This is a genomic window from Lysinibacillus sp. RS11, assembly GCF_042019215.1.
In the GTDB taxonomy this organism is placed as follows: Bacteria; Bacillota; Bacilli; order Bacillales_A; family Planococcaceae; genus Lysinibacillus; species Lysinibacillus xylanilyticus_A.
Genome location: NZ_CP168124.1, coordinates 3,632,641 through 3,690,311 on the forward strand (window position 1 = coordinate 3,632,641; position 57,671 = coordinate 3,690,311).

The 57,671-nt window shown below is 36.2% G+C and carries 62 protein-coding genes and 1 riboswitch (1 of these 63 running past the window's edge); of the genes, 15 read left to right on the forward strand and 47 right to left on the reverse strand.

From position 1 onward, the window contains the following. The 12 genes from hflK to citZ all read right to left on the reverse strand — a co-directional run. Window positions 1-85, reverse strand: the 5' portion of a protein-coding gene (gene hflK / locus AB9L17_RS18675) for an FtsH protease activity modulator HflK (RefSeq protein ID WP_223555428.1). 884 nt of this gene lie to the left of the window's left edge; 85 of the gene's 969 nt are visible here — the first part of the coding sequence; the start codon lies at window positions 83-85; its stop codon lies beyond the left edge, outside the window. A gap of 289 nt (window positions 86-374) precedes the next feature. Continuing rightward, window positions 375-1,088, reverse strand: coding sequence for an LrgB family protein (locus tag AB9L17_RS18680; RefSeq protein WP_068983959.1), 714 nt, complete (start codon window positions 1,086-1,088; stop codon window positions 375-377). Continuing rightward, on the reverse strand, window positions 1,085-1,453 hold the full coding sequence (locus AB9L17_RS18685; RefSeq protein ID WP_068983960.1) for a CidA/LrgA family holin-like protein: 369 nt from the start codon (window positions 1,451-1,453) through the stop codon (window positions 1,085-1,087). The genes AB9L17_RS18680 and AB9L17_RS18685 overlap by 4 nt, the downstream gene beginning before the upstream one ends. A 353-nt stretch (window positions 1,454-1,806) precedes the next feature. Next, window positions 1,807-3,342, reverse strand: a complete 1,536-nt coding sequence (gene pnpS, locus AB9L17_RS18690) for a two-component system histidine kinase PnpS (protein ID WP_068983961.1) — start codon at window positions 3,340-3,342, stop codon at window positions 1,807-1,809. After that, on the reverse strand, window positions 3,339-4,055 hold the full coding sequence (locus tag AB9L17_RS18695) for a response regulator transcription factor (protein ID WP_068983962.1): 717 nt from the start codon (window positions 4,053-4,055) through the stop codon (window positions 3,339-3,341). Before AB9L17_RS18695 ends, pnpS begins: the two co-directional genes overlap by 4 nt. A gap of 52 nt (window positions 4,056-4,107) precedes the next feature. Then, window positions 4,108-4,548 (reverse strand): MaoC/PaaZ C-terminal domain-containing protein, encoded by a 441-nt coding sequence (locus AB9L17_RS18700; protein WP_068983963.1) that lies wholly within the window; start codon window positions 4,546-4,548, stop codon window positions 4,108-4,110. A 404-nt stretch (window positions 4,549-4,952) separates the two neighbouring features. Next, the gene (locus AB9L17_RS18705) at window positions 4,953-5,237 is read right to left on the reverse strand and encodes a hypothetical protein (RefSeq protein WP_049665915.1); all 285 of its coding nucleotides are present in this window, start codon (window positions 5,235-5,237) and stop codon (window positions 4,953-4,955) included. A gap of 37 nt (window positions 5,238-5,274) precedes the next feature. After that, window positions 5,275-5,580, reverse strand: a complete 306-nt coding sequence (locus AB9L17_RS18710; RefSeq protein WP_375199620.1) for an inner-membrane translocator — start codon at window positions 5,578-5,580, stop codon at window positions 5,275-5,277. 217 nt (window positions 5,581-5,797) lie between these two features. Next, the gene (locus AB9L17_RS18715; protein ID WP_223555433.1) at window positions 5,798-6,124 is read right to left on the reverse strand and encodes a hypothetical protein; all 327 of its coding nucleotides are present in this window, start codon (window positions 6,122-6,124) and stop codon (window positions 5,798-5,800) included. Between the two features lie 326 nt (window positions 6,125-6,450). Continuing rightward, window positions 6,451-7,389, reverse strand: a complete 939-nt coding sequence (mdh, locus tag AB9L17_RS18720) for a malate dehydrogenase (protein WP_068983966.1) — start codon at window positions 7,387-7,389, stop codon at window positions 6,451-6,453. Window positions 7,390-7,697: 308 nt separating this feature from the next. Next, window positions 7,698-8,960: an NADP-dependent isocitrate dehydrogenase gene (gene icd, locus AB9L17_RS18725; protein WP_223555435.1), complete on the reverse strand. Its 1,263-nt coding sequence runs from the start codon at window positions 8,958-8,960 to the stop codon at window positions 7,698-7,700. A gap of 80 nt (window positions 8,961-9,040) precedes the next feature. Then, window positions 9,041-10,156, reverse strand: coding sequence for a citrate synthase (citZ, locus tag AB9L17_RS18730; protein ID WP_068983968.1), 1,116 nt, complete (start codon window positions 10,154-10,156; stop codon window positions 9,041-9,043). A 253-nt stretch (window positions 10,157-10,409) separates the two neighbouring features. On the opposite strand from citZ, the gene AB9L17_RS18735 reads away from it, so the two are divergent. Further along, complete coding sequence (locus AB9L17_RS18735; RefSeq protein ID WP_068984090.1) at window positions 10,410-11,375, forward strand: AI-2E family transporter; 966 nt, start codon at window positions 10,410-10,412, stop codon at window positions 11,373-11,375. Here AB9L17_RS18735 and AB9L17_RS18740 read toward each other — a convergent pair. The 3 genes from AB9L17_RS18740 to pfkA all read right to left on the reverse strand — a co-directional run bounded on the left by AB9L17_RS18740 (window position 11,359) and on the right by pfkA (window position 14,840). Beyond that, window positions 11,359-11,748 (reverse strand): FxsA family protein, encoded by a 390-nt coding sequence (locus AB9L17_RS18740; protein ID WP_068983969.1) that lies wholly within the window; start codon window positions 11,746-11,748, stop codon window positions 11,359-11,361. The two genes, AB9L17_RS18735 and AB9L17_RS18740, sit on opposite strands and share 17 nt — an antisense overlap. A gap of 344 nt (window positions 11,749-12,092) precedes the next feature. After that, window positions 12,093-13,853 carry a pyruvate kinase gene (gene pyk, locus AB9L17_RS18745; protein WP_068983970.1) on the reverse strand — a complete coding sequence of 587 codons (1,761 nt, stop codon included), beginning with the start codon at window positions 13,851-13,853 and terminating at the stop codon, window positions 12,093-12,095. A gap of 27 nt (window positions 13,854-13,880) precedes the next feature. Next, window positions 13,881-14,840 (reverse strand): 6-phosphofructokinase, encoded by a 960-nt coding sequence (pfkA, locus tag AB9L17_RS18750; protein ID WP_068983971.1) that lies wholly within the window; start codon window positions 14,838-14,840, stop codon window positions 13,881-13,883. A gap of 308 nt (window positions 14,841-15,148) precedes the next feature. On the opposite strand from pfkA, the gene AB9L17_RS18755 reads away from it, so the two are divergent. After that, window positions 15,149-15,760 carry a hypothetical protein gene (locus tag AB9L17_RS18755; protein ID WP_375199621.1) on the forward strand — a complete coding sequence of 204 codons (612 nt, stop codon included), beginning with the start codon at window positions 15,149-15,151 and terminating at the stop codon, window positions 15,758-15,760. Window positions 15,761-15,915: 155 nt separating this feature from the next. Here AB9L17_RS18755 and AB9L17_RS18760 read toward each other — a convergent pair whose 3' ends face one another. The 5 genes from AB9L17_RS18760 to AB9L17_RS18780 form a co-directional block, all read right to left on the reverse strand. Further along, window positions 15,916-16,872 (reverse strand): acetyl-CoA carboxylase carboxyltransferase subunit alpha, encoded by a 957-nt coding sequence (locus tag AB9L17_RS18760; protein ID WP_375199622.1) that lies wholly within the window; start codon window positions 16,870-16,872, stop codon window positions 15,916-15,918. Next, window positions 16,865-17,713, reverse strand: coding sequence for an acetyl-CoA carboxylase, carboxyltransferase subunit beta (gene accD / locus AB9L17_RS18765; RefSeq protein ID WP_068983974.1), 849 nt, complete (start codon window positions 17,711-17,713; stop codon window positions 16,865-16,867). Before accD ends, AB9L17_RS18760 begins: the two co-directional genes overlap by 8 nt. Before the next feature lie 21 nt (window positions 17,714-17,734). Next, a complete protein-coding gene (locus AB9L17_RS18770; protein WP_375199623.1) occupies window positions 17,735-18,376 on the reverse strand; it encodes a FadR/GntR family transcriptional regulator in 642 nt (213 codons plus the stop codon). Window positions 18,377-18,501: 125 nt separating this feature from the next. Beyond that, window positions 18,502-21,591, reverse strand: coding sequence for a DNA polymerase III subunit alpha (gene dnaE, locus AB9L17_RS18775; RefSeq protein WP_068983976.1), 3,090 nt, complete (start codon window positions 21,589-21,591; stop codon window positions 18,502-18,504). 55 nt (window positions 21,592-21,646) lie between these two features. Beyond that, on the reverse strand, window positions 21,647-22,591 hold the full coding sequence (locus AB9L17_RS18780) for a DHH family phosphoesterase (protein ID WP_068983977.1): 945 nt from the start codon (window positions 22,589-22,591) through the stop codon (window positions 21,647-21,649). Window positions 22,592-22,681: 90 nt separating this feature from the next. On the opposite strand from AB9L17_RS18780, the gene AB9L17_RS18785 reads away from it, so the two are divergent. Further along, complete coding sequence (locus tag AB9L17_RS18785) at window positions 22,682-22,987, forward strand: YtpI family protein (RefSeq protein WP_068983978.1); 306 nt, start codon at window positions 22,682-22,684, stop codon at window positions 22,985-22,987. A gap of 324 nt (window positions 22,988-23,311) precedes the next feature. On the opposite strand, the gene AB9L17_RS18790 is transcribed toward AB9L17_RS18785, so the two are convergent. Together AB9L17_RS18790 and AB9L17_RS18795 are read right to left on the reverse strand one after the other, a co-directional pair. Beyond that, the gene (locus tag AB9L17_RS18790; protein ID WP_068983979.1) at window positions 23,312-24,619 is read right to left on the reverse strand and encodes a DRTGG domain-containing protein; all 1,308 of its coding nucleotides are present in this window, start codon (window positions 24,617-24,619) and stop codon (window positions 23,312-23,314) included. Window positions 24,620-24,770: 151 nt separating this feature from the next. After that, the gene (locus AB9L17_RS18795) at window positions 24,771-25,454 is read right to left on the reverse strand and encodes a metal-dependent hydrolase (RefSeq protein ID WP_375199624.1); all 684 of its coding nucleotides are present in this window, start codon (window positions 25,452-25,454) and stop codon (window positions 24,771-24,773) included. Between the two features lie 265 nt (window positions 25,455-25,719). Between AB9L17_RS18795 and AB9L17_RS18800 the strand changes: the two genes are divergently transcribed. Continuing rightward, window positions 25,720-26,808, forward strand: a complete 1,089-nt coding sequence (locus AB9L17_RS18800) for a M24 family metallopeptidase (protein ID WP_068983981.1) — start codon at window positions 25,720-25,722, stop codon at window positions 26,806-26,808. Between the two features lie 275 nt (window positions 26,809-27,083). Here AB9L17_RS18800 and ald read toward each other — a convergent pair whose 3' ends face one another. Further along, the gene (gene ald, locus AB9L17_RS18805) at window positions 27,084-28,199 is read right to left on the reverse strand and encodes an alanine dehydrogenase (protein ID WP_068983982.1); all 1,116 of its coding nucleotides are present in this window, start codon (window positions 28,197-28,199) and stop codon (window positions 27,084-27,086) included. Between the two features lie 225 nt (window positions 28,200-28,424). On the opposite strand from ald, the gene AB9L17_RS18810 reads away from it, so the two are divergent. Both AB9L17_RS18810 and AB9L17_RS18815 read left to right on the forward strand, forming a co-directional pair. Further along, entirely contained in the window at window positions 28,425-28,562 is a 138-nt protein-coding gene (locus tag AB9L17_RS18810) for a hypothetical protein (RefSeq protein WP_175401699.1), read from the forward strand. 111 nt (window positions 28,563-28,673) lie between these two features. Next, the gene (locus AB9L17_RS18815) at window positions 28,674-29,123 is read left to right on the forward strand and encodes a universal stress protein (RefSeq protein WP_068983983.1); all 450 of its coding nucleotides are present in this window, start codon (window positions 28,674-28,676) and stop codon (window positions 29,121-29,123) included. A gap of 45 nt (window positions 29,124-29,168) precedes the next feature. Here AB9L17_RS18815 and AB9L17_RS18820 read toward each other — a convergent pair whose 3' ends face one another. The 5 genes from AB9L17_RS18820 to mbcS form a co-directional block, all read right to left on the reverse strand. Further along, a complete protein-coding gene (locus AB9L17_RS18820) occupies window positions 29,169-30,098 on the reverse strand; it encodes a class I SAM-dependent methyltransferase (RefSeq protein ID WP_068983984.1) in 930 nt (309 codons plus the stop codon). An 89-nt stretch (window positions 30,099-30,187) separates the two neighbouring features. Then, entirely contained in the window at window positions 30,188-30,691 is a 504-nt protein-coding gene (tpx, locus tag AB9L17_RS18825; protein WP_223555441.1) for a thiol peroxidase, read from the reverse strand. A gap of 243 nt (window positions 30,692-30,934) precedes the next feature. Then, window positions 30,935-31,552, reverse strand: coding sequence for an RDD family protein (locus tag AB9L17_RS18830; protein WP_068983986.1), 618 nt, complete (start codon window positions 31,550-31,552; stop codon window positions 30,935-30,937). A gap of 12 nt (window positions 31,553-31,564) precedes the next feature. Beyond that, complete coding sequence (sppA, locus tag AB9L17_RS18835; RefSeq protein ID WP_223555443.1) at window positions 31,565-32,578, reverse strand: signal peptide peptidase SppA; 1,014 nt, start codon at window positions 32,576-32,578, stop codon at window positions 31,565-31,567. Between the two features lie 197 nt (window positions 32,579-32,775). Further along, the gene (mbcS, locus tag AB9L17_RS18840; protein ID WP_223555445.1) at window positions 32,776-34,350 is read right to left on the reverse strand and encodes an acyl-CoA synthetase MbcS; all 1,575 of its coding nucleotides are present in this window, start codon (window positions 34,348-34,350) and stop codon (window positions 32,776-32,778) included. A gap of 188 nt (window positions 34,351-34,538) precedes the next feature. After that, window positions 34,539-34,637, forward strand: a riboswitch (TPP riboswitch). 88 nt (window positions 34,638-34,725) lie between these two features. Between mbcS and thiM the strand changes: the two genes are divergently transcribed. Genes thiM through thiE form a run of 3 tightly spaced genes read left to right on the forward strand, consistent with a single transcriptional unit; the run spans window position 34,726 to window position 36,948 of the window. Then, complete coding sequence (gene thiM / locus AB9L17_RS18845; RefSeq protein ID WP_223555447.1) at window positions 34,726-35,481, forward strand: hydroxyethylthiazole kinase; 756 nt, start codon at window positions 34,726-34,728, stop codon at window positions 35,479-35,481. Further along, a complete protein-coding gene (gene thiD / locus AB9L17_RS18850; RefSeq protein WP_223555448.1) occupies window positions 35,481-36,305 on the forward strand; it encodes a bifunctional hydroxymethylpyrimidine kinase/phosphomethylpyrimidine kinase in 825 nt (274 codons plus the stop codon). Before thiM ends, thiD begins: the two co-directional genes overlap by 1 nt. After that, a complete protein-coding gene (thiE, locus tag AB9L17_RS18855; RefSeq protein WP_068983991.1) occupies window positions 36,295-36,948 on the forward strand; it encodes a thiamine phosphate synthase in 654 nt (217 codons plus the stop codon). Before thiD ends, thiE begins: the two co-directional genes overlap by 11 nt. Window positions 36,949-37,012: 64 nt before the next feature. On the opposite strand, the gene AB9L17_RS18860 is transcribed toward thiE, so the two are convergent. The 5 genes from AB9L17_RS18860 to ezrA all read right to left on the reverse strand — a co-directional run bounded on the left by AB9L17_RS18860 (window position 37,013) and on the right by ezrA (window position 42,417). Further along, window positions 37,013-37,231 carry an alpha/beta-type small acid-soluble spore protein gene (locus tag AB9L17_RS18860; protein ID WP_068983992.1) on the reverse strand — a complete coding sequence of 73 codons (219 nt, stop codon included), beginning with the start codon at window positions 37,229-37,231 and terminating at the stop codon, window positions 37,013-37,015. Window positions 37,232-37,372: 141 nt separating this feature from the next. Continuing rightward, window positions 37,373-38,581, reverse strand: coding sequence for a tRNA uracil 4-sulfurtransferase ThiI (gene thiI / locus AB9L17_RS18865; RefSeq protein ID WP_375199625.1), 1,209 nt, complete (start codon window positions 38,579-38,581; stop codon window positions 37,373-37,375). Further along, complete coding sequence (locus AB9L17_RS18870; RefSeq protein ID WP_223555452.1) at window positions 38,581-39,738, reverse strand: cysteine desulfurase family protein; 1,158 nt, start codon at window positions 39,736-39,738, stop codon at window positions 38,581-38,583. Before AB9L17_RS18870 ends, thiI begins: the two co-directional genes overlap by 1 nt. Window positions 39,739-40,057: 319 nt before the next feature. Next, window positions 40,058-40,522: a GNAT family N-acetyltransferase gene (locus tag AB9L17_RS18875; protein WP_375199626.1), complete on the reverse strand. Its 465-nt coding sequence runs from the start codon at window positions 40,520-40,522 to the stop codon at window positions 40,058-40,060. A gap of 191 nt (window positions 40,523-40,713) precedes the next feature. Further along, window positions 40,714-42,417, reverse strand: coding sequence for a septation ring formation regulator EzrA (gene ezrA, locus AB9L17_RS18880; protein ID WP_223555456.1), 1,704 nt, complete (start codon window positions 42,415-42,417; stop codon window positions 40,714-40,716). 378 nt (window positions 42,418-42,795) lie between these two features. On the opposite strand from ezrA, the gene hisJ reads away from it, so the two are divergent. Together hisJ and AB9L17_RS18890 are read left to right on the forward strand one after the other, a co-directional pair. Then, window positions 42,796-43,590 (forward strand): histidinol-phosphatase HisJ, encoded by a 795-nt coding sequence (hisJ, locus tag AB9L17_RS18885; RefSeq protein ID WP_223555458.1) that lies wholly within the window; start codon window positions 42,796-42,798, stop codon window positions 43,588-43,590. Between the two features lie 23 nt (window positions 43,591-43,613). Then, the gene (locus AB9L17_RS18890; protein ID WP_068983998.1) at window positions 43,614-44,093 is read left to right on the forward strand and encodes a GAF domain-containing protein; all 480 of its coding nucleotides are present in this window, start codon (window positions 43,614-43,616) and stop codon (window positions 44,091-44,093) included. Between the two features lie 96 nt (window positions 44,094-44,189). On the opposite strand, the gene AB9L17_RS18895 is transcribed toward AB9L17_RS18890, so the two are convergent. Continuing rightward, on the reverse strand, window positions 44,190-46,067 hold the full coding sequence (locus tag AB9L17_RS18895) for a sensor domain-containing diguanylate cyclase (protein ID WP_068983999.1): 1,878 nt from the start codon (window positions 46,065-46,067) through the stop codon (window positions 44,190-44,192). A 452-nt stretch (window positions 46,068-46,519) separates the two neighbouring features. Here AB9L17_RS18895 and rpsD point away from each other — a divergent pair, with 452 nt between their 5' ends. After that, a complete protein-coding gene (rpsD, locus tag AB9L17_RS18900) occupies window positions 46,520-47,122 on the forward strand; it encodes a 30S ribosomal protein S4 (RefSeq protein ID WP_068984000.1) in 603 nt (200 codons plus the stop codon). A 346-nt stretch (window positions 47,123-47,468) separates the two neighbouring features. Here the strand turns inward: rpsD and AB9L17_RS18905 are convergent, their stop codons facing one another. The 5 genes from AB9L17_RS18905 to AB9L17_RS18925 all read right to left on the reverse strand — a co-directional run bounded on the left by AB9L17_RS18905 (window position 47,469) and on the right by AB9L17_RS18925 (window position 50,001). Beyond that, a complete protein-coding gene (locus tag AB9L17_RS18905; RefSeq protein WP_375199627.1) occupies window positions 47,469-47,702 on the reverse strand; it encodes a hypothetical protein in 234 nt (77 codons plus the stop codon). Between the two features lie 215 nt (window positions 47,703-47,917). Beyond that, window positions 47,918-48,220: a hypothetical protein gene (locus tag AB9L17_RS18910; protein ID WP_375199628.1), complete on the reverse strand. Its 303-nt coding sequence runs from the start codon at window positions 48,218-48,220 to the stop codon at window positions 47,918-47,920. 272 nt (window positions 48,221-48,492) lie between these two features. Beyond that, the gene (locus tag AB9L17_RS18915; RefSeq protein WP_375199629.1) at window positions 48,493-48,828 is read right to left on the reverse strand and encodes a hypothetical protein; all 336 of its coding nucleotides are present in this window, start codon (window positions 48,826-48,828) and stop codon (window positions 48,493-48,495) included. A 130-nt stretch (window positions 48,829-48,958) separates the two neighbouring features. Beyond that, complete coding sequence (locus AB9L17_RS18920; RefSeq protein WP_375199630.1) at window positions 48,959-49,747, reverse strand: helix-turn-helix domain-containing protein; 789 nt, start codon at window positions 49,745-49,747, stop codon at window positions 48,959-48,961. A 32-nt stretch (window positions 49,748-49,779) separates the two neighbouring features. Further along, on the reverse strand, window positions 49,780-50,001 hold the full coding sequence (locus tag AB9L17_RS18925; protein WP_141903875.1) for a hypothetical protein: 222 nt from the start codon (window positions 49,999-50,001) through the stop codon (window positions 49,780-49,782). A 204-nt stretch (window positions 50,002-50,205) separates the two neighbouring features. On the opposite strand from AB9L17_RS18925, the gene AB9L17_RS18930 reads away from it, so the two are divergent. After that, window positions 50,206-50,433, forward strand: a complete 228-nt coding sequence (locus AB9L17_RS18930; RefSeq protein ID WP_274772799.1) for a helix-turn-helix domain-containing protein — start codon at window positions 50,206-50,208, stop codon at window positions 50,431-50,433. Window positions 50,434-50,495: 62 nt separating this feature from the next. On the opposite strand, the gene AB9L17_RS18935 is transcribed toward AB9L17_RS18930, so the two are convergent. Continuing rightward, a complete protein-coding gene (locus AB9L17_RS18935; protein ID WP_375199631.1) occupies window positions 50,496-50,819 on the reverse strand; it encodes a helix-turn-helix domain-containing protein in 324 nt (107 codons plus the stop codon). 371 nt (window positions 50,820-51,190) lie between these two features. On the opposite strand from AB9L17_RS18935, the gene AB9L17_RS18940 reads away from it, so the two are divergent. Together AB9L17_RS18940 and AB9L17_RS18945 are read left to right on the forward strand one after the other, a co-directional pair. Next, the gene (locus AB9L17_RS18940) at window positions 51,191-52,006 is read left to right on the forward strand and encodes a hypothetical protein (protein ID WP_375199632.1); all 816 of its coding nucleotides are present in this window, start codon (window positions 51,191-51,193) and stop codon (window positions 52,004-52,006) included. Window positions 52,007-52,083: 77 nt separating this feature from the next. Further along, entirely contained in the window at window positions 52,084-52,404 is a 321-nt protein-coding gene (locus AB9L17_RS18945; protein WP_347722775.1) for a hypothetical protein, read from the forward strand. Between the two features lie 154 nt (window positions 52,405-52,558). On the opposite strand, the gene AB9L17_RS18950 is transcribed toward AB9L17_RS18945, so the two are convergent. The 7 genes from AB9L17_RS18950 to AB9L17_RS18980 form a co-directional block, all read right to left on the reverse strand. Beyond that, a complete protein-coding gene (locus tag AB9L17_RS18950) occupies window positions 52,559-53,623 on the reverse strand; it encodes an SEC-C domain-containing protein (protein WP_375199633.1) in 1,065 nt (354 codons plus the stop codon). 232 nt (window positions 53,624-53,855) lie between these two features. Then, window positions 53,856-54,725 (reverse strand): hypothetical protein, encoded by an 870-nt coding sequence (locus AB9L17_RS18955; protein WP_375199634.1) that lies wholly within the window; start codon window positions 54,723-54,725, stop codon window positions 53,856-53,858. 165 nt (window positions 54,726-54,890) lie between these two features. Beyond that, window positions 54,891-55,703 carry a DUF6414 family protein gene (locus tag AB9L17_RS18960; protein ID WP_375199635.1) on the reverse strand — a complete coding sequence of 271 codons (813 nt, stop codon included), beginning with the start codon at window positions 55,701-55,703 and terminating at the stop codon, window positions 54,891-54,893. A 188-nt stretch (window positions 55,704-55,891) separates the two neighbouring features. Next, complete coding sequence (locus AB9L17_RS18965; RefSeq protein ID WP_375199636.1) at window positions 55,892-56,056, reverse strand: hypothetical protein; 165 nt, start codon at window positions 56,054-56,056, stop codon at window positions 55,892-55,894. A 35-nt stretch (window positions 56,057-56,091) separates the two neighbouring features. Continuing rightward, window positions 56,092-56,682, reverse strand: a complete 591-nt coding sequence (locus AB9L17_RS18970) for a hypothetical protein (protein WP_375199637.1) — start codon at window positions 56,680-56,682, stop codon at window positions 56,092-56,094. Window positions 56,683-56,713: 31 nt separating this feature from the next. Continuing rightward, window positions 56,714-57,220, reverse strand: coding sequence for an HK97 family phage prohead protease (locus AB9L17_RS18975; RefSeq protein WP_375199638.1), 507 nt, complete (start codon window positions 57,218-57,220; stop codon window positions 56,714-56,716). Window positions 57,221-57,416: 196 nt separating this feature from the next. Further along, the gene (locus AB9L17_RS18980) at window positions 57,417-57,554 is read right to left on the reverse strand and encodes a Com family DNA-binding transcriptional regulator (RefSeq protein ID WP_140423013.1); all 138 of its coding nucleotides are present in this window, start codon (window positions 57,552-57,554) and stop codon (window positions 57,417-57,419) included. Window positions 57,555-57,671 lie beyond the last annotated feature (117 nt).

Genomic DNA, 57,671 nt, shown 5'->3' on the forward strand with positions numbered 1-57,671 from the left:
TGTACCACGATGTAAATACAGCAATAAGTGCAATAATACCGAAAATACCAAGTCCAACCATCATTAGTGACCTTTTCACACTCATGTCTAATCCTCCCTTAAGCTTAATACTATTGTTTACGGGATACTTTATAAAAAGTTTCAAAATATTTTAATAAACTAATACTATATTTTAGGCAGTTTGACATACTATTCAAAAAAGTAGATTCTACATCAAATGTTGAAGCCAGACATAATATGAAGCTTTCCCAAACGTTCTGGCAACTGCCAAGCCAGTTTTTCGACAGGAGTGTTAGGACATTCACCTTCATCTTAAATTGTATGGTCACCCAACAAATATTATCAAACAAAAAAATAAAAAAACCTGTTACCATTTAAGGCAACAGGCTATTGACAACTAAATGTTCAAATGCTGGGAAAAATGTTGTTGATAAAACAATACTAATTAATGCAGCTACAACCATAGCAAGACTTGCAAAAGTACCTTCAAGTTCACCAAACTCAAATGCTTTAGAGGTACCTGCACCATGTGCACCCATTCCTAACATTAGACCTCTAGAGGATGGTCTATGAAAGCGACATACTTTAATTACGAACGGTGCCAGTAGACTTCCTAAAATACCAGTTATCATGACGAAAACTGCCGTCAGGGTAGGTGAGCCACCAATCATATTGGAAATATCCATTGCGATTGGTGTAGTGACTGAACGAGGTACTAAGCTATGCACAAGTTCATCATTTAACCCGACTACTACGGCGATTATATAGGATGATGTAATGGCAACCGCGGATCCAACCGCAATACTTAGAAAAATTTCAAAAGCATGTTTCTTTAATAGGTTAAAATTTTTATAAATAGGTACCGCAAAGGCAACTGTTGCTGGACCTAGTAAATTTGTTAAAATATTGGCTCCTGCATTATAGGATTTATAAGATGTACCCGATAGTAACAAAACGATAATGATAACTAACGGTGTTATCAGTACGGGTGTTAGCCATTCCTTTTTATACTTTTTATAAAACATTTTACTACTATAAAAAACTGCAATAGTGCCTATTAAACTTACTACAGCTATTAAAAAGCTCATGCAGTATCACCTTTCTTTCGTAGCTCTAGCCACTGTGCTGTGAAACCTGTTGCAAACATGACAACAATAGCACTCACGACAATAACAAGCACAGCCTTCACACCTTGCGCACCGAAAAGCGAATCATAATCGATCACTCCGATCGCAGATGGAATGAAAAATAGCAATAACTCACTAAGTAATAAACCTGCACCTAACTCAATCCATTCAAGCTTAATAATATGAAACTGCAAAAGTAAAAACAATAAGACTAGTCCAATTATACTCCCTGGAATCGGCAAGTGAAGTAGACGTGCAATACTATTCCCAACAAATAAAAGTACATAAAGATAGCCGATTTGCACGATACTATTGACGATTTTCATGGTCATCCTTCTCTCAATTTTTTATCACACTTTAACGGCCAGTAATAAGCAAGCGTAAACTCACTTTAAAGCCCGATTGGTTCAACTACAATTTATGAACTGATTGTAGCTGAACATTATGCTACTATACTTTACACCTATTTACGTTAGGTGTAAAACAGAAAAAGAATCTACCACCAAAAACTTTGGCAATAGATTCTTTCTTCTGTGGCGATAACTAAGCAGCACAATCAAAAAATCTTTATATTTAAAGATCTCTAAGCGATTTAACCTTAATAATTATAATGGGGGTTTCTATTAACAAGTATAAATCCCCATTATGAAGCTAAAATTGTGCTATTGTAAAGAAATTGTTAATTTTTCGGAATCATAACAATCATTTTTGTACCTACGCCAACTTCACTTTCTACTTGAATGCGACCATGATGCGCCTCTATTAAGTGCTTCACAATTGCAAGCCCTAAACCTGTCCCCCCAGAATTCCGACTTCGTGCACGATCCACACGATAAAATCGTTCAAAGACACGGGCAATTTCATGTTTTTCAATCCCTATTCCTTGATCCTCTATTTCAATAATGCCATACGTTTCATTTTCCTTTAAACGAACCGTAACGGTTGTATTTTCTGGAGAATACGTAATCGCATTGGTAATTAAATTAGTGACAATTTGAATGATACGATTCGCATCACCCATAACCTGAATATCACGATCTATATCAACATGAAAGCTCATATTTTTCTCATCCAGACGTGGTCCCGTTAACTCTGCTCCACGTATAAGTACATCTTGCAAGCCCATCGGCATAATATTAACGGTAAAACCATGCTGTTCAATTTTCGATAACTCCAGTAAATCCTGAATAAGCATCTGTAGACGGTTACTTTCTTTATTAATAATCTCTAAAAAAGATAGCAGCATTTTTTCATCCTTATACGCTCCATCCAGTAAAGTTTCAGCAAAACCTTTAATGGATGTAATAGGCGTACGTAGTTCATGTGATACATTTGCTACAAAATCCTTACGAATCTGCTCTAAACGAACAAGCTCCGTAATATCGTGCATAACAATAACAACACCAAGCCAGCGACCATGATCTCCTATAACAGGTGCTCCATACACTTCCTTATTATGTAGCTCCTGTTGTACTTCCATTTTAAGTTGTTGTCGATAAGGCATTTCTGTTAAAAACACATGGTCGATAAATTGCTCAAGTGATTTAGGTAAACCGATTGTACGAAAGACCTTCCCTTGAACATCGGCAATTTGCATACCAAAACGCTCTAGAAATACCCGGTTCACGATGGATATATTCCCTTCACGTCCAATCATCATGAGGGAACTTCCCATGTTTTCAATTAAAGTTTTAAGCCTCTCCTCTTCCACCTCACGAATCGTCGTAATATCCTGTAAATTACGTGCTAAAATATTGATCGAGTGACTTAACGGCATCATGCGTTCATGTTCATTTTCATGGGCTCGAGCACGATAATTTCCCTTTGCCAATTCAAGCGCTGTATCTGTCACGTTATCAATAGGCGCAATGAAATTTCGTATCATATAGCGACTTACAACAGCTATTAAAATAAGCGTTATTATGAAAAGAATCGTTAGCACTAGATAAAACCGTGCACGAATATCAGAAAACAGAGAGTCTTTCGCTTCAATGTTTTGAGCCGTATACAGTGCTTCTTTATCTTCCTTAGATAGTTCAAGCTTTCGTTCATCTAATACTTGATCGATAGATTCTTGCAGCTGCAAACTTGCCTGCTCATCGTACTGTTCTATATAAACAGGAAAAAGCTGACCTATAACAAGCATTAGGACAGCTAATATCGTTCCAAGTAATAGCATGAATGTCAAGAATAAGCTGTTGCTCATTGATTTCATGTCGTCTTCGGCTCCTCAAATTTATAGCCAAGACCGCGAATTGTTTTGATGAACATTGGCTTACGGCTATTTTCCTCAATTTTATCGCGAAGGTGACTGATGTGTACATCCACAATTCGAGTATCGCCAGCAAAATCATACTTCCATACAGCACTTAATAGCTGATCACGCGTTAACACACGGTTTTTATTTTCAAGTAAGTAAATGAGTAGCTCAAATTCCTTCGGTGTAAACTCAAGTGCCTCATCCTGTAAAAATACTTCAAAACGCTCAGGAAATACACGCAATTGACCAAACTCATACATTTTCTCTTGTAGCCTATCCTTATCTTCTACCACAACATTTTGTGTAAAACGTCTTAATACAGCTTTTACTCGTGCTAACACTTCACGTGGACTAAAGGGCTTCGTCATATAGTCATCTGCCCCTAGCTCTAGACCAAGTACTTTATCGAACTCGTCATCCTTTGCTGTTAACATAATAATAGGTGTATTCATACGTTGTTGACGAATTTGTTTACATACCTCCATACCATCCAGTCTCGGAAGCATCAAATCTAATAGAATTAAATCTGGCTGTAAATCAATTGCCTTATCAAGACCCTCTTGACCATCAGCAGCTGTTTCTACAACATACCCAGCTTGTTCTAAATTATATTTCAATAATGTCGCAATAGAAAATTCATCTTCTACAACTAAAATCGTTTTTGTCATGTATAATGCCTCCGATAGTGATTTGAAACCCCCATTTCAAATCTCAAGAAGTCTATAATGCGAGTGGTGGCGTCACCAGCAACGTACCTTCAATCACAAGCTGCTTTTGCTCATTATATGAGTGCACAGATACAGTAATTGTATTTTGGAATTTATTTACTTCTGTTACCTCTAAAAGCGTATCAAATAATTCATAGTGATAGAGAGGTCCTAAATATTTTAAATGTTGCTCAATAATTCGTGAACCTGGTCCAGGAATATACTTTGAAACAGCTGACGTAATAATGCCATTTAACATGATCGTCGGTACGATTGGCTTTTGAAAAGGCGTCATCGCAGCATAATCATGTTGAATATAAAGAGGATTACTATCATTTGTCAGACCTAAATAAAGTAGTAAATCCTTATCTTCAATCTTTTCGGTAATATGAATCTTCTCGCCAACTGTAATTTCATCAATAGTGAGACCAAGCTTACTGTTTTTTTGAAGCAAAGATACGCCAACCCCTTTTCTATCATACTACCTTCATAGTATCAATTTTATTCTAAAAGTACAACGAAAAGCAGAATAACCATTTTATCTTTATTTAGCAAAAGGGATTCGTCTGTGCGTGATCCCCAAGGAGTCGCCCAGCCTCCACTCCAATCAACTTTTTACATAGCATACGTTTTTACAAATTGTCTCCTCAAATCTAAGTTATGGCACCACCCAAATTAAAAGAAACCACCTCATATGAGACGGTTACCTCTGGCTAGCTATTCAATTAAAGCACTCCGTTAGCCATCCATGTAGCGTAAAAACCAGCGCTACATCACAGAAAATGAAAGATGATTAAGTTCTTTCATGGGAGTTTAACAAGAAAATAGCTTAATTCTTTATCTTTCTTCCCAATATTCTTATATGAATTCAAACGCAAACATTAAACCTAAAGGGATAGTTAACCAAAGCAGAGAATTACTCAATATTATTTTAAAATGAGAAGCATTTTCTAATTTGTCTTTGGAAACGAATCTCCACATCAGTAGTACTCCAAAAGCCCATATCGGTATGACTAAAAAGAATTCTGGTGTCAAAGTATCAGATTCACCTAATGCCCCTTCTGCAAAAAACCAAGAAATAAATAATGCAACAAAACCAGTAAATATAACATTACCTATAACTAAAACTTTTTTATCATTCAACAAAATCCCTCCGATTACTCGAATACCGAAACATCATTTACTTTTTTACGAAATTTAAAATCCACCTTATAACTCCAAACACCAGAATGAGAATACCATTAGCTATTGTTATAAATCCTAAAAATGCCCCACCATAGCCTGCACCTTCTCCTGTTCCCCCAGAACTCCAATCGTAAAAATGAAGAAATACAGCCCCACTTGAAAAACCAATCACTGGAGCAAGTACCATCATAATGATGCCCGATACCATAAGATTTAATATTCCTTTTCTAAACAACGTAAAGAAAACAACCTTAAGTGATACTAAGATCAAGACATATAATATCAAAATTAAATTTTCCACAATCCCCCCTCGCTTCATTTTACCACAATTAACCATAATACTAATTTAACTATTCTGACTTTTAATCGAATAGCAACAATCTTTTCGAAATCAGCCTAAGAAAAAGATGGGATCTCTGTGGATCCCATCTTGAAGTAAAGCACCCCTATAGTTTAAGTAGAGATTTCTTCACAAACTTGTCTTTTTTAAACCTAATTAATTATTACTATTTATATGCTTATTTATTTTTTCTTCTGTCAATGATAAACCATTTTAAGATTCCAATTATTAGTATTAAAAGTGCAATTATTAGTATTAAAATTGGTATTCCCTGTACGATTAGAAATCCTGTCCAAAAATCATTTGTAGTGCTGGTCGGGGAGGCTGTTGCCATTCCACCTATAAAAAAAGCCAATGGAGTTGCGATTACATTCAATCCCAAACTAATCATCACAAATGATAATTTTTTACTTTTAATCTTCGGTAATCCAGCCGACCAAAATAAAATTATTGCAACTAATAAAATCAAAACACCCCAAACACCATAAATAGCCAGAACACCCAAAACCTCTACCTCCTAACTAAACGATAGCTCATTCCACTTTCCTGGAAAGATGAAAATCCACCTACCGTCTACTATTTTACCACAAAAACCCATATCATTATTAAACTAAACTGCACTGTTAGCTTAATAAGAAAAGCACCTTTGACCTATGTACTTGATCTTACACTCGTATGAGTTAGGCGGTATGCGTAGCTCCCTAAAACAATCCAGATATGACCCTCTTTCTATTTTCTGGTATCCCGTAATTTGTAAGAACATCTCTTTTCAATCTCAATACCTAAAAAAATCGAGTAGGAATGATTCCCACTCGATTTCATAAACTTTTATTAAGCTAAAACTTTCATAACGTCGCGGACAGCCTCTGCCGATTTATCTAAAGCTGCTTTTTCAGTGTCTGTCAATTCAAGCTCAAAGATTTTTTCTACACCATTTGCACCAAGCAATGTTGGAACGCCTAGATATAAATCATTGTAGCCATATTCGCCCTCTAAGTATGCAATAGATGGAAGTATACGTTTTTGGTCTTTAATGATAGCTTCCGCCATTTCAATAAGTGCCGCTGAAGGAGCATAGTATGCAGAACCATTACCAAGGAGGTTAACGATTTCAGCACCACCGTTACGTGTACGGTCAACAATCTCTGCAAGACGATCAGCTGGGATTAATGTTTCTAATGGAATACCACCAGCGAATGAGTAACGAGTAAGTGGCACCATTGTATCACCGTGACCACCTAAAACAAAACCTGTGATGTCTTTTACTGAAATATTAAGCTCTTCAGCAACAAACGCACAGAAACGAGCCGTATCAAGTACACCTGATTGACCTATTACACGATTTTTAGGGAAACCAGTCTCTTTGTATACAGTGTAAGTCATTGCATCTACTGGGTTCGTAAGTACGAGGATTGTTGCATTTGGTGAGTATTTCGCAACTTCCTTGGAAACAGTTTTCATCACATCTTGGTTAATTTGAACAAGATCATCACGGCTCATACCCGGTTTACGAGCAACGCCAGCAGTGATGATTACTACATCAGAATCAGCTGTATCCGCATAATTAGAAGTACCTTTAACATAAGAATCATAACCCTGCACCGGTGCAGCTTCCCACATATCTAATGCTTTACCTTTTGCTGGGTTTTCAGCTTGAGGGATATCCACCAATACTACATCACCAAGTTCTTTTTGAGCTGCTAAAAATGCTGCAGTAGCGCCGGTAAAACCGCTACCAATTACTGAGATTTTTTTTCGTTTCAGAGACATTCGAATACGCTCCTTTAAAATTAGGTTATTTAATCTATTATGCCTCGGCATAATTGCGTCAGGAATCGGCTTTGTGTAAGAACAAAGCCGATTCCGTGACATCCGCCGGAGGCTTCTTTCAGCGAGTGTTTAAACACCCGCTGAAAGAAATTAAAAGAGGGGGGAGAATAAATTCTCCTCCCTCGATTAAACAAGTTCATCGTAAATATTTTATTAAGCTAAGGTCAATAGAAATTTACATTTCACCCTAATTATATCGGCAGAATAAACTTCCGCTTCAACTATAATTTCTATTTTAGAATAGAAAATTATAGGTTTTTGATTAATTCATTCGCGAATTCTGAACATTTTACTTCTGTAGCGCCGTCCATTAAACGAGCGAAGTCATAAGTTACAACTTTAGAAGAAATTGTTTGCTCTACAGATTTAGTAATCATGTCAGCTGCTTCTTGCCATCCTAAGTGTTCAAGCATTAATACACCTGAAAGTAATACTGAAGATGGGTTTACTTTATCTTGACCAGCATATTTTGGAGCTGTACCGTGAGTAGCTTCGAAGATCGCGTGACCAGTTACATAGTTAATGTTTGCGCCTGGAGCGATACCGATACCACCAACTTGAGCAGCTAATGCGTCAGAAATATAGTCACCGTTTAAGTTCATTGTAGCAACTACGTCGAACTCATTTGGACGAGTTAAGATTTGTTGTAAGAAGATATCAGCGATAGAATCTTTAACTAAGATTTTACCAGCTGCTAAAGCGTCAGCTTGTGCTTTGTTTGCTGCTTCTTCACCTTGTTCAGCTTTAATAGCATCATATTGGTTCCAAGTGAATGTTTGATCAGCAAATTCTTTTTCTGCTAATTCATAACCCCATTTTTTGAATCCACCTTCAGTGAATTTCATGATGTTACCTTTGTGTACTAAAGTAACAGATGGGCGTTTATGATTAATAGCATATTCGATAGCAGAACGTACTAAACGCTCAGTACCTTCTTTAGATACAGGTTTCACACCGATACCAGAAGTTTCTGGGAAACGGATTTTGTTTACACCAAATTCAGATTGTAGGAAGTTGATGATTTTTTGTGCTTGTTCAGAGCCAGATTCGAATTCGATACCAGCATAGATGTCTTCTGTGTTTTCGCGGAAGATAACCATATCAACGTCTTCTGGACGTTTAACTGGAGAAGGTACTCCATCAAAGTGACGTACTGGACGTAAGCATACATATAGGTCAAGCTGTTGACGTAATGCTACGTTTAGAGAGCGGATACCACCACCGATTGGAGTAGTAAGAGGACCTTTGATTGCGATTAGGTATTCGTTAATTTTGTCTAAAGTTTCTTGTGGTAACCATTCACCAGTTTGGTTGAATGCTTTTTCACCAGCTAAAACTTCTAACCATTCGATTTTCTTTTCGCCGTTGTAAGCTTTTTCTACTGCTGCGTCGATTACGCGTGATGCTGCAGCCCAAATATCTGGACCGATTCCGTCACCTTCGATGAAAGGAATCACTGGATTGTTTGGTACATTAAGTACGCCATTTTCAACTACAATTTTGTTTGACATTGATGTTGCCTCCTAAATTCATAATCATAGGACTGTGTTATCAGTAACACAGTCCCAAATATTCTAGCATATTTTCCGAATTAGCGCTCGCTGATTGGAACATATTTTTGCATGCCTGGTCCAACATACTCTGCACGTGGACGGATTAGGCGGTTGTTAGCATATTGCTCAAGAATATGAGCTACCCAACCAGAAGTACGTGATACTGCGAAAATTGGTGTGAATAGGTCATGATCAATACCTAAAGAATCATACACTGACGCAGAGAAGAAGTCTACGTTTGCAGGTAATTTCTTTTGTTCTACGATCATGTCATGGATTTTAACTGACATTTCATAAAGCTCTGGTTTACCAGTAAGCTCAGTTAATTTTTGTGACATTACACGTAAGTGTGGTGCACGTGGGTCGCCTTTGCGGTATACGCGGTGACCGAAGCCCATGATTTTTTCTTTGTTGTCTAATTTATTTTGAATATAAGATTCAACATTTTCAAGTGAGCCAATTTCAGTTAACATTTTCATAACTTGCTCATTTGCACCACCATGAAGTGGTCCTTTTAATGCGCCGATAGCTGAAGTTACACCAGAATAAACATCTGATAATGTAGCTACACATACACGTGCTGTGAATGTTGATGCATTTAATTCATGGTCAGCATGTAATACTAACGCTTTGTCGAATGCTTCCACTTCAATTGCCGCTGGTTCTTCACCTTTAAGCATGTATAAGAAGTTTGCTGCATATCCTAATTCTGGTTTTGGAGCAACTGGCTCTAAACCTTTACGAACACGTGCAAACGCAGTAACTACTGTAGCAATTTTAGCTTGTAAACGGATAGCTTTACGGTAGTTAGCTTCCGGATCCATAACATCTGCCTCTTCATCGAATACACCAAGTAAAGATACTGCAGTACGTAGTGCAGCCATTGGATGTACAGTTGAAAGTGGGTAAGTTTTAAATTGGTCTACAATTGCTTGCGGAATAGTCATGTTGTCTGCTAATTGTTGTTTTAATTCAGCTAGCTCGTCCGCTTTTGGTAAACGAGTATGCCATAATAAATAAATTACCTCTTCAAATGACGCGTTCACTGCTAAATCATCAATGTTGTAACCAACATATGTAAGTGTGTCATCGATAATTGAACTGATTTTAGATTCCGCTGCTACGATACCTTCTAAACCTTTAGTTGCTGACATAAAATATCGCTCCCTCATAGTTAAATTTTTGGGTGTGTAAATGCTTTTTGTAGATCACATTTACGTTTTTTGCTCATATGAACCATTAAGTAAATCGCTTACATTGCTATTATAATCATTTTTGACATCTTTGTGAATGAAAATCCTCCGAATAAAGAAAAAGGTGTTTTAGCGATTATTTAAACGTTCCAAAGAGATTATTTTGTATTTTTTAACATTAATTCATCATTTGAAACGGGGTGAAATTGTAAAAATGAGGAATATTAAATATTTTTCATACGAAAGGACCACTAGTATATTGTTTTTTATTTTTTATTTGGTAATACTATGGTTCGTATTACCTGTATCTCTTGCGATTTTCTTATCTTTTTCTACGTACCCTATCATAAAATTTCTTCACTCTTATTGTAGGCTTGCCTATTGGCTTGCAGCAATCATCGTAGAAGTACTCATACTAACTTGCATTTTTCTTCTCGCTATCATATCTATAAACAGCATTATTCTGATCTTCCCTGAAATCCGAGAAACATTACAAAATTTCCCACTTTTCAATGAATATGAATCCATGTTCATCCAAGTTTTAAAGGAAAAATCATTGTCTATTTTCGATTCAGTCTTAGTATATATAGCTAATATCTTCCAATTATTTATGAAGCATGTTATTGAAGTATTTATATTCCTTATCGCTTACTACTTTGCCCTATTGGAAACTCGCAAATCTCGTTATTGGTTCTTTCAATATGTGCCAAAAAAATTCCGCAATGAATGGCAATCACATTTTTCGAAGATAATGCAACTATTCCATTACTTTTTGTTCGTGGAGTTTCAGCTATTCACAATCACACTGCTCATTCTTTGTGCAGGGTTTATGATTCTCCAATTTGAACAAGCCATTATTAAAGCTTTTATAGTAGCTTTCGCAGATATACTTCCTTTCTTCGGCATCGGAGTATTCCTAGTACCCATGAGCTTTTATTTTTACTTAAAAGGAAATACCTTTTTATGTGTGGCTATTTTAATTTTGTATCTATTTGTTCAATTAACAAGGCAGCTAGCTGATTCCATGCTTTGGTCAAATACACTGCAATTGCGAACATTCCACACCTTTTTCATCAGTGCCGCCTCTATCTTATTATTTGGTTTTTATGGCATTTTACTTAGCCCTATATTTTTATTTTTGGCGGTTAAACTAAAGGAAAATGCTATTTTTGAACGATGATGAATTGACCTTTTTTCATTTTTTTACGCATCCAATAATAAAAGATTGGTTGGAACATTTTACGAGTAAAAGGCATAAGCAACAATAAACCAATAAGATCCGTTATAAAACCTGGTAATGCTAGAAGTACACCACCGCTAAAATTTAACACTGTGTCAATTAAAGCTGGACCAGGAGCCTCTCCACGTGCTATCGTATTTTTTACCTTTTGTACAGAATTCATACCTTTATTTTTCACTACAAAAATTCCTATAATACTCGTAGCAACTATAAGTAATAAAGTATTGAAAACACCAATATTTTGACCAATCACTATTAATAATGCCAATTCGGCCAATACGTAGACAATGAAACCAAGAAAAATTTTTCTCATATTTTTCTCCTTTCTATCTAAAAAAGCTATACCTTTAATACGTTATTATAGCCAATTTAGTTCCCTTAAAAAACAACGAGCCCCTAATAAGAAAGTCTAGACTATACTTTCATTATAGTAAAATCCCCATTCCATGAAGGGAAAAGAAACTATTTTTCATGCAAGAAACATCTATTGGCCCAATGACTCTGGCGGATGTCACGGTTTGGAAAGGAGTTTTTGTGCAAGCACAATGCCGAATCCGAACACAATTACGCTGAGGCATAATTGATTCAAACGAAAATATCTTTTTTCATAAGAAAAGCTCTAGTACAACCATTCGTACTAGAGCTTTTTGTTATGGTTTAAAGAACACTTGCATGCCCTTTGTAAATAACGCCTGTTTCAGCATCCATCGTAATTTCTTGATCGTGGCGAATCAATGTAGTGGCTTCTTTTACACCGACGATCACAGGGATACCAAGGCTTAGTCCTACAACCGCTGCATGACTTGTAAGTCCACCCTCTTCTGTAATCAGACCAATACAGTTTTCAAGCACTGGCATCATATCACGATCTGAACCAACCGTTACTAAAATGCATCCGTCTGTATCATATGCTAGTGCCTCAGCGGCATTTTTTGCAACAACTGTTTTACCTACAACTGAAGCTTTACCGATCCCTTGACCACGAGCTAGTAAATCTCCGATAATGTGTACCTTCATTAAGTTAGTAGTACCTGCTTCACCTACTGGTACACCTGCTGTAATGACAACTGCATCACCGTGCGTTACAAAGCCATGCTTCAAGCTTTCGTCAACAGCTAGCTCTAAAATTTCATCTGTTGTCGTAACACGTTGACAAACAACTGGGTATACACCCCAAACTAGTGTTAATGCGTTAGCTGTATTGGTAGAGCCTGTTACAGCGACAATCGGTACACCTGGGCGATATTTAGCAATCATTTTAGCAGTGTTACCACTTTCTGTTGGTGCTAATACTGCTTTTACACCTAAGTTAATTGAAGTGTACGCTACTGCCTGAGAAATTGCTTCAGTCATATTCGCCTCTTTTTCACGACTACGTGTAGAGACAATCGTCTTATAATCTAATGAATTTTCTGTGCGCTGTGCGATTTTATTCATTGTTTGTACGGACTCTACTGGATAAAGCCCCGCCGCAGTTTCACCAGACAGCATAATTGCATCTGTACCATCGATAATTGCGTTTGCTACGTCACTTGCCTCTGCTCGTGTTGGACGTGGATTACGCTGCATCGAATCTAACATTTGTGTAGCTGTAATTACTGGTTTACCTACTTGGTTACATTTTAAAATTAATTTCTTTTGTACAAGTGGTACTTCTTCTGCTGGGATTTCTACACCAAGGTCACCACGTGCCACCATTAATCCATCTGAAACTAAGATGATTTCATCGATATTATCGACACCCTCTTGGTTCTCGATTTTCGGGATGATTTGAATATGGTTACCACCATTTTGTTCAAGTAATTCTCGAATCTCTAGTACATCCTTTGCTCGACGAACAAATGAAGCTGCAATAAAATCTACACCTTGCTTAATACCGAATAGAATGTCCTGTGCATCTTTTTCTGTAATTCCTGGAAGCTGTACAGAAACGCCTGGCACGTTAACACCCTTTTTATTTTTTAAGACACCTGCATTTTCAACAATTGTATGGATAAGGCCTTTTTCCATATCTGTTGCTAATACACGTAATTGAATAAGTCCATCATCTAATAAAATGATTGAGTTTTGCTCAACATCCTCGATTAAACGATCATATGTGACAGAGAAGCATTTTTCTGTTCCTTCAACTTCAGTCATTGAAATATCAATCACTTGTCCTGTAGCTAAATGTAATTCCCCGTTTTTCATATTATGTGTACGAATTTCTGGACCTTTTGTGTCGAGTAAAATACCAACTGGTTTACCTAATTTCTGTGCTACTTCGCGAATTAAACTAATACGTCCTTCATGCTCTTCATGAGAACCATGTGAAAAATTTAAGCGGGCAACATTCATACCTGCTTCGATTAGTTTCTCTAAAGTTTCTGGTGACTCACTTGCCGGACCAATTGTACATACGATTTTTGTTTTTCTCATTTTCTGCCCACTCCGTTTTATAACAAATTATATAGATAGTTCTTTCATTAAAGTATACAAGCTTACATCTGACTCATGATTTTTTTCAAAAGCCTCAGGCATATCATAGTCAATAACTTGATGATTGCGGATACCTACCGCTCTTCCAGTTTTCCCCTCCATTAATAACTCAACTGCATGAGCACCGAACTGACTTGCCAGAACACGATCGCGTGCAGTAGGTGAACCGCCACGCTGGATATGTCCAAGAACAGAAACACGAATCTCTTTTCCTGTTTTGTCTTTTAACAGTTTTGCCAAATCACTACCTGACATAACACCTTCAGCGACAATAATAATACTATGCTTTTTCCCACGCGCAGCACCACGATCTAAGCGTGCCACAATGTCATCCAAATTATAATCTTCTTCTGGAATTAAAACTGTTTCAGCACCAGCTGCAAGACCTGCCCATAATGCAATATCTCCTGCATCTCGCCCCATTACCTCAACTATAAAGGAATTTTCATGGGAAGTTGCTGTATCGCGGATTTTATCAATCGATTCCACGACTGTATTTAGTGCTGTATCGAATCCTATAGTATATTCGGTTCCTGGAACATCATTATCGATTGTTCCTGGAACGCCAACAGCAGGAAAACCTTTTTTCACTAAATCCATAGCACCACGGTAAGAACCATCGCCGCCAATAACAACTAGCCCTTCAATCCCAGCTTCACGCAAATTGTCAATGCCTCGCTGTTGAACAGCGTCTTCTTTAAATTCAGGACATCTTGCTGAAAATAACTGTGTGCCACCACGTTGAATAATGCCACCTACTGAGCCTAAATCGAGATTTTCCATGTAACCTTTTATTAAGCCTTCATACCCATGCTTAATTCCGACAACTTCAATTCCATGATATGCTGCCTTACGAACGACTGCACGAACAGCTGCATTCATCCCTGGCGCATCTCCACCACTTGTTAATACGGCAATTTTTTTCATTGTCGACCTCCTGCAGTACTATTATTATTCACATTAACACGAAAAAACAAACTATGTAAGTGTTCTGAGGCTACAAAAACATAACTTTTACAAAAAAATAAAAAGAATGCGCTTTCACACACTCTTTTCAGCAAAAAACAACCGAAATCTAACATTTTTTCAAAAAATCTGCATTGTTTTTTGAGTGTTTTCTTCTTCCATCATTAGGATTTTTATCTAATTAAGATACAAATTAGGTTCATTACGATAACATAGGGATAGATTTCCGTTTTATCTGTGTTTTAGCACGAGAAACAAATGTTTCCTGCGTGAAAGCGAAGCGACAGCAACAATATGTTTTCTGTGCGAAAGCGAAGCGACAGCAACAATATGTTTTCTGTGCGAAAGCGAAGCGACAGCAACAATATGTTTTCTGTGCGAAAGCGAAGCGACAGCAACAATATGTTTTCTGTGCGAAAGCGAAGCGACAGCAACAATATGTTTTCTGTGCGAAAGCGAAGCGACAGCAACAATATGTTTTCTGTGCGAAAGCGAAGCGACAGCAACAATATGTTTTCTGTGCGAAAGCGAAGCGACAGCAACAATATGTTTTCTGTGCGAAAGCGAAGCGACAGCAACAATATGTTTTCTGTGCGAAAGCGAAGCGACAGCAACAATATGTTTTCTGTGCGAAAGCGAAGCGACAGCAACAATATGTTTTCTGTGCGAAAGCGAAGCGACAGCAACAATATGTTTTCTGTGCGAAAGCGAAGCGACAGCAACAATATGTTTTCTGTGCGAAAGCGAAGCGACAGCAACAATATGTTTTCTGTGCGAAAGCGAAGCGACAGCAACAATATGTTTTCTGTGCGAAAGCGAAGCGACAGCAACAACATGATGTTGGTCTCGAAGGCATTATCACAAGAGGTGATATTTTTTAGCCTTCGTTCCTATACATCGCTTACCACCAAAGTCTCATAAGTGACCGCTGATCCTCAAGGATTCGCCCAATTTCTACTTCAATCACCTAAGCGGCAAAAGCTTCTCTCTTTTGTTACTGACCACTCATTGATGAAAAATCAAAAAATGTATGAATTTACGCTTCAGTATATTGTCCGATCTTTTTAAATTTCTCATAACGGTCTTCTATTAATTGTTCGCCATTTAAAGAATTTAATGCTTTTAGCGTGTCGCTTATACATTCTTTTAAATAAAGTGCTTGCTTCGCTACATTGCGATGTGCACCACCTGTAATCTCAGGGATAATTCCATCTATAACGCCAAGCTCTTTTAAGTCAGGTGCTGTTATACGCATAGCTTCTGCTGCTTGCTTCGCTAAGCTACCATCACGCCATAAAATCGACGCAGCACCTTCTGGAGAAATAACCGAATACGTAGAGTTTTCTAACATAAAGACACGATTCGCTACACCTAATGCAAGTGCGCCACCGCTTCCGCCTTCCCCAATAACTATGCTTATAACCGGTACTGTTAGACCCGCCATTTCGACTAGATTTCTGGCGATTGCTTCACTTTGACCGCGTTCCTCGGCAGCCTTACCTGGATAAGCACCTTTCGTATCAATAAAACAAATAATTGGGCGCTTAAATTTCTCAGCCTGCTTCATTAAGCGTAATGCCTTACGATATCCTTCAGGATGTGGCATACCAAAATTACGACGAATGTTTTCTTTAGTTGATTTTCCGCGTTGATGTCCAATAATTGTTACTGGCTGTCCTTCAAAGAGAGCAATTCCTCCAAGAATAGCCGCATCATCACCAAACGTACGGTCTCCATGTAACTCTATAAAGTTTTCGCACATTGCTTCTATATACTGTAATGTTGTTGGGCGTTCAGGATGTCTTGCAACCTGTACACGATCCCACGGCTTCATATTGGCATAAATAGATTCTTCTAACTGTATTAGGCGTGTTTCAAGCTTTTCGATTTCACCTGTCATATCTACTTCCGCTTCGGTAGCAATTTTTTTTAACTCATAGATCTTTTCACGTAATTGTACTACTGGTTCTTCAAAAGCTAAATTTTTAGACATGTTGCACGCCGCCTTTCGTATGCATTTTAACAAGTACTGCTACTTGGTCTCGTAAATCTTTTCGATGGAAGATTGCATCCAGCTGACCATGCTCTAGTAAAAATTCCGCTGTTTGGAAATCATTAGGTAATTTTTCTCTTACTGTTTCTTCAATTACACGGCGGCCAGCAAAGCCAATCAATGCTTGTGGTTCTGCAATATTAATATCTCCAACAGAAGCGAAGCTTGCAGAAACACCACCTGTTGTAGGATGCGTTAGTATTGAAATAAACAATAGTCCTTCATTGCTATGACGTTTTAATGCCACACTCGTTTTTGCCATTTGCATTAAAGATAGTACGCCTTCTTGCATGCGCGCTCCACCACTTGCAGTAAAGATAATAAACGGAACACGTAATTCAGTAGCTTTTTCAACAGCACGCGTGATTTTTTCTCCGACAACCGAGCCCATAGAACCCATGCGGAAATGAGAATCCATAATCGCTACTACAATTTCTTCTCCATCGAGTGTACCTAATCCTGTCAGAACAGCTTCATTTAATCCCGTTTTTTGTTGATCAGCTGAAATTTTTTCAACATAAGCAGGGAAATTAAGCGGATTACATGTTTGTAAATGGTCATCCATTGACACAAATGAACCTTCATCTAAGAAATATGTTACACGCTCCTGTGCGGTCATTTTGAAATGATGGCTGCATTTTGTACATACTTTATGATTTTTTTCTAATTCCTTCGTTAATTGAATATGACGGCATTCTGGACATTTTGTCATAAGTCCTTCAGGAAATCCCTTCTCTTGTCCGTCTTCTTTCTTTTTGCTAAATAAGCTGCGTATCGCCATGTTCGACTCCCCCTTTGTTGTCTAAATACTTTGTACATTCTTCATCCACTGCTCGTAGGCCTTTAATGCTTCTCTTTCATAGCCAAGCTGCATCGATTTCAACATTGTTTGAATTTGTAACTTTTCATCTTCAGTTGAGTTTCGATTTAAACGGTCGCCATCATAAGCTGCTAATTGAAACCAGATTTTCAATGAAAGACGGTTTCCTGACGTGATTAATATTTCTCGTAAAACATCCAGACAATTAATTGTTCCTTCTATCTCTAGCTTTACAAAAAAACTGTCCCACACAGGTAGTGTTTGCAGAGTATCTGTACAACTTATTACGCGAATTGCTTCCTTTTCATGAATTTGTCGCGTTAATTCGACATCCTTTTTCGATTTTTCATCTTCTAATATAAACATCGACAGTATTTCTACAAGCTGATGTTTATGTGTTGAAGCTAGAAAAGTACCTCCACCATGTCTCGTTTCAATAAGACCTAATAACTCTAAGCTACGCAACGCCTCTCTCACAGAGGATCGTCCGACGCCTAAACGCTCAGAAAGGACTCGTTCGGAAGGTAATTTTTCACCAGCCTGAATTTTTTCCATTTTAATAAGTTGACGTAATTGTTGGACGATTTCTAAAAACACTTTCTTTTGTTCAGTTTTTTTATCCATACGATCAACTCCTCTTATAAAAAGTGGTCAGACCACTTTTTGACGTTGATTCTAGCTTACAAAATAATTATTAAAAAGTAAAGAAAAAACTGCATAAAAAATCTATGCAGCTTCTAAAATATTCTTTAATTCCCTAGTTTTTTCGTCGCTTGCGCATGTTTTACTTTAATCTGCGACTTACCAAAACGTCTTTCTAACGTTCCTTCAAGATAAATCAATTCATCCTCAAGCAAAAACTCTTGAACAAGCTGAAATACTTGAGGGAATAAAGTAACAGATACCGTTCCAAATTCATCCTGAAGCTGAACAAAAGCCATTTGCTCACCTTTTTTAGTCCGAATTTTTTTCACTTCTTCTATCATGCCAATCATTTTAACATACGTTCCTTCTCGTTCACGCTTTATCTCTCGGCACGTCATATTTACTTCATTCCAAAAAGTTCTTTCCTCAGTGACTGGATGTGCTGATATATAAAAGCCAAGACTTTCCTTCTCATGTAGTAATTTTTCCTTTTGAGGCATAGCTTCCGCTTCCATATACTTTGGCTTACCAAAGCTATAGGCAGTAGCCGATGCAATATCAATATCCTCAGTTGGTCTTAGCAACTCAGCATGCTTCTGGGCAGCCTCCACTGTTGCTAACAATACCGCACGATCTTTCATTAAATAATCGAGAGCCCCAGCGAAAATTAAAGACTCCATGATTTTTGGTTTAAAATGCTGTGCACTTAAGGCAACTGCCAAGTCAAATAAATTATCAAATGCTTCTGCATTCGTTTGTCGTAATGCATTAACTGTCTCTATAAATGTATAAGGTACACCCTTTACTCCGGAAAGGCTATAGCGAACTCCATCCTTTTCTACAGTAAAAAATTTCGTACTCCGTTTGAGCGAAGGTGGGTAAAACGGAATCCCTTTCTCTTTTGCCTCACTCACAAGCTGCTGAATTTTTTCCACATTTCCTGTTGCATTTGATAGTAGTGCCGCATAGAAACTTAGTGGGAAGTGTGCCTTTAAATATGCCATTTGATAGGAAATAACACTATATGCGACAGCATGACTTTTAGGGAAACCATAATCTGCAAAGCGTACAATTAATGCATACACTTCTTCAGCCACTTGAATATCAAAGCCTTGCTTTATTGCTCCATTAACAAATGCCACACGTTGCTCTTCTAATACTTGACGATTTTTCTTGCTCACCGCTCGACGCAATAAATCCGCTTGTCCCATCGTAAAGCCCGCCATCACCGAAGCAATTTGCATTATTTGCTCTTGATATACTATGACACCAAATGTCTCCCGTAAAATAGGCTCTAAAGCTGGATGTAGCATATTTGTAGGCTCCTTACCCGCTTTCCGTCTTGCATAGACAGGAATAAAATCCATTGGACCAGGGCGATACAACGCATTGACTGCCACTATATCTAAAAAATGGGTTGGATGTATATCACGTAAAGCTTGTTTCATACCTTCCGATTCTAATTGAAAAATACCTAATGTATCTCCCTTTTGTAGTAGCTGAAATGTCTTTTCATCTTGCATTGGAATAAGCTCAAACTCTATCCACGGGCCACCTGCTTTATAAATTGACCAACGTACCTGCTCTAATATTGTCAGATTGCGCAAACCTAAAAAATCCATTTTAACAAGGCCACAAGCTTCTACATCTCCCATCGGCCATTGCGTACAATATATCCCGTCATGACCCTCTTCAATCGGTATTGTATTGACTAGTGGTGATGGTGCCAGCACAATCCCAGCTGCATGGGTAGAAGAATTCCTTGGCAATCCTTCTAATTTTAACGCCACCTCCAACCAGCGACGATGCTTCTCATCCTCTGCTAGCCAGCCCTGCAAGCCTTGTGATTCGTCAACCGCTCTTTGCAATGTTATCCCAGGTTTATTTGGAATCATTTTCGATATTTTTTCCAATATTTCAGCGTCAAAACCAAAAACACGAGCAACATCTCTAGCAACAGCCTTCGCAGATAAAGTGCCAAACGTAATAATTTGCGCCACGTTTGCCTTTCCATATTTTTGAGCAACATAGTGGATGACTTTTTGTCTTTTACTGTCGACAAAATCAATATCTATATCTGGCAGCGTGACACGTTCAGGGTTTAAAAAGCGTTCAAATAATAAGCCGTAAACCAGTGGATCTACTTGTGTAATGGATAAACTATATGCTACAAGAGAACTTGCTGACGAACCACGACCTGGACCAGTTAAAATACGGTTTTCTTTAGCAAAATGCATAAAATCTGCAACAATTAAAAAATAATCAGCAAAGCCCATTGAACAAATAATTTCAAGCTCGTATTGAAGTCGCTCCCGATAAACATGTGGGATTTCAGTTTGTTTGAAACGCTCTGCTAATCCTGCAAATACTTCTTTGGCAAGCAAGCTTTCGGCTGTTTCACCTGTTGGTACAGGAAATTTAGGCATTTGTACGTGCATTTCAGGGATTTCCGCAGTACAGCTAGCTAGCATCGTTGCACTAGCTTCAAGCCATTCTGGATGATCCGCAAACCAACTTCGCCATTCTTCCTCTGTTGGAGCGAAATAGCTTTGTAAATAGACGGATAACATTGTACCCGTAAGCTTTTCACCTGTATCAATTGCTCTTGCAACCTCGAAGGCAAAATGATCTTCTGGACGTAAAAAATAACAGCTCTGTGAGGCAATTATCGCGATGTTCATCGTTTCACACCATGCTACATACGTTTCTTCTTTTTCCGCTATCACTCCTGCCGGCCTTGCTATCCCCATAAATAAGTGCTTACCGAATACCCTGTATAAAGCACTTACTACTTCAGTCCAATCCTCAACTCCCGCTAAATCATCCGAAGAAAGTAGTGCAACACAGCCTGCTGCATACCCTTCCAGCCATTTCCAAGGAAGTGCATCATCCTCCCGAATCGACACTGCACTACTAATCTTTAAAAGATGTTGATAACCTTCTTGTGTTTGAGCATACAGCACAAGTGGTACCTTTCTCTCGTGCCACTGTACATTTATCGAAAGCCCTAATACTGCATGAATATTTGCTTGTCGCAATGCTTTACTAAAAGGCAAAAGCCCGTACAATTTTGAGTTGACGATTGCACAGGCCTGAGTATTTTGCTCTTGTAAAAAAGGGATCAATTGTTCAAGCCGAATCGTGCTTTTCAATAAATCCGCGCTCGTATGCATTTTTGTGTATACATGTGTCAAATGAATCCCTTCCTTTCTAGGTTTCAAAGAATTATTAAGTAAAAGAATCGTCTCTTTATTGATAAGCCTTACAAATTTCCTGTAATCTCGTTATAACACGGTCTGCTTCTTCCCATGAGTAAGCTGTTGCACCAGAAGCAAGCGGGTGTCCCCCACCATTAAATTCCTTCGCTAAAGTGTTAATAACAGGACCTTTTGAGCGTAGACGTACACGAATCTGATCGGCCTCTTCAATGAGGATTACCCATGCACAAATACCTTTCACACTTCCAAGACAGCCGACTAACAGTGACGCTTCTGACGGTACCGCATTGTATTCAGCTAGCAATTCCTTTGTCAGCTTAATATACGCCGCTCCATGCTCATCTATTTTGAAGTTTTGATAAATATAGCCTTGTAAATTTAAAAGCTTTCGATCCATTTCATACATTCCATCGAAAATTTGATTTCGATCAAAATCATAAGTAATAAGTTCTCCAGCAACCTTAAATGTTTTTACTGTCGTGCTAGGATATTGGAAGCGTCCAGTATCTCCTACAATACCAGCAAATAATAATCTAGCGGCTGCATCAGATAGAGTCCAGTTTGCTACTTCTTTTCCTTCCTCAAAAAGCTCATAAATCATTTCACTACAAGAGCTTGCAGTCGTATCCACCCATAGTAAATCACCATATGCATCATCATTTGGATGGTGATCTATTTTAATAACCATTTTCCCTTTTGTATAGCGTTGATCGTCTACACGTTCAGTATTTGCAGTATCTGTCACAATCACTAAGGCATTGTTGTACACATCATCCGTAATGTAATCTGGCTTTGCTAAAAATGTTAAAGATTCATCATGCTCACCTGCTGCAAAAACCTTCTTTTCAGGATAATTTGCTAAAATAAGCTCTTTTAACCCTAGCTGAGATCCATAAGCGTCAGGATCTGGACGCACATGGCGATGAATAACGATTGTCTCATATGAAGCAATTGTGTCGATGATTTGTCTTTTCATAATAATTTCCTCCAAAATGATAGTAATAACCGTTAGCATTTTTCTTCAATAATCGTTACAATATAGTCTAGTTATGCTAGGAGGTTTACTATGCTCAATTTAATTTTTGTGTTTGCAATTATCATATCATTTGCTATTTATTTTTATTTTAAAACAAAACAGTTCCGTTCTCCATTACCCATCGCTAAAAATTGGTACAAAAGTAAAGCAAACGTAAGTTTCGGCGTATTTATTCTTGTATTTGGTGTCAATCAAGCCTATTTATTCCCTGGAATATATACATTTATTATTGTAGCAATTCTTGTCGTTTTAGGCATCCTTGTTATTACCGAAAATATTAAAAAGACTCGTCACTACGGCAAATTTGTTGAAGAAGAATTCCGTATTAACCAATAAATATCCACCGGAGGCTTTAGGCCAACAGATGTTTTTTGTGCGAAAGCGTAGCGACAGCAACAGATGTTTTTTGTGCGAAAGCGTAGCGACAGCAACAGATGTTTTTTGTGCGAAAGCGCAGTGCTAACGTAGCGGCAGCAACAAATGTTTTTTGTGCGAAAGCGTAGCGACAGCAACAACAGGAAGTTGGTCACTCAGTCGTTGCCACAGGACGTGGCGTTCTTAGACTGAGAGGTCCTTTATTCGGCGGGTGTTTGGATACCCGCTGAAAAAAGTGAAAGGGATGACCTAGCATTTGTCTAGGCCATCCCTTTTTGCATCTTCTTAACGTTCCAGCAGTTGGAACATCATCATTGCCTTTCCAACAAGCATTTGTTGATTAAACACTTCGAAGTCCATTTTCACGAACTTACGACTCATGTCTAATATTCGAGGTCTTACCGTAAGAGTACTTTCCATTTGCACAGGCTTGATGAAATAAATCGTCATGTTTTCGGCAACTGCATCCCCACGTTTTCGACGCTTTAACGCAAATGAGCCAACTTCTGCTAACAAAGTGGTAAATGCCCCGTAAGAAATTGCCCCATATTGGTTTGTCATTTGAGGTGTTACTTTAAACTCTACGATTAATTCTTCATCGCCAAGCACCTTCATCTCATTTTTCACTAAATCATCAATTGTTTCACCATGCTGTGGCTGTCTTTGTGCGAGTTGAAGCGCTTTTAGTACATCTTGACGACTAATGACACCTTGCAAAATATTGTCATCATCGACAATTGGTAGTAGATCAATCCCTTCCCAAATCATACGATGTCCTGCAGAAGCAACACTCATTTTCATCGATCCGGCAATCGGATTTTTCGTCATAACCTTTTCAATAAGCTCAGTTTCTTCTCGACCAATAACGTCTTTTACTGTAATCATCCCAACAAGCTTATTGCTTGCTGTAACAACAGGAAATGCACCATGAGTCGTTCGTTCATTTAACTTTTGGAAGTGATGAATGGTTTCATCATTTCGAAGAACAGCCGTATCAGTCATCGGTACATAAATATCTTCAATAAATAAAATATCTTTTTTGATTAATTGGTCATAAATTGCACGATTAATCATTGTTGCTACTGTAAAGGTGTCATAGCTAGTTGAAATGATTGGTAGGTCTAAGGAATCTGCGAGTAGCTTGTTTTCCTCAGTAGTATCAAAGCCACCTGTAATTAAAACAGCTGCACCAGCTCGTAGTGCATTTTCATGCGCTTTAATACGATTCCCAACGATGAGCAAGCTTCCTGCATCTGTATAACGCATCATATCTTCTAATTGCATTGCACCAATAACAAATTTCGTTAACGTTTTATGTAGACCTGTTTTTCCACCTAAAACTTGGCCGTCTACAATATTAACAATTTCAGCAAAGGTTAATCGCTCAATATTCTCTTTCTTTTTCTTCTCAATTCGAATCGTTCCAACACGTTCAATGGAGCTTACTAAACGACGATTTTCCGCTTCCTTAATGGCACGATAAGCCGTTCCTTCACTGACCTGCATTTCCTTTGCAATTTGACGTACTGAAATTTTATCGCCCACGGGTAGTGATTCGATGTATTGTAAAATTTTCTCATGTTTTGTAGACAAAATATCACCTATTTCTCAAGTTCAATTCTGCTCTTAGTGTACCATATTTTTTATAAAAATATTTAATATAAAGTGATGAATTTGTTTTACTTTTCCCATCGTTTCAACTACGCACGTGGTGTCAGTTCATATAGTACAGCTGTGTTATTGATTAGGAACAGTTTACTTTTTCACCGGCTTTCAAAATTTGAACCTCTGAATTTTGCACTAAATCTGCAAAAACTTGTGGATCCTGCTCGATTGGAGGGAATGTATTATAATGGATTGGTACGACAATTTTCGGCTTCAAAAATTCAACTGCACAAGCGGCATCTTCTGGACCCATTGTGAAATTGTCTCCAATTGGTAAAAATGCAATATCGATTGGGTGGCGTTCCCCTATTAATTTCATATCGCTAAACAACGCCGTATCCCCTGCATGATAGATTGTTATTCCTTCGATAAATACTAAAATCCCAGCAGGCATTCCCATATAAATGATTTCATTATTTTCAGTTACATAAGACGAACCGTGGAATGCTTGAGTAAATTTCACTTTACCAAAATCAAATTCCTTGGCCCCGCCTATATGCATTGGATGTACCTTCACTCCTTGCCAAGAAATCCAATTAGCTAGCTCATTCGGTGCAATAACGAGTGCATCATTTTTCTTAGCAAGCTCGACTGTATCACCTACATGATCATTATGGCCATGTGTAAGTAAAATAATATCTGGGGCTTCATCAGCAACCTTTAAATCTGTTTGCCCATTCCCATTAATAAATGGATCAATCAATATTGTTTTCCCCTTTGATTGAATTTTGACAACAGAATGTCCATGATAACTAATTTCCATATACGTTTCCTCCTTGCAGTACATAATGTGCTTCATCATTTTTATTCGCTATCCATGCGATTTTTCCCTTTTTTTGATATGCTGTACAGAGAATAATCGCAGCTTTCCAAACAAAGCCAGACCCTGTTAGGAGACAATTATTCATTCGTACAAAAATGAAGCTTCGAATTCGACTTATAGTTTGCTGAAAGATCGAAGCTTCATCGTGTAGGCTATTATTTCAGCCGAGCACAATGTTTCAATACAACACGAGGAGGAAATGTTTATGTCAAAGGTTGAAGAAATTCAAAATTATTTACAACAAAATCAAATTGATGCTGCTTTCATCACAACACCAGACAACGTTTTTTACGTTTCAGGCTTTAAAAGTAACCCACATGAGAGATTACTAGGCGTAATGGTTTTTAAAGAGGCAGAACCTTTTTTAATTTGTCCACAAATGGAGATCCCAGATGCAAAAGCTGCGGGTTGGTCCTATGAAGTCATTGGTCACCAAGATACTGAAAATTCAATGGAAGTTCTTGCACAAGCGATTAGAACCCGTCATGATAATCCATTAGCGTTTGCCATTGAAAAAGCACAACTAAATGTAGAACGCTTTGAAGCCCTACAAATCTCGTTCCCGCAAGCAAAATTTGTCCGCCTCGACGAAAAAATCAATGCTATGCGAGTGATTAAGGATGAAAATGAATTAGAAAAATTACGTAAGGCAGCTGAATTAGCTGACTACGCTATTGAAATCGGCTGTAAGGAAATCGCTGAAGGCAAAACGGAGATGGAAATCTTAACAGCCATTGAAAATGCAATTCAAGATAAGGGCTGCAAGATGTCCTTTGAGACAATGGTATTGAGTGGTCCTAAAACAGCCTCTCCTCACGGTACACCAGGTGCTCGCAAAATCGAAAAGGGTGATATGGTGTTATTCGACCTGGGCGTAATTTACGATGGTTATTGCTCTGATATTACACGTACGGTTGCCTTTGGTGAACCTAGTGAAGGACAAAAGGAAATCTACAACGCAGTACTTTCTGCTAACACAAATGCAATTGCAGCGGTAAAACCAGGTGTTCGTGCAATGGATTTAGATAAAATTGCTCGTGATACTATTTCCGAAGCAGGCTATGGTGAGTATTTCACACATCGACTTGGTCATGGACTCGGCATTTCTGTGCATGAATTTCCATCTGTAACAGGTGCCAACGACATGGCTATGGAGGAAGGCATGGTCTTCACAATTGAGCCAGGTATCTATAAATCTGATGTGACAGGTGTCCGTATTGAAGATGATGTTGTAGTAACAAAAGACGGAGTAGAAGTATTAACAAAATTCCCAAAAGATTTGATCGTACTATAATTCAAAATCCGGATACAAATACGCCAAGGCGAAATTGATTTAATGAATCCTATAGAAAAGGAAGGAAGCAACCAAAAGAGGTGCTTCCTTTTTTAGTATAAAGTATTGCGGCAAAACGAGGGGGTGATTTCCGTTCCGACTGGGCGCTTTGTAGCTTGAAACGGAAATCACCCCTCTTTTTGCTAAGAGCTCGACCTTCATTGCCACAATAGTTTTTCAACAATATGAAAGGAAGCAACCATAATGAAACATGGTGCTTCCTTTTATTATTTTACTTATTGAATTAACTCATCAACATTAACATATGGCAGACCTTGAGAATCTGCAACTGCCTTGTAAACGAGATGTCCATCTATAGTATTAACACCTTTTTTCAATGCAAGATTGTCAAGACATGCTTGGTTGTAACCCTTATTAGCAATTTGAAGCGCATAAGGAATTGTATTGTTTGTTAAAGCGATTGTCGAAGTACGTGGTACAGCACCAGGCATGTTCGCAACTGCATAATGCACAACGCCATGTTTTACATAAGTTGGGTCATCATGTGTCGTCACACGATCAGATGTCGCAAAAATACCACCTTGGTCAATTGCAATATCAACAACTACAGAGCCAGGTTGCATTGACTGAATCATTTCCTCAGAAACAAGCTTTGGTGCTTTGGCGCCAGGAATTAAAACAGCTCCAATTACTAAATCTGAGTTTTGCACAGATTCTGCAATATTATAAGGATTGGACATTAATGTTTGAACATCACGACCAAACAAATCCTCTAACTGACGTAAACGTTCTGGGCTTAAATCAATGACCGTTACATCTGCACCCATTCCGACAGCTATTTTCGCTGCATTTGTTCCAGCGATACCACCACCGATCACAGTTACTTTACCGCGTGGAACACCTGATACGCCGCCCAGTAAAATACCTTTACCTTCATGATTTTTCTCTAAAAATTGTGCGCCAATCTGCGTTGCCATTTTACCTGCAACCTCACTCATTGGTGTTAAAAGTGGTAAAGAACCATTTGCTAATTGTACAGTTTCATAAGCAATACCTACAACTTTTTTATTTAAAAGTGCCTGCGTTAACTCAAGCTCTGGCGCTAAATGTAAATACGTAAATAAGATTTGACCTTCATAGAAATAATCGTATTCTGATGCTACAGGTTCCTTTACTTTCATGATCATTTCTTGTGCCCATGCTTCTTTTGCCGACTCAACGATATGAGCACCTGCTGCCAGGTAGTCTGCATCTGTAAAACTTGAGCCCAAACCTGCTCCAGTTTCAATGTACACTTCATGCCCTGCATGTGTTAATGTTACAACTCCTGCTGGTGTCATGGCTACACGATTTTCATTGTTTTTAATCTCTTTTGGAATACCAATCTTCATATTTCCTATCCCCTTCCATTACCTAAAAAATAAGCATCAGTTTGTTACATACACTTCGATGTATTGATGCGCCCCTTGCATTTCCATATTACCAAACAAATAAAAAAAATGCTTTAATAAAAGTGATTATAGAAAAAATTTATATTATTCCTACAATATTAAAAACTCAAATTCAGGTGGCAATCTTTAGCCCGCGATGAAAGCAAATCGATTGGAGCACTTGAGTTGCACCATTTACTTGATGGCTCCCCTGGAAAGAATGTAACGAAATATAATTCTGCGAATATTACTTCATTCCCAAATGTTTTCTGTGCGAAAGCGCGCCCAGTCGGAACGGAAATCAACCACACGTTATGGTTATGAGCCAAATCACTGTAAATGCCTTCACTTTTTCACATTTATTCTTCCGGAAAGTATTTCCTTTAGAAAATCATTTGGTATAATCAAAATATACAAATCAGGGAGGTAATTCAAATGGCTAATCATTATAAAAGCATTGTAGTTGCAGTAGACGGTTCTAAGGAAGCTGAATACGCATTCCGTAAATCAATCGACGTTGCAAAACGTAACGAAGGTGCTGTCTTAAACCTAGTAAATGTTATTGACACTCGTTCATTCGCTGCAATCGAAGCATATGACCGTTCAATTGCTGAACGTGCTCAAGCATTCTCTGAAGAATTATTAAATGGTTACAAAAAACAAGCTGAAGATGAAGGCATTGCAAACGTTAACCTTGTAATTGAATACGGCTCACCAAAAAATATTATTACAAAAGAGCTTTCTAAAATTGTAGACGCAGACTTAATCATTTGTGGTGCAACTGGTCTAAATGCAGTAGAACGCTTCCTAATCGGTTCTGTATCTGAAGCAATTGTACGCTCAGCTAAATGTGATGTACTTGTTATCCGTACACCTGAAAATTAATATGTAGTACATAAAAAGGTATCCAATTTTGGATACCTTTTTTACTTATTTACCTTCTTGCCACATTTTCACTTTTTCAAAGAACATAGCAAGAGCTTGTTTATTTTGCATATTTGGTACTTTTGCTAACAATACCTCTTTAGGCGCTTTGAAATCCGCACCTTGTTTTTGCAAGATCACAATACTTTTTTCAAGTGCTTTATTGGCAAACATTGTATCTGGTAATTGAATAATTGCCTGAATCCAAGCATGCTTTTGAATGTATTTATGCAATTGTTTCGACTGCTCAGACTCAAAGAGATGGGTTGGTGCAAGGAAAAATAAGTAGCCTCCATCCTTTGTATAGTTAATGGACTGCTCAATAAATAAATGATGTGCATAACTCATTCCTTCTGAAGGGCATAATTCATAATCTAATGCGACATCTTCATTCGGATAATAGCCAACTGGTAAATCACAAACAATTGCATCGACAGGATTTACTAATAGATCTTGTAAAGCATCTTGGCGATATAATGAAACTGGTTGCTCTGTTAAATCAGCGGTAGCAGCAGCTAAACGAATAAGTAGCTCATCAACCTCTACACCCGTTGCTTCTATTTTCCCATCTAATAAATTCATAACTGTTAGTAGTAAATTTCCTGTACCTATTGCTGGATCTAAAATAGAAATTTTTTCGGTTTCTAGACGCTTCGCAAATATTTGCTCAACAAAATAACCAACTAATAACCCAAGAGTATCTGGTGTCATTTGGTGATTTGGTTGAGAGCCTTTTCGCATCCCTTTTAAAACAGCAATTTGAATCGCTTTACGCACATCTTCCTTTGACGCACCGTCTTGTGAAAAATCAACTTCCCCATCTAGCCATGCCTCTAAACCATCTAAAATACCCTCAAGTAACGTAGTATTATGTTCTTTTTCTATCTTTTCAGCATGTTCATTTAGCATACCAAATAATTTTTCGATATTTTCCATACATAACTTCCTTTCAAGCAGAAAAGAGCCGTGACAAAAACTTGTCACAGCCCCTTTGTCTAGTAATATCTTAGCCTAAAATCAATAAATTATGCTAGTGCTTTTACAGCTGCAATTGCCGCTTCATAGTTTGGATGGTTTGTTGCCTCAGAAACATATTCCACATATGCCACTTTGTCATTTGCATCCACAACAAATACTGCACGTGTTAGAAGACGTAACTCTTGGATATAGACACCGTATGCTTCACCAAATGACAGATCGCGGTGATCTGAAACTGTTTGAACAGCGTCAATACCAGCTGCACCACACCAACGTTTTTGAGCAAACGGAAGGTCAACAGATACTGTATAGATCACTACATTATCACCTAAGCTTGCTGCTTCTTCATTAAAACGACGTGTTTGCGCATCACATACACCAGTATCTAATGATGGTACTACACTAATTAAACGAATTTTCCCCTCTGAATCTTTTAAAGTGACAGGTGATAGATCATTCGCTAATACAGTGAAATTTGGTGCTTGGTCTCCAACCTTTACTTCATTACCTACAAGTGTTACTGGGCCATTTTTAAATGTTACTTGTGCCATATAAACGCCTCCTAATCTTCATATGTACATAATATTACTAAATGAAGGGAATTAAATGCAACTGAGACAGCTTACCAAAAAAATTAATGGTTTTAAAGAGTGCCCAGCCTTTACTCCAATCAATTTATATACAAGGTATATATTTTACAAAATTTGGAGCTATTCCCCAACAAACTAACCATTAATCACCACTATCACCGCAAAAATAAAGAGCTGTCTCAAGTAATGAGACAGCTCTAGCCACTATTCTTCGTTTTTTTCCTCTAGCTTTTCAGGTTCTGGTTTTTCCGCTTGAAGTACGGATTCAGTCTTTTCCTCTTTGATTGGCAAAGATGGTTGCACAACACTTTTTTCAATATAGACTTTTTCATGAACAACTGTTGTGTCTGCAAAATAATCATGTAGACCTTGATTGTTCGGTAAAATGACTATAAGAATATATAGGGGCATAAAAATGTTGTTAATGATGCGACCTATCCAATCACGGAATAACACATCTGACCAAGTCAGCTTCTCATGTTTTAATGAAATAACCCGTAATCCAAATATCATTTTCCCTAAGGTTTGCCCAAAAAATTTCGTCATTAATACGAAATAGCTGTAATAAAAAATAGCGGATATAATCGAAATTGGTGCATACCACACTGTTTCGGATAATGACCAATCCATTATATAAAAAATCGGGTTAACAAGAATTCCGATTACCGCTGTAATAATGAATCCATCCAATAAAAATGCCCAAAAACGTATCCAAAAGCCTGCCGTTTTTAATGCATAATTTTCATTTGTAATTGGCTTATCAATTAGGAGGGCATTCTCCATAGAGGGTGAACCTTGCATAACAATTTCATGGTTTGTCATTGTACTCCCTCCTTAGTATTCGCCATATAAGTACATCATTTTTGGTGCTTTATATTCCGTCATAATTTTCATCAACATTTTTTCTTCTGCTGATGGACCAAACATTGATCCAATCTTCATACCGACATACGATTGCAAACCACCCACATCATATGAATACTCAAATAATTGAGCATTCTCTAAACCAAAGTCTTCACGTAATGCCGCAACTGCTGCTTCCTCATCACCAATTTCATCAATTAATCCTGCTTCAAGAGCCTTCGTACCGCTAAGAATTCGACCATCGGCTACTTTTTTCACATCGGCTTCAGGCATATTACGCCCTTCTTCAACAATATCAACAAATTCTTCATATGATTCATTAATCATATCTTGCATCATAGCACGTTCTTCCGGTGTCACTTCACGCATTGGACTAAGCATATCCTTATGTGCACCAGATTTAAATGTTTCATATTTAAAACCAACTTTTTCAGCTAGTTTTTGATAATTAATAGATTGCATAATGACACCAATCGAACCAGTAATTGTATCACGTTGTGCAAATATTTTATCTGCAGGTGCTGAAATGTAATAACCACCTGATGCTGCCATAGAATCCATAGAAACATAGATTGGAATTTGTCGCTCCTCTTTAATTTTTAAGAGCTTTTTATAAATTTCTGCTGATTCCTTTACACCGCCACCTGGTGAATTAACACTTAAGACGATGCCTTGAACAGTATCATCATATAAAATATTATCTAATTGGTCTAAGAAAAATTGATGATCATACGCAACTGGTTGCCATAATGTACTTGAGCCAACATCTTGAATCGTACCATCAACCTTTAAGTATGCAATACGTTTATCCATATTGCCGTCTTCTTTAATCTCTTCCATTACCTCTAAATTATTCCCAGCTACCATACTATCAAAATTACTAAAGAAATCCGATTTAAAAATTGCAAATACGGTGTTAATCCCCAATGAAAATACTAATAAGACACCTGCAATTATTAAAGCAGCCCACCTTTTAACATTCATAAATTTCCGCCTCCTCATCACGTTATACGATTGACATTCTAATTTGTTTCATTTTTTTTGCAATAATAGGCGAATGTTTTAACCTATTCAACCTATATTACATTACCTAAAATCATGAAAAAAATCAAAGTTCATAAAAAAAGTACGAACTTTGATTTTCTTCAACATAATTCCCCAGGAAATTATTATTGACTACTTTATTGATTTTTTTCTTGTTCACGCAATTCGACACGACGAATTTTACCTGATGAAGTCTTTGGTAGTTCAGTTACAAATTCTATCGCACGAGGGTATTTATAAGGTGCTGTTAAAGTCTTTACATGATTTTGTAGTTTTTTAATCAGTTCTTCATTACCAATTTCTCCATCACGGAGCACTACAAATGCCTTTACAATATTTCCGCGAACTTCATCTGGACTCGCAACAACAGCAGTTTCTTTAACTGCTGTATGCTTCAATAATGCATCTTCTACTTCAAATGGACCTATCGTATAGCCAGAAGATATTATGACATCATCTCCACGTCCTTCAAACCAAAAATAACCATCTTCATCTTTATATGCACGATCTCCGGTAATATACCAATCGCCTCTAAATTGTAGATTTGTACGTTCTGGATCATGTAAATATTTTTTAAATAACGCAGGTGTTTCACGATGCACAGCAATGTCTCCAACTTCTCCAATTGCAACTGCCTTTCCGAAATCATCGATAATTTCAACAGTATTCCCCGGAGTAGGTTTACCCATCGAGCCAATTTTAGCCTTCGTCCCTACCATTGTACCAACAAGTAATGTATTTTCTGTTTGTCCATAGCCATCTCGTACTTGTAAATTCAAAACCTCCGAAAATACTTTTATCACTTCGCTATTTAATGGTTCACCTGCTGACACAGCCTGACGGACTGTACTTAAATTAAAATTTTGTAAACTTTCAAGTGCTGCCATAAATCGATATTCGGTTGGTGTACAGCACAGAATATTAATCTTGAATTTTTCAAGCAGTGTAAGGTATGTTGTCGCATCAAAGTGACCTTTGTAGACAAATGCTGTTGCACCACTTCCTAATGTAGCGAGAAACGGACTCCAAATCCATTTTTGCCAGCCTGGAGCTGCTGTAGCCCAAACAATGTCACCTTCTTGAACACCTAACCAATTCGGTGCAGTTGTTCGTAAGTGTGCATAACCCCAGCTATGTGTATGTACCGCTGCCTTTGGATTTCCTGTTGTACCACTCGTATAAGCTAAAAATGCAATGTCAGTACTTTTAGTAGGTGTGGAGCTTATGTAGGTTGTTGGTTGGCTTTGCATTTTTTCAAACAACGGCTGCCAAGATTCATGTGCATGACCAATGACAAATTGCTGTATGCCTTGCGAATTTTTAACAGCATCAAATTGCTCAATATAAGGCTCAAATACAACAACGCCTTTTGCGTTTGCGTGATTGATGCGATATTCAATATCCTTAGTTCTCAACATTTCTGAGCTTGGTATAATTGTTAACCCAGCCTTCAAGGCTCCAAGATAAACGATATACGCTTCAACTGATCTTGGCACCATGACTAAAATAACATCACCTTTTGTTAAACCATGTGATGTAAATACATGAGCTGCCTGATTAGCCTTTTCAAGTAAACAAGCATATGTAATGTACTGAATTTCTTCGTTTTCGTTATAAACTATTAATGCGCATTTTGTAGAATCCTGTGCATATTTTTCGATTTCCTCTGAAATGTTATACCACTCTGGTGCGATTAAATCTTGTCGTTTCATGGCAAATGCCCCCTTTTGCTATGCTCATTATAAAACTCCAATTTCATCATTTTCAATGAAAGGCACTCTAATTTGTTAAAGTCATGACAACTATCATGCTCTCCTATATGGCATCAGTCACGTCTTCGTTCAAAAAAACTCTCTATTGAATACGAAAGAAAAATATGGTACATTTTGGTCAACTAAAAGCATAATTGCAGGGGGACTCATTTAGAGTTGAGAAGGTAAAACCTGACCCTTTGAACCTGTTAGTTAATACTGACGTAGGGAGCAATTCACATCTAATTACTGATGAAAGGCTCTTTTGCGTGTTTTTTCTGCACGAAAAAGAGCCTTTTTTGCACGCTTACGTCCATCCAATAAGGAGGACATAAATTGATATTTCATACGATCCGTAAACGAAATCCACTTATTCATTGCATTACTAATTATGTTGTAGCTAATTTCCAAGCAAATGGCTTATTAGCAATAGGTGCTTCTCCAGTAATGGCCGATGACAGTCATGAGGTTGAAGAAATGGTCGCTATTGCCTCAGGCTTATTGATAAATATCGGTACCCTAAATAATCAAATGAAAAAATCCATGCTACTCGCAGGAAAAAAAGCTAATGCTCTGGGCATTCCCATTGTTTTAGATCCTGTTGCTGCAGGTGCAACAACTTACCGTAAACAGACGGTACAGCAATTATTAAAGGAAATAAAATTTGCAGCTATTCGTTGTAATGTTGGAGAGCTTGCGGCGATTGCCAATGTAGACTGGCAACAAAAAGGCGTAGATAGTGGTACTGGTTCAATTTCTTTAGAAATTGAGGCAAAGCAAATAGCTCAACTCTACAATTGTATTGTTATTGTGACCGGTGAAAAGGATTTTATAACTGATGGCGAACATCAGCAATGGATTACAGGTGGAAATTCTCAAATGACAGAAGTCACCGGAACAGGTTGCTTATTAAGTGCAATTTGTTGCGCTGCTTACTCCACAGGGAATGAACCATATAACCAATTAGTCGATGCATTATCACTTTATAAAAAAGTGGCAGAACAAGCTTCTTCTTCCACAGATTACATTGGCGATTTTCAAATTACAGTATTGAATGAATTACATCGCCTTTCCAAGGATGGTGAAAAATAATGCATATTGTAACAACAATTGCTGGTTCAGATAGTGGTGGCGGCGCAGGCATACAGGCTGATTTAAAAACATTTCAGGAATTAAAGGTCTTTGGAACATCTGTTATTACAGCTTTGACTGCCCAGAACACACTTGGTGTATCCGATGTCTTACCAATTGAAGTTAGCTTTGTTGAAAAACAACTTAAAGCACTAATCGAGGATTTTTCAATTAGTGCTGTTAAAACAGGAATGCTATTTTCCTCAGAAATCATTCAATCAATCGCACGTATTTTGGCTGAAGTTAATATTCCGCTAATTGTTGATCCTGTCATGATTGCAAAAGGTGGCGAAAGCTTATTACAGCAAGAAGCAATTGTAGCATTATGTAGTTATTTACTTCCTTTAGCAACAATCGTTACACCAAACATACCTGAAGCTGAAACACTTACCGGAAGAAAAATCAAAACGTTTGCAGATATTCAAGACGCGGCACACACCCTATTACAAAAGGGTTTACAATGTGTCATCATTAAAGGTGGTCATTTAACGGATAACGATTATGCAATTGATTATGTATTTTTTAAAGATGGCAAATCATTTTCCATGCAGTCCTCGCGTATTGCAACAAAAAATACACACGGAACAGGCTGTACGTTCTCTGCCGCACTCACTGCGTTTATTGGACGAGGATTTTCTATAAAAGAAGCGATTGTGGAAGCCAAAAAATATATTCAATTAGCCATAACTTATGATTTATCGATTGGCAATGGGCATGGTCCAACAAATCATTTTGCTTATCAAAAATATAAGGAGTCGTGTGAGGTGATCATTCATGAAACGTGATAATTTACAGCTATACTTTATTATGGGTACAAGTAATGTTTTAATTCAAAAGCCATTAAACGTTCTAGAGAAGGCTTTACAATCTGGAATTACCATGTTTCAATTTCGTGAAAAAGGACCGAATACACTCACTGGGCAAGCCTATGAAAATTTTGCGCAAGAATGTCAAAAGCTCTGTCAACAGTATAATGTTCCGTTTATTGTTAATGATGATGTAGAGCTCGCTGTGAAACTTGGTGCAGATGGTGTTCATATTGGACAAGAAGATTTGCCTGTGTCGATGGTACGCGAAAAAATTGGTAGCATGATTTTAGGTGTTTCTGTTCATTCACAAGCTGAATTACAAACTGCTCTACAATACGGTGCGGATTATGTAGGAATTGGTCCTATTTTTGCAACCTCTTCTAAAAAGGACGCCAAGCCACCTAGTGGGACAAAATTTTTACAGCAAGTTCGCATACAATACCCCGAACTCCCCATTGTTGCAATAGGAGGACTAAATTGCTCGAATGCCCATACAGCATTTAAAGCTGGTGCAGATGGAATTGCTGTTATTTCTGCAATTTGTGAAAGTGAAGATATTTCAAATACAATCTCTACACTTAAATCATTTTCAATATTGGATAAAAAAATCAAAATCTAACCAAACTAAAACCAGTGCCTTTTACGGTCACTGGTTTTAAGTTTAATAAATGCTGTTTAAGCAATTATTGGTTGTTGTTTGGCATACCTTTTAATTGAGATTCTGCCATTTGTACAAGACGTTTAGTGATTTCACCGCCAACGGAACCGTTAGCACGAGCTGAAGCGTCAGCCCCTAATTGAACACCAAATTCTTGTGCAATTTCGTATTTCATTTGATCTAGTGCTTGTTGTACACCAGGTACTGCAAGCTTGTTTGAACTGCGGTTGTTGTTTGAAGTCATGTCTCTCACCTCCTTGTGAATATAGAATGTGCGATATTAGATTTTTAATACGAAAATTTTATAGGTAAATTGTACCTCAGAAGGAAACCAACTAAAAAAGCCGACTCAAAATGCACTTTTGAGTCGGCTCGCAAATTTCTTCTATAGAAGATCTGCAAATTTATCTGCTTCTTGCTCTTTTTTCGGGAAAATATAGACCTCACGATTTTTCACTGCTCGTTCAATTAGTTCATCAAAATCCGAGAAGCTTTCATAATGCTCAACCTTTTCAAGCTTTGGTTTTGTTTTTGGACTTGCAGGAGTAAAAATTGTACAGCAATCTTCAAATGGCTGGATAGACGTTTCGTATGTGCCAATTTTCTCTGCAATATCGATAATTTCTAATTTATCAGATGAGATTAATGGGCGTAAAATTGGTGTGTTGGTTACGGCATTGATAGCTGTTAGGCTTTCAAGCGTTTGACTTGCTACTTGACCAAGACTTTCACCTGTAACAATTGCTAGTGCACCAATTTCTTCACGTACTTTATCTGCGACTTTTAACATCATACGGCGAGTTGTTGTCATCGATACATTAGAAGGTACTTTTTCTTTAATAAGAACTTGAATTTCAGTGAAAGGAATGACATGTAAACGTATACTAGCTCCAAATTTCGTTAATTCATTAGCAAGCACCTTTACTTTTTCCAATGAATTTTGGCTTGTATACGGTGGGCTAAAGAAGTGAATCGCCTCTAAGCGCACTCCTCGTTTCATCATTGAATAACCAGCAACAGGACTATCTATACCACCAGAAAGCATTAATAGAGATTTTCCGTTTGAACCTACTGGCATTCCACCTGCACCCGGAATAACTTGTGCCATCATATATGTTGCATCATGGCGAACTTCTACTCGAAGCTCGATATCGGGTTGCTTCACTTTTACTGATAAGTTTTTAAACTGCGGTAAAACATAACCACCAATTTCACGTTGAATGGCATGAGATTCTAAAGGAAATGTTTTATCTGTACGCTTTACTTCTACTTTAAAAGTACGTTGTTCATTTTTAAATGTATCCATAATAGTTATCGCAAGCTTTTTCATTGCTTCCATATCTTTTTCACATGCAGCAACTGGACTAAATGATTGAATGCCAAAAATTTTGGGTAATCCTTTTACTAGAACGTCCATTTGTTCTTCATTTTGAATGGCAATAAACATACGATCACGCTCTGTACGAATGTGTAAGTGTCCTAAATCTGCAAATGCATGACGAATATTCTCACGTAAACGGCGAATAAAGTCCATTTTATTGCGTCCTTTTGTAGAAAGCTCGCCATATCGAATTAAAATTTCTTTCCAAATCATTATTTATATTCTCCTTTAAGTTCCATCAATACTTCATCTAATACTTGTTTAAACTTTATTATATCTTCATCTGTTACATATGCACCAAAGCTTATACGAATGACACCCTTTTTAAAATGTTCATCAAGATTTAGCGCTTCAACAACATGACTTGTTTTTGTTTGCTTTGATGAACAAGCACTAGATGTCGATACAATAACATTACGTTTTTGCATTGCATTAATGATGACTTCACCTTTTAAATCGCGAATACTAAAAGATAAAATATGTGCAGCTCCCTGTGGTGTCGATAAAATATGCACTGCTTCCCCATATCCATGTAATTGTGTGCAAATTTCTTCATACCATTGGCGGTATTTTTTCGCTCGGTCATTCATCGTCTCTACTGCTACTCGGGCCGCTTTAGATAGTGCGACAGCCTGCGGGACAGCTACAGTTCCACTACGTAAACCAAACTCCTGCCCTCCGCCAAGTGCATAAGGTTGCCATTTCATTTTTTTGCGGAATGCTAATACGCCTGAGCCTTTAAAGCCATGAATTTTGTGGCCAGAAATTGAAATACAGTCTGGTCCCTCGTCATCGTTAAATGATATCGGTAATTTTCCAAAGCTTTGTACGGCATCAATGTGAAAAGCTGCTCGACTCGACTCATGGATAATTTTCGCAGCTTCAACAATTGGTTGAATAGCCCCCATTTCATTATTTACATGCATCATACTTACTAAAATGGTATCCTTACGCACTTTTGCGCGAAGCTCCTCTAAAGAAATAACGCCATTTTCATCGACTTGCAAATAGTCTACGTCAAAGCCCTCTTGGTCAAGCTGCTTAACAGATTCTAGCACAGATGGATGTTCAATTTCAGTTGTTAAAATATGATTTCCTTTATGTGTATTGCTACGTGCTAAACCTAATATAGCTGCGTTATTGGATTCAGTTCCACCTGATGTAAATAGCACATTTTTTGCTTCTGTATGCAAAATATCTGCTACTTGCTCACGTGCACGCATTAATAATTCGTTGGATTCAACACCCATTGCATGAATGGAAGCAGGATTGGCATAATACTGCTCATTCACTACCATAAATGCTTGCATAACCTCTTTTAAAGGTTTTGTTGTTGCACTATTGTCTAAATAGATTGTATTAACTTCCATTAATATTCACACACTTTCAAAACGTTGATTTAACGGTATTTATCATAACGCAATCTTCGGCAATTGACTACTAACTTTAACAATTATCCTAATTTAATCACTTATTTGTTTGCTTTTAATGTGAAAAACCCCCCTTTATAGAGTGGCATCTAAAGACTTGCTATGAACGTCTCTGGCTAAAAATTAAGCAGCATAAAAAATTGGATTTTTGCATTGTTAGGCTCATCATCATCACGTGTAGTTGATTTCCGTTGCTGTCGCTTCGCTTTCGCACAAAAAACACCTGTTGGCCTGAGACCTTAATTGACTAGTTGATTCATTAACCTTTTTTCATAGTTATAAATTCAGTTGATGCTGTGAATTCCATGACTTTTTTAAAGCCTAATTTTTCGTAAAGGTGAATTGCTCTTGTATTGAATGTAACTACTGTTAAACGAAGAGGACTATGATTTTCTTGCTGTAGCTGATTTAATATAAATGAAAAAAATTCTGAACCATAACCTTTTCCTGTTAGCTCAGGCTTCATCCCAATCCCAACATCAATGCACTCATCTAAATACGCACCATAATCACGTCCTTTAGGTACTTGTGCAGCTGTTCCTGTACAGTAAAAACCGACTAGCTCTTCTTTATCATTGAAAATTGAATAATACGGACTTTCTAGAAATTCTTTTAGCGATTCATCGCATAGATCATTATTATAAAAATCATATGGTTCCTCATATTTCCAATTCAAAATGTCAGTCGCATAAATTTCATTCATTTCTCGAATATAAAATTGCATTATGAACACCTCTATTTTTCTTTTTAATCAAAAATTGAGATAAGGTACAATGTGAAGCTTCCCGTTATTTATGTCCAAGAGCACACGCAAAAGCACGAAAAGTCGTATAAACACCCCAATAAATTGGCTTTTTAATAAAAAAACTGTCTAAAAAGTAATAACTATACCTTTTAGACAGCTGATGTAATTCTTTATTTACTTACTACTGTTTCATCTGCTACAAGTTCTTGAATTCGCTTTAAAGCGCCAGGCTCCATCTCTTCCACTGCCGTTCCAGCCTCTTCTAGTGCTTTGGAATAACGGAATTGATGGAAAGCTTCTTCGGCTTCTTTTAAACGCGCATGCAATTTTGCATTTGTAGCACGATGACGATTACCGTACTGAATAATACGTTCAATCAGCATTACATTTTCAATCAATTCATGTGCTTTTGACTTTACGTCCTCCACACAAAGTGTTGCTGCATTTAAATTATTATGAACCGTTCCCATGTTAAGAGGTACCTCTTGCAAACTTTGCATAACTACATAAATGTGCTCTGCTGCCTCATCTAGACGTGCATCCATCTCCTCAGGGATACCTGGAATATTAGCCTTATTCAATAACCTGTCTGTTTCTTGTAAAATTTTCTTTAAACTTTCTACTTGCGCACGAGCCTTGTTTTCATCAATTCGCAGCTTCTTCATCGTATTCGATAAATGTCCTTGCTCCTCATGAATACGTTCAAGCTCATCATTAATTTCAATCAATTCTTCCTGCAAACTTGAAGATGCAGATTTTTCTTCTTTAACACGCATTGCCAATAAATCATAGCGACGTTGTAAAGCTTCTAATTGCTTTAATGCAGCTTTTGGAATATCTGCATCTTTTTCATTTAGATGATAGCTTTGCTGCACAAAGGTTGCTTCATCACTTACTAATCTTGTTGAATTAATAACATTAGTAATCGAGCTTAATAAACGATCACAATTTTGGTCAACGTAATTTTTAGCAATAACCTCTTTTTCAAGCAGGTCGTAATATTGATCAATCTCTTCATTTATTTCAGCAACACGTGGCTTAACAGCTGTTAAGTTAAGCTCTGCTAATTCATTTTTTAATGTTGCAAATTCCTCATCAAATTTATCCAGCGCTTTAGTTAGTTCTAAATGCTGTAAGTAATAGGATTGCTCCTCCATTTCACGCTGACCACTGCGTAATTCCTGTACAGCTCCTGGTAGCTTTACTTGCAATTCAGTCAAAATTGTTGGTACATCATTAATGTATTCAAATGTCTGTTGCGATTCTTGATTTAAGCTAATAACAATTTCTCGCGCCTGCAAATAGTTCCCTTCGCTAGTGAGCACATCAAATTCTTCAAACTTTTGAACGAACGTCTCTAACTTTTTCTCTAGCGCTGGTAATGCGACGCCGAACGAATGTTGGTGCGCTAACAATGTTTTACGCGCAGAGCGATAATATTCTTTTAATTGTTCAATTTCAATACGATTTTTTTCTTCGCTACCAATTAATTCATTTAGTTCTTCCAAGATTTTATCTTTATCTTGTTCACATTTTGCAATGTAATCTTCTATCTCACGTTCAATTAATGTTGCTTTCTTAAAACGAAGTCTATTGATTTGATCCTCTGCATCAAATAAAAGCGAATCAATTTTTGTCATATGTACATCGATGACTTCATCCCAACTATTGCGCCACCGTTCAAACATCTCTTCTGTTTCACCGTTCATGTTTAAAGATTTAACTTTCGAAATTTCTTCATTTATGGGATTGTTTTGTATTTGTGATTTTTCATTTTCAAGTTCAGCAATAATTACTGTATGTTTTCGTCGCATCATAAATCCTACTATTGCTAAAATTAATAGTAGGATAACTGGAATGATGATATACTCCATCGTAAGCCCCCTATTCTAAAATCAATATCGCCTTGGCGTAATTACGTCCAGATTTTGAATTGTGTTTGCACAATTCATTCCTTTCAAAATCCGTGACATCCGCCGGAGGCTTTATCTTCATTCAGTAGGTGTTTGGACACCACTAAAAAGAAACCTCATCTGCATTCATCTCATCACCTTGAGAGGTGGAAGTCTTCTGCTGAATGAAGATAAACGAATTGGCTAGTTGTATTTATTATATACTATGTTTTCGCCTTTTGTACTAAAATTTGAGTGTTTTTGTGTATTTATGCCTTTTCAAAATGACAATACTTAAATTTTGAACAACTGGCGTACTAAAAATCGTTATTATCCAAAATCTAAAGGAGTGGTAACTTTATGAAACGTGACGGCCATATTCATACCCCTTACTGTCCACATGGTACTTCGGATTCGTTTAAAGAATATATTGAAAAAGCAATCGCTCATAACTTTACACATATTACCTTCACAGAACACGCTCCATTACCATCGAGTTTTGTAGACCCTACACCAGAGCAAGATAGTGGGATGAATCCAGAATTTTTAATGCCTTATTTTGAAGATTTGCAAAGCCTTCAAAAGGAGTACGCACAAGACATTCGCATTGGAATTGGTTTAGAGATTGACTATATTCAAGGTTTTGAACAAGAAACTCGTCAATTTCTTGACACATTTGGACACTTTTTAGACGATTCTATTTTATCGGTCCATTTCTTACAATGGCAAAATACCTTTGAATGCATAGATTTTTCTCCAGAAAATTTTATAACTTTTTCAAAAAAAGTGGGTTCTATTAAACAGGTGTATGATTTGTATTATGATACTGTCCTACAATCGATTAAAGCAGATTTAGGACAATATAAGCCTAAGCGCATTGGACATCCTTCACTAATTCACAAATTTCAATTAGCACATATGGTGAAAATTGATGACTCTATGCGGATTCGAGAAGTTTTAGATTTAATGAAGGAAGAAGGCTATGAGCTAGACTTAAATAGCGCTGGTTTAAGTAAAACATATTGTCAGGAACCTTATCCACCATTTTCCTTTATCGATTATAGTAAATCTATTGGGCTACCAATTGTTTTTGGTTCAGATGCTCATAGTGTGACTGATTTACATCAACACTATCAAGTTATATATCCAAAATAAATAACTTTCAAACGAGGTGCTTTATGTTTACACAAATTAATTATGAAGGATCTGTTGCAGAGCAATATGATACATTAGCAAAACAATTAGATGCACTGCTGACAGGAGAAAGCGATCGCATTGCTAATTTCAGTAACGCTTCTGCATTACTGAATCAATTTCTAACAAACATTAACTGGGTTGGTTTTTATTTATTACAAGGAGAGGAACTCGTATTAGGCCCATTCCAAGGCTTACCTGCCTGCGTTAGAATACCAATCGGACGCGGTGTTTGTGGCACAGCTGTAGAAAAAGAAGAAACAATGGTCATCAAAGATGTACATGCCTTTCCAGGGCATATAGCCTGCGACGCCGCTTCCCAATCCGAAATCGTTATTCCCTTGATTAAAGAAGGCGTTGTACTTGGTGTTCTTGACATCGACAGTCCAATCATCAATCGCTTTTCTAAGGAGGATCAAGAGGGGTTAGAGCTATTTGTAAAAACCTTACTCCTGCATTTATAAAAAATGCCCTGAAATGATTTATTGTCATTTCAGGGCATTTCAGCATATAAGGATGGCTGACATTTTATTTCAAAAACATCTGTTTACTTTTTCACATTATGAATTTGTTTGGCAGAATCGATCATGAATACAAAATCGATTTTTACCACTGTTTTTCGCTTCATATAGAGCAGTATCTGCATATGAAAAAACAGATTGAAACGCTGGACGGTACTGTTCATCCCACGTTATGAGACCAGCTGAAATTGTCACCTGAGGATCCGTTGCATTTGGAATGACTGCAACGATTGCTGTTGTCAATTCAATTGCTTCTTTCTCATCAATATTTGGGACACACACGGACATTTCTTCTCCACCCCAGCGTGCACAAATACCACGATCTCCAATCGTTTCTTTTAACTTTAACGCAATTTGCATAAGAATCTTATCACCAATTTGATGACCATACGTATCATTAATGTATTTAAAATTATCAATATCAATGAGTAAGAACATCCCTGATTGATCTTTTTCAAGCGATTTCTCTACATATTGGTCTAAATAACTTCTAGCATACAATTTTGTCAAATGATCCAAATCTACCATTTCTTGAAGTTGATTTCGTAATATTGAGTTTGCAATGGCTAAAGAAGAGTGGTGGATTAATGATTGCATTAATTTAAAGCTATCAAATGAAAAGAAATACGGCTCCTTGTGTAACACAATACTAAACCCATTAATTTTTTCTTCCATTAAGATTGGGATTGCCATAATTGAACGATAATCAATTTGATTAGAGGTTAATCGACTGAAATCAGCAATAAACAGTGGATCATTGGTATGTTCAAAATGTTGTTCAACATGTTTTATATATGTTTGACCCTTCTCTGAATTGAATAAAGCTGTACTAGCATCTGTCACTTCAAAGGAGTCATTATGTTTAAAAGCGAAACAAACTTCCATTGGTTGCAAGGATTTCAACTGTTTTTGTAGAAAAAGTAACATTTCATGAATATCAATCCTCATATTTAAACGATGCGAGGTTTCATTGATGAGTTGTAAGTCACTTACGAGGCGATGCGATTGATGATATAGTTTTGCATTTTCAAGTGCGTTTCCAGATGCTTGTGCTAGCATACGTACAAAATCCTTTTCAGTCGTTGTAAAAAGATATGATGTAGGTGCACCTACTTGTAAAATACCATAAATAGCTTGTCTCCCTTTTATTGGAGCATTTAATAATCGACAATTCAAATCGCTTGCAAGCTCTGTCGTTAGTTCTCCTGAGACAAAAGCCTCAATCGTTGCAGGTCTTTCAGATAAGTAATCGAAAAGCTTAATATCGATAGTCGTACGGCGGTCTTGATCATTTGATAGTATAAGCTCCACATTAAACTCTGGGAAATTATCCTTTATATTTTTCAAGACATTTTCTAAAATTAAATCAATATCCATTGTCGAATGAAATAAGTCTGTCATATTATACAATTTTCTATATTGATCTTCATTCACTTTTAGTTCTAAATTTTCTCTGATCATCTGTAGAACCTTCGTAAGGGTTTCCACACACTCTTCCCCATAATCTGAAGTCATAAAATCTGTCCAAGCATCTGTCGCCTCTACAAGTAGCACACCAATTGGAGTTTTGCCCTCTGCTTGGAATAGCACCAAATCTGTCATCATATTATAAGCTTCTTTTTCTTTTAATATATAAGGAATTTTCACCACATTTTGTTGATAAAAACTAGCTTCAACCATTTGCCATGACACAGCATTTAGTTTTGTTTCGATTGTTAAAGCAGCCATCTCTTCAACAGGTATTAAAGAATTACTGTCAAAACTGAGAAAAGCAGCATTTACAATCCCCAAGCGCTTCTTTAGACACTGTTTTAATGAATAAAAATACTCATTAAAACTGGCTTGTGCTTTAGAATTCACCCAAAAGCTCAAAACATCTGATTGTATATATTTTAGCGTTTGTAAATGGTCTGTCATGAAATCACCTTTTCTATATAACATCCAATAAATTACTATTAACTTATAGTACATTATACATAATTTGTGTCATTTTGACTATGTTATTCTATTTTACTTTTATATTTTACATTTTCACTGCATCATTGAACTATACCGGAGTTGCACGAACTGTATATAGAGGAAATTATTACTACATATCTTTTTCGAAAATAGTTAGTGTAATAATTGACGTCTATGTAAGAAGCAGTTACAATGTAGTTTGTGTAAAATAAACGCAGCAGTGGTATAAGCTTATTACTGTATTTTATTCCTCTATTTCATTTAGTATAGCTAAACAGAATAGATGGTGTATTGTGTAACCTAATGGCTGCATAGGCGAAAGTACATGAAAATAAAATGCGTATAAGAATGGGTACTACTGGTTTTTGTTTTACAACAAAAAAACCAAATTTAAAGGAGGAGACAACAATATGTCTCGTTATACAGGTCCATCTTGGAAATTATCACGTCGTCTTGGTATCTCACTAAGCGGTACAGGTAAAGAAATCGAAAAACGCCCTTACGCACCAGGTCAACACGGTCCAAACCAACGTAAAAAATTATCAGAATACGGTTTACAACTTCAAGAAAAACAAAAACTTCGTCACATGTACGGCATGAACGAACGTCAATTCCGTACTCTATTCGACCGCGCTGGTAAAATGAAAGGTGTTCACGGTGAAAACTTCATGGTTCTTCTTGAAACTCGCCTTGACAACCTAGTTTACCGTTTAGGTTTAGCTCGTACTCGTCGTGGATCTCGTCAATTAGTAAACCACGGCCACATCTTAGTAGATGGCAAACGCGTTGATATTCCTTCATACAGCGTAAAACCAGGTCAAACGATTTCTCTTCGTGAAAAATCTCAAAACCTTGCTGTAGTAGCAGAAGCAATCGAAGTAAACAACTTCGTACCTGACTACTTAACATTTGATGCTGACAAAAAAGAAGGTACATTCACTCGCCTTCCAGAGCGTTCTGAATTATCAGCTGAAATCAACGAAGCATTCATCGTAGAGTACTACTCTCGTTAATTAAATTACTCTGCAAAGAGTAGTTTAAAAAACCCTAGAAAACCTTTTATATCAAGGTTCTCTAGGGTTTTTGCTTTTTATCAACAATGCACAATCATGCATTAATTATTGTTATTTTGGGGCAGACATTGGGGCTGAATTGGGGCTAATAAAATACGGCGAGTGTGTGTACAGGAATGTGTGAGTGAGATTGAGGCTTATTGCTTCAATCTTTTTTGTTTCCAATTATAGGAATGCCATAAAAAATAGCACTGCTTGGAACAGTGCATTACTTGGGTCTTGTTATATAAAATAGCGACATGAAAGCCCTCATTATATCTTACTTACAACTTTCATTAAAACATAATCAAAAAATCGCTTTTTTTATTTCATCTTTTAGTCTGTTGACCATCGGCGTTGGCCAATGGTTTATTATTGGCTCTAATTTTCCAAAGTCGAATTTTCCTTTTATCCTATCGTGTTCAAAAATCACTACCTCACTTACTAATTGATTTCCTTGTCTTACATCTTCTACAAGTACAGGATAAAATGGGTCGTCAAATTGGTCTGTTAGTGGTATTATTCTATAATAAAACGACATTGAAATTCACCTTCCTTTAGTCTTTCTTTATATTAGGCAAAATTAATACTACCTTGTCGTAGTAATCTCATATCTCCTTCACTCTAAAATTTTGGGTGATGTCTTTTTTATGCCTTCCTCAAAACAAGGAAGCCCTCAATTTCATGAAATACAATGCCTAACTTTTTAAACACAACTTTTCCAACTTGCAAAGTGAAAAACCAAACCTATAATCTCTATGTAATAATTCTCTGGGCAAAACCAACCGCTACTATAAATGGTCCATTCACTTGAAATTCATAAGGAGATGAGCTTAACATTGTGACATTAGGATCATTAATAAAATTGGTAGTCTGCCCTCCCATTACTGCTCTATTTTTGGCTGAGATTATTATAGTATCAAGCCCAAATGTAGCTACATTATACTTAATAATTTCAGTATACTTTTTATCAAAAATTATATTGTATACTGCACTGTCGATTTCATCTATCAAAATACCATTGTCCTTATAATTTTTTATTAGTTCATCTTTAGTCATTATTTTCACCTTCAATCGAGTTATTTTGTACTATTTTAACATATAATCCTTTTGATGTAATTAAATCATTTTGTCCCTTCAAGGTTTATCAGAAATGTCGATAACTCATTTAAGAAGCAGCTACCACTTCTGCTCCCTTTTCCGTTATAATAAGTTGCTACTTCTTCAAAGCTTTCTGGTTCTCTACTAAACTCTTTAATAAATGTTTTTATGTTGTTTTCTATAGAAAAGTAGTTCCACAACCCTCTGTGTTGTTTATTCAAGCTTAGAAGCTACATCGATTTCTCTAAATCGCCTTTAAATATTGTGTTGAATAGTTCTTCCGAATGATTGTTAATTGCTTCAACTTCTTTTGCTATTTCTTTAAACAATGGATAGAATCCCATATCGATTAAACGAACAGTATCACGTATTTCATTAATTGATAAATATGACATGCCAGGATCTTTATCCCAACCTTTATAAATGATTTCATCAATTCTTTCCATTAGCCTTGATACTGCATTCTTCACAACCTCTAATTGAATCATCTGTGCTGATAAGTTATATACATTACCGCTATTTTCTTGTACAACTGTTTCTAATGTGTGTTGTGTATGTTGCTGCATGTTTTCATTCCCCTTTTTCGTCTATGTTTTATTTAGTTGAGACTGCATTCAAAAGTAATTGTTTGTTATGATCAGACATTACACGCCATTCTTTAACCGTTACTTTCATGTGTCTTCACTTCCTTCATATTTAAAATACTTCTGTTGGTTCATCTCTATCAGTCAGCCAGTTGTAGAAAGGTACTGGACGTACATTTTTAGGCTTTTTCTTAGCATATGATGTATTCGTTGTTGGATTCTTACCTATATGCTGTACTGCTTTGTTATGAGCTCCTATGAATACTGCACGTAATGTCTTTGTAACTGTCAGCACACCGTCTCTAATATCGTTGGCCATTTTAAAAATAATGTTTTTTGCCAAAATGAATTCCTGAATGTTACTTACATTAGATGCTAGTACCACTTTATGCAGATCATCCTTAAATTTATCTGGGATAGGTAATGAATGCATAAAATCAAATAGCATTTGTTGATACTCATTCATGAACTCTTTGCACGCTTCCCTATCGGCATGAGCCAGGTTATAAGTTTTTTGTAATGGAACAACCTCACATTCCTCAAAAGGCTCGCCAGGATCTTCGCATATTTCAGATTGGATAGGCAAAATAATATAGATGTTTGCACCACGTCCTCCCTTTATCTTCGTTGTTGTTTGTTTTTTGATAATCCCTAGTGATTCCAATTTTGAAATGGCTCTATAAACTGTCTTTGTGCTAATCTCCAATGATGTTGCGATTGTGGAAGCTTTTAAATGACATACCCCTGGATGTTCCAAAGCATGACTAGCAAGCTTGAAAACGATGGCACGTTCTGATTCAGTCAAATCGTAGTAGTGTGCTGCAATGTGATTCTCTACAGCTGTATCCATGTCTGCTATTGATTCAAATGTTGTATATTGTGCTAAGTATTCAAATGCCATCGTTTTCACCTCACTTTCTATCACCAAATAAATTAATAAACTACATGTACATTTCCATCTTCTCGAATTTGTACAGGTTGTCCGTCTACATCATCAAAATAAACTTTTCCCCAACCTTCGATATGTTCCCAGTAACCTAAATTGTATTTGTCACCATATCTCTTTTTGAAATACTCTCTAGCTTCTTTGTAGTCCTTGAATTTCGGAAAATTTGCTTCATCTTCTCTTGAAATTTTAAAACCAAAGTATGTCATAGTGTTTCACCTCTCTTTCCTGCAGCAAGTGAGTAATTTTCTATGATAAATAAACCCCAACACATTAACCTTACAAGGTTAATATATCACCACGAAAAGTTATTGTAAAGTTAAATTTTAACCCCGCAAGGTTACTTTTTAATATTTTCAAAAACTATTTAACTTCAAAAGTGATATAATTAAAGTTAAAAAAGAGGTATTGTAATGGCTATAAAATCAAATTTAAGAATTTTAATGGCTGAGCATCGTATTGATGGAATATCAGAATTAATGGCAAAGTCAGGACTTAGTAGAAATGCTATTAATCGATTGTATAAAGGGACTGAAGAGGAGATGAAATCAACAAATTTAAAAACCTTGATAACTCTATGTGAAGTTTTTGAATGTAAACTATCAGATTTACTAGAATTCACTCCAGATTCCACAAAGTAAGATCAACACATAAAAAGGACGCCCAATAACCCAGGTGTCCTTTTAAGTTTTTCTAAATTATTTCATTCGGTATTCATTAACCATTTTTCGATTGTAGGTCTGTAAAATAAAATTCTTCCCCTCACTTTTATATGTGGAATTTCATTTTGACGAACCATAGTATAAATCGTTGTGGTGCTTACTTGTAATTCTTCTGCTATTTCATCTACAGTCATTGTCATTTTTTTATCAGAGTCCACAATTATTTTTTCAGGTTCCATAGTTATTTTTTTATCGGGTTCCACAATTATAGGGTGGTCAACTTGTGGTGTAGGAGGCTTAATTAATTCAACTTCTAGATCAGCCGGTAGCTCTATTAATAATTCTAATTTCAAATATTGTTTCATGGGCACGCTCCAATCATTTTTTTATTATCATTGCCAATTATTAAGCTGTATAAAATATAAAAAACACTCTTGGTTCATCATGCAGCTGAAAGTGTTTTTCTTTTGGCTATAATAAAAAGCAACCACATTTCTGCAGCTGCTTGATTATATATATTAATTATTAAGAGCATGTTTTAAAAGATTAAAAGAATAAATGATTAAGTTTCAAAATTTATAGATTTATGCTTACTCTCCCAATGGATCTCAGCATTTCAACGTTAGGACACTGCGGTGGGACAAAAAGATAATTTACTTTTTGATTGTCGGTTTTTTATTTTTCCAATAAAATTACAACAAAGGGGATATACCACTAAACACACTAGGAGGAAAATATGGATACAGCTTTGTGTACCTTTAATAATACTAGATATAATTCTTACGATTTCAATTTACTACCAGAACCAGAAAAATTATTTCTTAGACAACATCTAGAGTGTATTGAATGTAAAGGAAAAGCAAGTTTTCGAAAAGCTTCCACTGATAACAAACCGCCTTGTTTTGCTGCAACTCATATTGGCAAATGCTCAAAGGAAAGTTCATCAAAATCTGTATCAAGTAGCCCAGGGAAAAATAAAGTGTCTAAAATAATTGTTAATCCAAATGAAATTAAACTGAAGAAAACGAATTTTTTCACAGCACCTAGTTCTGTTACTCAAACGCAAGGAACAGGGAATGTTGGTGCAAAAAAAGGACACAATAGAAACTCCTTTACGCTTGACCCTGCAAAAAAAACAACTAAAAGCAAAACTTTAAGGAATATATTAAATCAGCATTTAGAAGGTGCTTTAAATAATACCAAGTTGAATATCACCGTAAATAATAAAAGTTTCCCTTTAAAAGATATACTCTTTGATTGGGATAAAATGATTATTCATAATATATCAGGTTTTTATTGCGGATATATCAGAAACTCTAATAAACGAATATGGCTAAATACCAACTCAAACAACAACCTTAGTATTCTACTTGATGATACTGTGGCAGATACTATTTGGAGTGATTTACCTTATAAATCTGGTTCATGGAATAATGGAGTTCCAGTGATTGTATACGGAACACCTCGAGTGAGTCCTAACGGGAAAACATTTATCAAAATTTTTGACATAGAAAATATATACATTTCTAAAAAACACTATAAAAAAATTTAGAGCTCAAACTCTATTGGAAACTTAAAAAGAATTGTATTTGTATGAAGAACCTAAATTATAGCTAAAGGAGGAACTATATGATCGGTGTAGTAGGTATTGCCTCTATTCGTTCCTGTTATTCAAAGATTGAAAACAATACTATCGTTGAAAATGATTCTGCAACAATAAAAATCTTAAAATCGAACACCATAATCATTGACGGAGAAAATTACACTGATTGTGAAGTTAAATTTCTTATTCGTATGCAAACCAATATTGAATGTAAATCCTTAGATGACTATGTTGGACATGTCTATCCATTCCTTAAAAATTTAATAAAAGGAACTATAACCCGTGTTCAAATCATAAAAATTATTGATTTAGGACCAGCCCCCTTAAAGCACATATCTCAAATATAAAGCTGTGCAACTGTATCGCCTCACATAAGTAAACTATTCACAAAGGATAAAGATTATTTCACGATTATCCCCCGATGCTTTCTATTATCACCGTATATTTGGACTACATAAGCAAGACCACCCATCACTGAGTGGTCTTTTTTGGACCATCTTTTTATTTATTATTATCAGTGATTTTTCTATTTGAAAAATCAATATCAAATATAGAACGTCTCTCATTTTCTGAATGCAAATTAAATTTAATTGGCCTCCACTGACTGTAAACATGTGTTTCAGAAAAAATTTCTATATTTATACATGATGGGTCCAATTCAATTTCTATAGCATTGTAATCATAACTATAATAAAATTTATATCCCTTATGATCTATATCTGGGAAATTATTTTTAAATTTCTCATTATATTCTGGTTTGAAATAATTAATTAAGCCCGCTTCTGTTACATTAATAATTTGATTATCGATCCTCAATGGTGGATTAGACATTACTTTAGCTAAATGTTCCAAATCTTCACTTTCAGTAGTGAGATAATTTTTACTTATTCCATCGAACGATGAAAACAATCTAGGGGTAAACTCCCACAAACTTATAGCCACTTCAACTTCAATATTCCTATGACTAACATCAGCCAAGATTTTTTGCAATGTGCTATGAGAACCCAGTCTTTGAATTGCATCTCGTTCTCCAGCCTTTCCATAAGATTGGCCTACATATAAAATTTTTGATTTTAACCGTTCATTATAAAAATTCGTATATAGGCAAAGAATATCTGTTTGTATACCCCCACCTTCAACATTTCGAAGGATTAAGCCTTTATTCCCTATTAATTCATAAGTAAAAAATTCCTTATGATTTCCTTCAATGAATTGTATTTCAATCTTTTTAATAGACACATCTTCAACAACACCTACCTGAATCAAAATTTCTACATGAGTATCAAAAATTTTGATTCCATCTTTAACAAAGCTTAATCTAGGAATCTCATGAATCATATATATGTGATAATTTGTATTTGAAACATCTACCTTATCTAAATCATTGGGATAACAAATTGCCACAGTAGAAGAATACGTGTGTAACGCAAATTCACTCATGTATTTTCTAGGCAAGCCATTATTTAAATTTGATAGCGTTTGCGTATATTTTAGATTATCAATGCAACAATGTTTAAACTTCTTCCCCGATCCACATGGACATTTTTCATTTCTTTCTATCTTCATTTCTAAACCTTCTTTCTTCAATATATTAAGTTTACAGGTAAATATATTTATTTTATTTACGGGGCTATATTCTGTTCAAATACCAATCCCTAATGAAAATTTTTTATACAACTATTTCGTTTTGATAGTTTAATAATACCTTAAATAACATTTATTTGTACAAGCATCTATTTACATTCCAACTAATTATAAAAAGCCACACCTGGTGTTAGGTGTGGCTTAAATTTGTAAATTAATTGTTTTTAAATAGTTTATTGTATATTAAATTAAACTTTTCTCTATCCGTTATACTTATCGTCAATAATTGACCTGCATATTCAAAGGATTGAACATAATTTCCTACTAATATTAATTTTTCAATTAAAACCAAAAGTGGGACATCTTTTTCTTTAATCTTCCCGTTTTCTCTATGTTTAATTTTATAACTTTTTGTTTTATCTACATAATTTATTGTTGAGTGTGCCTCAGCATTCCGTAATTCTCTATCTATCATTTCCAACAAAACAGCATATTTATTCCCAGAATTAAACAACAAGATTTTATCATGTAAGGTCATTTTATTTATATTATAAAAATTATATGGCTCTTTTTTTACAATTTTCTCTAAACAAATTAATAGATTTAATGTTTTGCTAATATATTCAATACCATTCATATAAGCCACAGAAATTGATTTTGTATATCTTAATTTTTTTGCAAGATTTTGTGGGTCCGCGTTTGCTTCTTTTGCTAATAATTTTGTATCATTAAACACTCTAACATAATCAGTATATGCAGTCATGAATTCCATAGCCGTATTATCTTCGGGACCCAGTTTAAAATTAGCTATTAGTTTAAGTGATTTTTCAGGATTTTCTTTGACCGCTTGAATATATAACTTAAGTATAATTGAAAGATACTCGTATGTTTTGTGTTTATTCACTTGATTCTTATCTTCATGCCATTCTGTTAATACTCTAATAAAATAATCTACATCATCATAATTTTCCCTATCTTCAACTAACTTTCTTGCTTCTTCACCGTAATAACCTGATTCTATTAATAAATCTAATTCTTCTGCTGCTTCATTAAACTCCTCATATTTTATAAATTCTTTTTTCATATAAATCACACCTTTCCATCATCAATTGTAAACACATTGGTACTATATGCGAATTATGTAAATTTAAAGCGCAATAAAAAGCCACACCTTGTGATGCGACTTCTTACGTATTATTCACATTTGTCTGAACAAGTATTTAATGTATATCTGATACCTTCACAATAATTATTCTTGATAAATTGCTATTGGAGTTAATTCAATTGCAGGACCCTTTATTTCAAATGAATCTTCATTAATTTCACCAACATCAAAAGATAAATTTTCATTATCTAGAGTAGGAAGAATCGTCAGTAATTGCTCCTTCTTCATACTTAACTTACCAGGTAATAATTTCATTAAATCTACTTTTTGATGTGGTTGATATACCCTTTTTATTTTCGCTAAGATAGTAAACTCACCCTCAAGATCATACTTATCTTCAACGAAATTATTTGAATCTAACGATGTAAAGAATTTATGATCCCCTTCAATATAAGGTTCTATTAGCATAGTGACTTTCTTATATTTAAAAATGTTTGATGCTAATTCTATTTTTTGAATCTGGTCTTGAGTGCTAGCCACTTCAAAAAATCCTTTAAATTGTTCAACAACATCAAACATGGAGGATAAAACTAATTCGGCTGGAGATTGTTTAAATTCTCCTGTGATCAGCAAGAACTCACCCGTCTTCAATTGATTCCAAATATCATCATCAAAGCCAACTAACGTTTGAATCATATTTTGACTATCTAAAATAGTGTATAAATCTTTAAATAGGGCAGCATCTGACTTTTTAATCTGACCCTCAATTTGATGCTGACTGCCATTGTCTCTACGGTATTTTGCTAGTATTTTACCAGCGTTCCCGCCTAACTCCATTGAGCCTTGATTACTAGTTTGTTGTGTTACATTGTACTCTGTCATTAAATCATCAACTAACATTTCTAGATATTGTTTTGTTCTCTTACCATCTTGCCAATAAATTGTAGGTAAAAACAATTATCGCACCCCCTAATAGCACATTAATCATACATATTTGTTGTAATAAATCTCCACTTTTATCTTAAAACAAACTGTATAATATGTCACTATTGGAAAAGTAAAACAATGAATGAAAATAAGTTAGATTTTTCGATACGAAAATAAAAACATCTACCGAAGTAAGTGTTTTTTTAATCTTGTATTAACTATTTATCTATGGTACTTCCACAAGATGGGCAAGATTCAACCTCTACTGCATATCCAGAACTGATTAGATTCTGGGCAACATTAAGGTCTTGAATTTCAAAAACTTGTCCCTTATGGAAACTACCCATAGCACCACTAAAACTTTGCAACGCTCTTAATTTCATGTTTTACACCTCCTTCTCAAATGTAAGAATTACATCTATAAGGACCAGTCAGGATTGGATTTAATTGTAGAACACTGTTCAAACATATCCTTCACTTCTTGGATGATGTCCCCATTTTGAATATGTGAAAGTGCTGCTTTTGTTTGGCGATATTCCGCTCTTTCCAGATTATTTTCCACTAGAATAATAATGTCTAAATATAAATCATTTACATCTTCATGCTCTTCTTTGAGTTTGTTATACGCTGCAATTACTTCTCCTTTTTTCTTCAAAAAATCATTAAAAAGTTTGTCTCTTTTTTCACATGCTTTTGAAAACGATTTAGATAACTCTTGTCGATCATCATCCAATAAAATAAACTTCGCTTTGCTGTTTTCATTTAAAATGACCTCTATTCCTCTAATTTCGATTTCTAGACCAGCAATGTCTTGTTTAATCTCTTTCATTCGACTAAGAGCGCCCTCGTTTAAATCAGTGAGGTATGCCTGCTCCTCAAGTTCATATTCCACCTGTAAATCATTAACTTCATTACGCTTTTCGTTAAGTTTAAGTGCTAATTTTTGCTTATTTTCGATGTATAAATTAATTTTGTTAATAGTTTTAGAGTTTATTTGTTCTATATTCATATTGCTTTCATTCCTTTCAATTTTAGAAATTTCATTTCTCCCCAATAATATCTAGTGAATTATTAGGTGTAGCACTAATTTCAACTGATGTATCGTTGTAAGCTGGAGTCTGTCCCATCCCTGCAAGAGACACAGACTTTAAAGATAAATCCCTAATAAATCTTCTTTTAATACCGTCGTTTCCCGTGATCCAATGCTGTCTATAAGGCTTGAATTCAAAAGACCAACCCCTTAGTTCACCATTTTCAGCCTGTTTAATCACTAGTGGATCTGTTATTGTACATTTAATACGCAATCCTAAATTATCTTCATACAATTCAACATTTCCTTGTTTTATTGATCCCAATTTCCGCGACTCCCTGTGATTAAATATCAAGTCCACATCTTCAGCCAACAATAAAGCTTTTTCAAATGCACCTGGTAGAATAATTTCAATAAAATCCCCATATTCCTCGCTATGCAGCACCTCACTTGGTCTGCCGACTAAATTCACATAACCTTTTAATGTGATACTTTTTAAATTTATTAGTTTATTCAATTTCCTCACCTCCTTAAAAATTTTCATTTAGGGAATTTTTTTAGAGCAAATGGGGGCAGTCGGTGTACCGTATTTTCGATATTTTTAATCCAAAACCCCGGGGGTACTCTCCAAAATAATATTTTTTAATAGAAAATAAAAAATCCAATAACATACACACCACTGTGCAGCTACTGGACTTCGAGAGTCTCTATTATTATTTAACTTTGTAATGATTGATTGCTTTACAGCGTGTGCATTGTACTTCTAAATCGCAATCACTTGTACTTACTTCATACTCTTTATTCGCTTTAAGTAATAGCTTTCCGCATTTTGTGCATCGTAGTTCTTTCATAAGTTCACCTCATTATCTTTTAAGTATTGAGAGAATCACGAGTGTGTTCCTCTTTCATTTTTTCATCATGCCAATAACGTTCACCAATTAATGTTAGATTATTTATGACAGCTTTCC

What these genes read in the sequence shown, in the direction of transcription:
- AB9L17_RS18680 (WP_068983959.1), bottom strand. Translation starts at nt 1,088, where the DNA reads ATGAGCTTTTTAATAGCTGTAGTAAGTTTAATAGGCACTATTGCAGTT.
- AB9L17_RS18685 (WP_068983960.1), bottom strand. Translation starts at nt 1,453, where the DNA reads ATGAAAATCGTCAATAGTATCGTGCAAATCGGCTATCTTTATGTACTT.
- pnpS (WP_068983961.1), bottom strand. Translation starts at nt 3,342, where the DNA reads ATGAAATCAATGAGCAACAGCTTATTCTTGACATTCATGCTATTACTT.
- AB9L17_RS18695 (WP_068983962.1), bottom strand. Translation starts at nt 4,055, where the DNA reads ATGACAAAAACGATTTTAGTTGTAGAAGATGAATTTTCTATTGCGACA.
- mdh (WP_068983966.1), bottom strand. Translation starts at nt 7,389, where the DNA reads ATGTCTCTGAAACGAAAAAAAATCTCAGTAATTGGTAGCGGTTTTACC.
- icd (WP_223555435.1), bottom strand. Translation starts at nt 8,960, where the DNA reads ATGTCAAACAAAATTGTAGTTGAAAATGGCGTACTTAATGTACCAAAC.
- citZ (WP_068983968.1), bottom strand. Translation starts at nt 10,156, where the DNA reads ATGTCAGCAACTAAAGGTTTAGAAGGTATCGTAGCAGCGGAATCTAAA.
- AB9L17_RS18735 (WP_068984090.1), top strand. Translation starts at nt 10,410, where the DNA reads ATGAGGAATATTAAATATTTTTCATACGAAAGGACCACTAGTATATTG.
- AB9L17_RS18740 (WP_068983969.1), bottom strand. Translation starts at nt 11,748, where the DNA reads ATGAGAAAAATTTTTCTTGGTTTCATTGTCTACGTATTGGCCGAATTG.
- pyk (WP_068983970.1), bottom strand. Translation starts at nt 13,853, where the DNA reads ATGAGAAAAACAAAAATCGTATGTACAATTGGTCCGGCAAGTGAGTCA.
- pfkA (WP_068983971.1), bottom strand. Translation starts at nt 14,840, where the DNA reads ATGAAAAAAATTGCCGTATTAACAAGTGGTGGAGATGCGCCAGGGATG.
- AB9L17_RS18760 (WP_375199622.1), bottom strand. Translation starts at nt 16,872, where the DNA reads ATGTCTAAAAATTTAGCTTTTGAAGAACCAGTAGTACAATTACGTGAA.
- accD (WP_068983974.1), bottom strand. Translation starts at nt 17,713, where the DNA reads ATGGCGATACGCAGCTTATTTAGCAAAAAGAAAGAAGACGGACAAGAG.
- AB9L17_RS18770 (WP_375199623.1), bottom strand. Translation starts at nt 18,376, where the DNA reads ATGGATAAAAAAACTGAACAAAAGAAAGTGTTTTTAGAAATCGTCCAA.
- AB9L17_RS18780 (WP_068983977.1), bottom strand. Translation starts at nt 22,591, where the DNA reads ATGAAAAGACAAATCATCGACACAATTGCTTCATATGAGACAATCGTT.
- AB9L17_RS18785 (WP_068983978.1), top strand. Translation starts at nt 22,682, where the DNA reads ATGCTCAATTTAATTTTTGTGTTTGCAATTATCATATCATTTGCTATT.
- AB9L17_RS18795 (WP_375199624.1), bottom strand. Translation starts at nt 25,454, where the DNA reads ATGGAAATTAGTTATCATGGACATTCTGTTGTCAAAATTCAATCAAAG.
- AB9L17_RS18800 (WP_068983981.1), top strand. Translation starts at nt 25,720, where the DNA reads ATGTCAAAGGTTGAAGAAATTCAAAATTATTTACAACAAAATCAAATT.
- ald (WP_068983982.1), bottom strand. Translation starts at nt 28,199, where the DNA reads ATGAAGATTGGTATTCCAAAAGAGATTAAAAACAATGAAAATCGTGTA.
- AB9L17_RS18815 (WP_068983983.1), top strand. Translation starts at nt 28,674, where the DNA reads ATGGCTAATCATTATAAAAGCATTGTAGTTGCAGTAGACGGTTCTAAG.
- AB9L17_RS18820 (WP_068983984.1), bottom strand. Translation starts at nt 30,098, where the DNA reads ATGGAAAATATCGAAAAATTATTTGGTATGCTAAATGAACATGCTGAA.
- tpx (WP_223555441.1), bottom strand. Translation starts at nt 30,691, where the DNA reads ATGGCACAAGTAACATTTAAAAATGGCCCAGTAACACTTGTAGGTAAT.
- AB9L17_RS18830 (WP_068983986.1), bottom strand. Translation starts at nt 31,552, where the DNA reads ATGACAAACCATGAAATTGTTATGCAAGGTTCACCCTCTATGGAGAAT.
- sppA (WP_223555443.1), bottom strand. Translation starts at nt 32,578, where the DNA reads ATGAATGTTAAAAGGTGGGCTGCTTTAATAATTGCAGGTGTCTTATTA.
- mbcS (WP_223555445.1), bottom strand. Translation starts at nt 34,350, where the DNA reads ATGAAACGACAAGATTTAATCGCACCAGAGTGGTATAACATTTCAGAG.
- thiD (WP_223555448.1), top strand. Translation starts at nt 35,481, where the DNA reads ATGCATATTGTAACAACAATTGCTGGTTCAGATAGTGGTGGCGGCGCA.
- thiE (WP_068983991.1), top strand. Translation starts at nt 36,295, where the DNA reads ATGAAACGTGATAATTTACAGCTATACTTTATTATGGGTACAAGTAAT.
- AB9L17_RS18860 (WP_068983992.1), bottom strand. Translation starts at nt 37,231, where the DNA reads ATGACTTCAAACAACAACCGCAGTTCAAACAAGCTTGCAGTACCTGGT.
- thiI (WP_375199625.1), bottom strand. Translation starts at nt 38,581, where the DNA reads ATGATTTGGAAAGAAATTTTAATTCGATATGGCGAGCTTTCTACAAAA.
- AB9L17_RS18870 (WP_223555452.1), bottom strand. Translation starts at nt 39,738, where the DNA reads ATGGAAGTTAATACAATCTATTTAGACAATAGTGCAACAACAAAACCT.
- AB9L17_RS18875 (WP_375199626.1), bottom strand. Translation starts at nt 40,522, where the DNA reads ATGCAATTTTATATTCGAGAAATGAATGAAATTTATGCGACTGACATT.
- ezrA (WP_223555456.1), bottom strand. Translation starts at nt 42,417, where the DNA reads ATGGAGTATATCATCATTCCAGTTATCCTACTATTAATTTTAGCAATA.
- hisJ (WP_223555458.1), top strand. Translation starts at nt 42,796, where the DNA reads ATGAAACGTGACGGCCATATTCATACCCCTTACTGTCCACATGGTACT.
- AB9L17_RS18890 (WP_068983998.1), top strand. Translation starts at nt 43,614, where the DNA reads ATGTTTACACAAATTAATTATGAAGGATCTGTTGCAGAGCAATATGAT.
- AB9L17_RS18895 (WP_068983999.1), bottom strand. Translation starts at nt 46,067, where the DNA reads ATGACAGACCATTTACAAACGCTAAAATATATACAATCAGATGTTTTG.
- rpsD (WP_068984000.1), top strand. Translation starts at nt 46,520, where the DNA reads ATGTCTCGTTATACAGGTCCATCTTGGAAATTATCACGTCGTCTTGGT.
- AB9L17_RS18905 (WP_375199627.1), bottom strand. Translation starts at nt 47,702, where the DNA reads ATGTCGTTTTATTATAGAATAATACCACTAACAGACCAATTTGACGAC.
- AB9L17_RS18910 (WP_375199628.1), bottom strand. Translation starts at nt 48,220, where the DNA reads ATGACTAAAGATGAACTAATAAAAAATTATAAGGACAATGGTATTTTG.
- AB9L17_RS18915 (WP_375199629.1), bottom strand. Translation starts at nt 48,828, where the DNA reads ATGCAGCAACATACACAACACACATTAGAAACAGTTGTACAAGAAAAT.
- AB9L17_RS18920 (WP_375199630.1), bottom strand. Translation starts at nt 49,747, where the DNA reads ATGGCATTTGAATACTTAGCACAATATACAACATTTGAATCAATAGCA.
- AB9L17_RS18925 (WP_141903875.1), bottom strand. Translation starts at nt 50,001, where the DNA reads ATGACATACTTTGGTTTTAAAATTTCAAGAGAAGATGAAGCAAATTTT.
- AB9L17_RS18930 (WP_274772799.1), top strand. Translation starts at nt 50,206, where the DNA reads ATGGCTATAAAATCAAATTTAAGAATTTTAATGGCTGAGCATCGTATT.
- AB9L17_RS18935 (WP_375199631.1), bottom strand. Translation starts at nt 50,819, where the DNA reads ATGAAACAATATTTGAAATTAGAATTATTAATAGAGCTACCGGCTGAT.
- AB9L17_RS18940 (WP_375199632.1), top strand. Translation starts at nt 51,191, where the DNA reads ATGGATACAGCTTTGTGTACCTTTAATAATACTAGATATAATTCTTAC.
- AB9L17_RS18945 (WP_347722775.1), top strand. Translation starts at nt 52,084, where the DNA reads ATGATCGGTGTAGTAGGTATTGCCTCTATTCGTTCCTGTTATTCAAAG.
- AB9L17_RS18950 (WP_375199633.1), bottom strand. Translation starts at nt 53,623, where the DNA reads ATGAAGATAGAAAGAAATGAAAAATGTCCATGTGGATCGGGGAAGAAG.
- AB9L17_RS18955 (WP_375199634.1), bottom strand. Translation starts at nt 54,725, where the DNA reads ATGAAAAAAGAATTTATAAAATATGAGGAGTTTAATGAAGCAGCAGAA.
- AB9L17_RS18965 (WP_375199636.1), bottom strand. Translation starts at nt 56,056, where the DNA reads ATGAAATTAAGAGCGTTGCAAAGTTTTAGTGGTGCTATGGGTAGTTTC.
- AB9L17_RS18970 (WP_375199637.1), bottom strand. Translation starts at nt 56,682, where the DNA reads ATGAATATAGAACAAATAAACTCTAAAACTATTAACAAAATTAATTTA.
- AB9L17_RS18980 (WP_140423013.1), bottom strand. Translation starts at nt 57,554, where the DNA reads ATGAAAGAACTACGATGCACAAAATGCGGAAAGCTATTACTTAAAGCG.